The organism is Polaromonas sp. A23 (assembly GCF_002001015.1).
Taxonomy (GTDB): domain Bacteria; phylum Pseudomonadota; class Gammaproteobacteria; order Burkholderiales; family Burkholderiaceae_C; genus Polaromonas.
This window is the reverse complement of sequence record NZ_MUNO01000002.1, coordinates 1-57325: the sequence shown is the minus strand read 5'-3', so window position 1 is coordinate 57325 and position 57325 is coordinate 1. Positions and strand designations below refer to the sequence as shown.

Sequence of the window (57325 nt, the reverse complement as noted above, 5' to 3'; positions counted from 1 at the left end):
ACCGCGAAGCGCCGCGTTCGATGGCCAGCGAAAACTCCTCCGCCGTTTCAAAGCGCTGACGCTTGTCGCGCGACACAGCCTTGAGCACCACGTGGTCCAGCCAGATCGGCACTTCAGGGTTATGGCGGCTGGGCGGCGTGGGGTCGCGGTAATAACGCCCTGCCTGGTAGGGCAGCACCTCGCCGTAGGGGAGCTTGCCGGTCAGCAACTGATACAGAGTGACACCCAACGCAAACAGGTCGCTCTGCGCATCAGGCAATTCTTCCGGGCCGTCCTTGCCCGCCGCCGCCGCCCGGGCGCTGAAGCCCCATTGCTCGGGATTGATGTAGCTGGGCGTGCCCGCGTGCAGCTTGCGCATGGCCTCGGGTTCGCGCCCTGTCAGCGCCACCCCCAGGTCGAGCACGCGCAGCACGCCGTCTTCACCCTGGTGCAGGTTGGCGGGCTTGATGTCGCGATGGATTACATGTTGCCGATGCAGCAAGCCCAGCGCCGTCACCGCCTGCGCCGCCAGCGCCAGCACCTGAGGCAGGCTGAAGCGGTGTTTGCGGTCCAGCATCTGCTGCAGCGTTTCACCCGCATGCCAGTCATACAGCAGGTAAAACGCGCCCGGCTCACCACCACCGGGCAACCGGTCATGCAGATGCACCAGATGGCCCGCCACTCGGGATGAACCCATGCGCCTGGCCAGCCAGGCTTCGTGCGCCAGCATCGCGCGCTCTTGCGGGTCATGCGCGCGCGCGGGGTGCAGGGTTTTCAGGGCATACAGCCTGCCACTGGACGCCTGCGCCGCCGGATCTGTTCCCGCATCCGTTGCGGGCACATTCCACCTGACCTGGTAAAGCACGTTGACGCCGTTGTCGGCCACAGGAGCCGTGACGGTCAGCCCGTCTAGGCTGTCCCCTACCCTGAGCTTGCCGGGCACCGGCAAGGCCAACGCGCGGCGGTTTTCGTCCTCCAGGGTGGCATCCAGCAGGCCGAGCACCCGCACGACCAGGGCGGTGGCATTGTCCGGTGTGCCTGCTGCAATGGCGGCATCCACCATCTGGCGGCTGACGCGTTGCGCCTGGCCATCCGTATTCGGCTGCGCATCTGCGCTGGCCAGGGCCTGGAGTTTTTTGTCCGACATCACGTTGTGCACGCCATCAGAAAGCAGCACAAACACGTCGCCAACCTGCAAGTCACCCTGCGTGTAGTCCATCACCAGGCGGTCTTCCGCACCTACGCAGCGCAGCAACTGGTGCCGCAGGTCGGGATGATCCATCACATGGTCGGTGGTGAGCAGCGTCATGCGCCCCTCGCGCAGCAGGTAGGCACGGGTATCGCCCACATGCGCCAGCGCATAAGACTGGCCGCGAAGCACCAGCGCCGTCAGGGTGGTCAGGCCGAGGGCCGGGTGGCGCCGCCGGTTCAGCCCGGCCAGCCAGGCGTTCTGCGCACCAATGATGCGGTCCAGCGCCACCGTGGTGTCCCAGGTTGCCGGGGTACTGTAATAGTCGCGCACCAGACTGGTCACGGTGGTCTGGGCGGCCTCCTTGCCCATGCCGCCGGTGCTGACGCCGTCGGCGATGGCCACGATGGAGCCCATACCCTCCTGCCCGGGTTCTGGCAGCATGGCGGCGCAGAAGTCCTCATTGACGTCCTTGCGGCCGGCAAGCGTTGCAAAACCAATGTCTATGTCAAATGCCATGCACCAAAGCAAGCAAGTTTTGCGCCCAAATTTGGTGCGCTGCAGCAAAACAGGGGTTGGGCAGGCCAGGAGGCTGCGCGGCAGAAGGCGTCGAAGCGAAAAGTGGCCCCGGCGAGCACAGTTTTTGCCGGGTTTGCAGCGCCATAGCCGTAGCTATGGGGCAAAAATCCGGTGAAAAATGGGCCGTCGCGGCCGCTTTGCAGCCGACGCTCCTTCTGCCGCGCAGCCTCCTAGCCATCAGCCCACCAGCATTTGCATGCTGCGCCCGTAATGCACGGAAAGTTTGTCGAAAACATCAAGCAAATCCTCGCTGGCCGTGGCCACGCGGTCCAGATCGGCCAGCCCGACGCGGCCCGCAGGGGCGCTCCCGGCGAGCATCTGCGACCAGCTCACGGCGGCAGACTCCAGCAAGGCGCGAATTTCCTTGCTGGTCAGCGGAATAGTGTTCAGGTAAGCCAGCGCCTCTTCAAAAGCGGCCCGGGCTTCGTCCAGGCCCTGCGCGTCCGGCGCAATGCCGGCCCGCATGCCCAGCATGCCGACCAGCGCGTACTTGGCAAAACGCTGGCTCAGCATGCGCTGGCGCCCCGCGAGGTTGAGCACCTGCAGGGGCGGCATGGCCCCCGCATTTTCCAGACTGCCGGTCAGGCGCTCGGCCTCCTGCAGCAGTTGCCCTGCCAGCGCGTCCAGCTGCACCATGTGGCCGGCTGCGGGCGCACCCTGCAGCAGCGGCTTGAGCTGTGACCAGGTGCCCTGTACCTGCTCCAGCAGGTCGCCAAAGGTGGGCTGGGAGAGGCTTTTTCCCAGGGCTGCCAGGTTGGCGTCGATGCGCGTGATCGAGTCTTTCAGCTGCTCCTGCACTTGCGCGAGCTGAACGCCGGCCAGTTGCAACAGCGCCAGCTTGACCAAGCGCTGGGACAACATGCGCAATTGGCCCGATCGGTTCACATCCTCCGCAAAACGCGCCGAATGAATGATGTGCTGCGACACCTGGCCCAGGCGCTGGTTGCTGTGCATGGAGGCGGTACGCAGCATCTTGAAGGCATCGTCGTCCGACATCTCACGGGCGCGCATCAAAATGCCCTTGGCGCGGTCAACCACCTTGCGCTCTTCCAGGCGGCTGGAGACGTCGCGCATTTCAGCACGCAAGGCCTGCTCGCGATCAAACCGCGCCTGGGCCAGATGGATGAGCGATCGCAGGCGCTGCTGGGCATAACCATTGATCACATAGGCATGCACACCCACCTCCGTGGCGCGCGTTATTTTCCCCGCGTCGCCGTCAGAGGTAAAGACGATCACGGGACGCGGCGCTGTGTCGCCAATGATCTGCAAGGCCTTGAACAAGTCATCCCCAGGAAGGGATGCATCGCAAATGACCACATCGGGTGAACTGCGCAACACGTCACGCACCAATTTAGAGCATTCGTTGACGCAGGCGAGGACCTCAATACCGACGGCCTCCAGGTCGGCGACCAGGGGATGCGAGCCCACGGGACCATTCAAACTTACCAATGCGGAGGTCATAAAAATCAGGATTTGAGAGATGACTGACTGTGGAGCACGCAAATCGCACACCACCTAACTTCCCATGTTAGCGCCAACTGCGCGCACCCAAGAGACATGGCACAAGTTTTGCATCGCTTTCATCGGGCGTAACGAAGCGTCCAACCTTAGCAAAAGCACAGCGGGTTTTACGCATAACGACGTGCGTATCGAAGTGCCTCATACCGGACTCACCACCGGATCCCCTGTTTGACAGGAGAGGGCATCATGTTTTTTCCCTTATTTGCAACTGCCATCCCGCTCCCTGCGCCGTCACCGACTGGATGGGCAGGCCTGCTCGCGCGCCCTCTGCCACGGGATCGTTTGGCATGTCCTTTGCACTTGCACTACCGAATCAATCTGGAAATGACGTCATGAAAAAAACAAAGTTGGTCATGGTTGGCAACGGCATGGCCGGGGTTCGCACCATTGAAGAGCTGCTCAAAGTGGCGCCCGATCTGTACGACATCACCGTCTTTGGCGCAGAGCCGCACCCCAACTACAACCGCATTTTGCTGTCTCCGGTGCTGGCTGGCGAGCAGACGATTGACGAGATCGTCCTGAACTCCTGGGACTGGTACAAGGACAACCACATCACGCTGCACGCCGGCAAAAAAGTGGTGGAGGTAGACCGGGTCAAACGCGTGGTGCGCGCAGACGACGGCACAGAAGCCGCCTACGACCGCCTCCTGATGTGCACGGGCTCCAACCCCTTCATCCTGCCTGTGCCAGGCAAGGACCTGAAAGGCGTGATTGCCTACCGCGACATTGCCGACACCAACACGATGATCGAAGCGTCGGAAAAATACAAAAAAGCCGTGGTCATCGGTGGCGGCCTGCTCGGCCTGGAAGCGGCCAACGGCCTCATGCTGCGCGGCATGGAAGTGACCGTGGTGCACGTCATGCCCTGGCTGATGGAGCGCCAGTTGGACGACGTAGCAGGCAAGCTGCTGCAGAAATCACTGGAAGACCGCGGCCTCAAATTCATGATCGGCGCGCAGACCCAGGAGCTCATCCCCGACAAGGACGGCCGTGTCATGGCCATCAAGTTCAAGGACGGCCTGGAGCTCCCGACCGACCTGGTCGTGATGGCTGTCGGCATTCGCCCCAACACTGAGCTGGCCGAATCCATGCGCCTGCACTGCAACCGCGGCATTGTGGTCAACGACACCATGCAGACCGTGACAGATGCGCGCATCTACTCGGTCGGTGAGTGCGCGGCGCACCGCGGCATTGCCTATGGCCTGGTGGCCCCGCTGTTTGAGCAAGCCAAGGTTGCCGCCAACCACCTGGCGCAGTTCGGCATCGGCCGCTACACCGGCTCGCTGACCTCGACCAAGCTCAAGGTCACCGGCATTGACTTGTTCTCCGCCGGCGAATTCATGGGCGGCGAAGGTACAGAGCAAATCGTGATGTCCGATCCTTCAGGCGGCGTCTACAAAAAGCTGGTGCTCAAGGACGACAAACTGGTGGGCGCCTGCCTGTACGGCGACACGGTGGACGGTAGCTGGTACTTCAAGCTGCTGCGCGATGGCCGCAGCATCAGCGACATTCGCGACAAGCTGCTGGTCGGCGAGTCCAACATCGGCGACACCGGTCACGAAGGCCATAACAAGGCCGCAACCATGCCCGACGACGCCGAGGTCTGCGGCTGCAACGGTGTCAGCAAGGGCACGATCTGCAAGGCCATCAAGGAAAAAGGCCTGTTCACTCTCGACGAGGTGAAAAAGCACACGAAGGCCAGCGCCTCCTGCGGCTCCTGCACCGGTCTGGTAGAGCAGATTCTCATGTTCACCGCTGGCGGCGACTACTCGGCCACGCCCAAGCTCAAGGCCATGTGCGCCTGCACCGACCACGGGCACCAGGCCGTGCGCGATGCGATCACCACCAACAAACTGCTGAAGATCGCCGACGTGTTCAAGTTCATGGACTGGAAAACGCCCAATGGCTGCTCCAGCTGCCGCCCGGCGGTCAACTACTACCTGATCTCCAGCTGGCCCAAGGAGGCCAAGGACGATCCGCAAAGCCGCTTCATCAACGAACGCAGCCACGCCAACATCCAGAAGGACGGCACCTACAGCGTCATCCCGCGCATGTGGGGCGGCGAGACCACCGCCAGCGAATTGCGCCGCATTGCCGACGTGGTGGACAAGTACAAAATCCCGACCGTCAAGGTCACCGGCGGCCAGCGCATCGACTTGCTCGGCGTTAAAAAAGAAGACCTGCAAAACGTCTGGAAAGACATCGGCATGCCTTCGGGCCACGCCTATGCCAAGGCCCTGCGCACGGTGAAAACCTGCGTTGGCAGCGAATGGTGTCGCATGGGCACGCAGGACAGCACCCAAATGGGCAAAGACCTGGAGCGGGCCATGTGGCGCATGTACGCGCCCCACAAGGTCAAGTTCGCCGTCTCCGGCTGCCCGCGCAACTGCGCCGAGGCCGGCATCAAGGACGTCGGCATCATCGGCGTGGACAGTGGCTGGGAAATGTACATCGCCGGCAATGGCGGCATCAAGACCGAAGTGGCGCACTTCTTTGTCAAGCTCAAAACTGCCGCCGAAGTACTGGAGTACACCGGCGCCTTCTGCGAACTCTACCGTCAGGAAGGCTGGTACCTGGAGCGTACCGTGCACTACGTCAACCGTGTCGGCCTGGACTACGTGAAGAAAAAAATCCTGGATGACCACGAAGGCCGCAAGGCCCTGTGGGCCAACCTGCAAGCTGCGCTGGACGGCGAACCCGACCCCTGGTTTGACCTGAAGGAAGCGGCGGTCGATACACGGCAGTTTGAAAAACTTGCCCCAGTCTGAACGCCCGGCTCCAGGAAACGACAGCTCATTCAAGGAAACTAAAAGTGAAAAGACGGATTTTTATGGCATCTGCTGCCCTTCTGGGCATGTCGGCCCATGCGCAAGTGGCCGACATGAACGACGCCATCAACAAGGCGGGGCGCCAGCGCATGCTCTCACAGCGCATGAGCAAGGCCTATCTGGCGCTGATCCAGAAAGTGGAAACCAGCAGCGCACAGCAGGTGCTGGACCGCTCGATGTCCACCTTCGACCGGCAACTGACCGAGCTGAAGGCCTATGCGCCCAATCCGGAAATCCGCGATACCTATGCAAAGCTCGAAGGCGTCTGGAGCGAATTCAAGTCGGTGCTGGTGGGTGCGGTGCCGGGCAAGGAACACGCGCTGAAACTGATGCAGCTGGACGGGAAAATTCTCGCGCTGGCCAACCAGGGTACGCAGCAGTACGAGCAAACGAGCGGATCGGCGGCGGTGGGGAAACTCGTCAATATCGCCGGCCGCCAGCGCATGTTGTCCCAGCGCATGGCCAAGCTTTACCTGGCCAATTCACTGCAAATGGACACCCAGGGCAGCATTGCAGAAATCGCAAAGTCGCGCGGTGAATTCATCGCCGCACTGGAAGTGCTGCGCAAGGCGCCCGAAGCCACGCCAAAAATCAAGGAAGAGCTGGCATTGGCCGACAGCCAATGGGTCTTTTTTGACCTGGGCCTGAGCCGCCTGGAAGGCGCGCGCAGCTCTCCCAAACTGATGGCCGACGTGTTTGTGTCCAGCGAAAACCTGCTGAGCGTCATGGACCGCATCACCGGCCTTTACAGCAACCTTAAAACATAAGAGGCAACCACCATGAGTGAATGGAAAAAAATCTGCCTGGTGACCGACATCCCCGTGCTGGGTTCGCGTTGCGTGGCGCGTCCTCAGGGCGTCGACGTAGCGGTCTTTCGCAATGATGAAAACCAGGTGTTTGCCCTGCTCGACCGCTGCCCGCACAAGGGTGGACCGCTCTCCCAGGGAATCGTGTTTGGCACCAGTGTGGCCTGTCCCCTGCACAACTGGACCATCGGCATGGAAGACGGCTGTGCCAAATCCCCGGATGAGGGGTGTACGCCAAAGTTTGCAGTCAAGGTGGAAGACGGCATGGTGCACCTGGACGCTGTGGAACTCGCCACCCACGCCATCGACCTGCCCCGCCCTGTGGCGGGACCGCTGCGCAAAGAAACCGCCAGCGCCTCATAAACAGGCAAGAGGCAACACATGATATTTGGCCGCACTCACCGCAAGCCCATCTCCATTCCTGCCAAGGAAGTCAAGGAGTGGAAGTACACCACCTGCAACTATTGCTCGACGGGCTGCGCCATCGAGATCGGGTTGAACGACAAGGGCAAGATCGTCACCAGCCGCGGCCATGCAGGTGCGGACGTCAATCGCGGCAAACTGTGCATCAAGGGCCTGCTGGAACACGAGCTGTTTGACTCGCCCGGCCGCGGCACCATGCCGCTGATGCGCGAGAAAGCGCACCTGCCGTTTCAGCCCACCAGCTGGGATGCGGCGATGGACAAAACGGCAGAAAAAATCAAGGAAATCCAGGCCAAGTACGGACGTGACTCTTTCGCCGTGGTCTCCACCGGCCAGTTGCTCACCGAAGAGTTCTACACCCTGGGCAAGCTGGTGCGCGGCCAGATCGGCACCAACAATTACGACGGCAACACCACGCTGTGCATGGCCTCGGCCGTATCGGGTTACAAGCGTTCCTTCGGCTCTGATGGCCCACCAGGCTGTTACGGCGATTTTGAGCATACCCACTGCCTGATGGCCTTCGGCTCCAACCTGCCCGAGCAGCACCCCATCATCTACTGGCGCCTGAAAGAAGCGCTGGAAAAGCGCAAGTTCCCGCTGATCGTGGTCGACCCGCGCGTCACCATGCTGGCGCAGTTTGCGGACATTCACCTGGCCATCACGCCGGGCACCGACACCGTGCTGATCAACGCGATGATGCATGTCATCTTCAAGGAAAACCTTCAGGACGACGAGTACATCGGCAAGTACACGCAGGGCATTGACGAGTTGCGCGCTCTGGTGGCGGACTATGACCCGAAGACGGCCCAGCATGTCTGCGGCATCGACGAAGACCGCATCCGCACCGTGGCCCGCATCTATGCCAAGGCGCCCAAGGCCATGAGCATCTGGACCATGGGCATCAACCAGTCCACCCATGGCTCGGACGGCGTGGTGGACATCAACAACCTGAACCTGATCACCGGCAACATCGGCACGCCCGGCGGCACCAGCCTGTCGATTACCGGCCAGTGCAACGCCATGGGCACCCGCGAATGGTCGTCCTGCTCGGGCCTGCCGGGCTACCGCGCGCTGGAAAAAGAGAAGGACCGCAAGCTGGTGGCCGATTTCTGGGGCATCGACGAAAGCTTCTTCCCTGAAAAACGCGGCCTGGCCCAGACCGACATTTTCCCCGCCATCGAAACCGGCGAGATCAAGGGTTTGTGGCTGATTGCCACCAACCCCATGACCTCCATGGCCAACCAGCCACGCATCATCAAGGCCATGGAAAACCTCGAATTCCTGGTGGTTCAGGATGTCTATGAGGATGTGGAGACCAACAAATACTCGCACGTCTACTTTCCTGCCGCCGTCTGGGCCGAAAAGGAAGGTTGCCACACCAACACCGAGCGCCGCGTCAATCTCACGCGCAACGTGCTGGCGCCTTACGCTGATTCCAAACCGGATTTCTGGGTCTTTAACGAAATGTCCAAGCGCTTTGAAGAGCGCAACAAGATTCACTTTCCCGCCACACCTGAAGGCGCTTTTGAGGAAATGAAAATCCTCTCCAAGGGTGCGGGCCGCACGCTGGACATCTCGGGCATGAGCTACGACCGAATTGAGGCCGCACGAGGCATCCAGTGGCCGTACAGCGAAGCGCAGGCAGATATTGATACGCAAAAAATCGGTCTGTCAGACCCCTTTGAGATGCAACTGCGCATGCCCTTTGACGGCAACCAGCGCCTGTACACCGATGGCGTGTTCCAGACCCCTACGGGCAAAGCCAATCTGATTCCCGTGCGCTTTGTGAACAACAACGAGTGCCCGGATGCCGAGTACCCCTTCTGGCTCAATTCGGGCCGCGTGGTGGAGCACTTTCACACCCGCACCCGCACCGGCAAGATCGGCAACTGCAACAAGTTCAGCCCCACGCCCTACATGGAGATGAACCCCGACTCGGCCGAAGAGCTGGGCATAGAACACCAGAGCTATGTGCGCGTGGTCAGCCGCCGGGGCGATGCCATCGTCATGGTGCAGCTGACGCACCGCGTGGGCCGTGACATGCTGTTCATCCCCTTCCATTTTCATGACTGCGTGAACCGCTTGACGCTCGGCCTGCTGGACCCGCACTCGCGCCAGCCCGCGTTCAAACAAAACGCCTGCCGCGTCGAAAAAACCGACCAGCAAGAAGCCGCCCGATTGAATCTTGAGCGCCGCGCGTTCTAAACAGGAGGACTATTGCGATGAAAGACGACACCTCACTGAAGAATGCCCTGGTGGCCGACCCGCAATGGGTCGCGGGGCAAACAGCACAGCAGGCCCAAGGCGGCTGCGGCAAGCCCGAGTGCGGCACGACAGGCTGCGGCTCCAAAAACACCGCAGAGCGCAAGATCTGGGAGATCCGTACCGAAGAGCAGGTCTACGCTTTTCTGAAAGACAAAACCACTGCCGATACCAACCGCTACGGCCAGAAAATTGACCTGATTGAACACACCCAGGGCAAACTGCCAGTCGGCCGGTCGATGTTCATCAATGAAAATCCGGCGGTGGGCACCAACCCCAACCGCAACAAGCAGCACGGCTTTTTCTTCACCGCCGACAACTGCATCGGTTGCCACGCCTGCGAGGCCGCCTGCAGCGAGAAAAACGACAACCCCGCGCACCTGGCCTTCCGATCGGTCGGTTATGTAGAGGGCGGCAGCTTCCCCGACTACAAGCGCATGAACATCTCGATGGCCTGCAACCATTGCGATGACCCGGTGTGCCTGAAGGGTTGCCCGACCCGCGCCTACACCAAGCATGTGGAATACGGCGCGGTGCTGCAAGACCCGGAAACCTGCTTCGGCTGTGGCTATTGCACCTGGGTCTGCCCTTACAACGCGCCGCAGCTGGACCCGGTCAAAGGCCAGGTTTCCAAATGCAATATGTGCGTGGACCGGCTGGAAGTGGGTCTCAAGCCCGCCTGCGTTTCTGCCTGCGTGGGCAACGCGCTGGACTTTGGCGTGATCGAGAACATTCCTGAGGGCCGCGAGCAGGCGCGCGTGGAAATCCCTGGCTTCCCTTCCCCCGAAATCACGCAGCCCAACATCCGCTTTCAGCAGATCAAGCAGTTGCCCGACGAGATGAAACGCAGCGACTCCATGCCGGTGAAGTACCACAAGGACGACAAGGGAAGATACAGGCCCGCGATTGACCAGAAGCAGGGCAAGGCGCAGCACTGGAACCTGGCGCGCCTGTCTTCCCGCGAGAATCCGTTGGTGCTGTTCACGCTGGCATCGCAAACAGCCACCGGCGCTTTTGCCCTGACATTCCTCGGCGCCCAGGCAGGGCTGGCAGGTTTCGCCGGTTTTGCCCAGTCCGCCATGTACGCGCCACTGGCCATTCTGTGTTTTCTGCTGATCGGGTTTGGCCTGTTCATGTCCACCATGCACCTGGGCAAGCCCAAGCGCTTTTACCGCGGGTTCAACAACCTGCGCCATTCACCCGTCTCGCGCGAGGGTCTGGGCATTGCCATTTTCATGGGCGCGCTCGGCATGCATGTGCTGTTCAGCCTGCCGGGCAACAGTGCGGTCCAGTCTGTTTTCTCATCGGTCTTTTCTATAGAGATCACGGCATTGATCGGAACTGAACAGGCTGCCAGCTTTGCGCGCGCCTTCGGTTTTGTGGCGCTGTTTGGAAGCGCGGGCGGGCTGTACTACATGTACCGTTGCTACCGCATCAAGGCCCGGCCCTTCTGGAACCACTGGCAAGTGGGCACCGCATTTGTTGGCAACATGCTGTCGCTGGGTTCGCTGGTTGCGGGTGTGGTCATCGTTTCGACCCTGGCTTTCTCGGGCGAAAGCATCCTCAATGCCGCCATGGTTTGCGCAGCGCTGATCTGCGTGGGCATGCTGGCAGAAGGCATTGGCCACACGGCGCATGCCAGAGACATGGGCCGCGCCGAGCACGAGGGTGGCGCGTCGTACTACATCCAGACCACGACCTTTGGCAAGACCTTCAAATTGCGCAACACTTTGCTGGGCCTGAACCTGCTGCTGGCTGCTGCGCTGCTGGCCAGCATGCTGGTGTTCAACACGGTCGACACATTCACACTGCTTGGCATGGCCATCGTTGGCGCCACCCTCATCGCCACCAGCCTGATCGGCCGCGCCCTGTTTTACGTGCTGGTGATTCCCACCACCATGCCAGGCGCTTTCTTCTGGAAGAACAAGGGTTTCGAAGACCATGCGCGCGACATCGGCCTGGCCAACATGCCGCAGGTTGGCGTCGCGCCGCTGAGGCACTAAGCTCTGCGGATGAATCTCGAAGAATTGATAGCCAAAACCTGCGTCATCGGCGTCTCGTATTTCGACACCAACGGTGAGCTGATGAAGCAAACCCAGTTTGCGGGTCAAGTGCTGAAGGTTGACGCGGAGCTGGGCATCACGGTGCAACTTCGCCATACCGACACCAGCGTGCAGCAGGCCGATTTCATCGTGCCGCCCAACCTGGACGCCTGGTTCAAGGCCCCGCCCGGCCACTACAAACATGCCCCTTCCGGCGTGGACATGGAGAACCCGGACTACCTGGTTACCTGGAACGTCTACCGCACCCAGGAAAACAAGCCCGAAGGCCAGCACGAATGGTGGGAGTGGGTGCCCAACACCGAGCGCCCGCAAGTGGGCCAGGATGCTGGGGCGGGCTAGCCTGAAAAACGTCGGACGTCTTCGCCGACAATCCCTACCATGAGCATTGCACAGTACATCAAGGTCATTGGCCGCGGCAAACAGGGCGCGCGCGCGCTGGACCGCGCGCAGGCAGCCGACCTGTTTGGCCAGGTGCTGGACGGCACGGTCACCGATCTGGAAGTGGGTGCCTTTTGCCTATCCATGCGTATCAAGGGTGAAGAACCCCAGGAGATGGCGGGCTTTCTTGACGCCACGTATGCGCGGCTCAATCTCGTTCCCACCGGAAGCAAACCCGTCGTGGTGCTGCCGAGCTACAACGGCGCGCGCCGGTTGCCGGTGCTCACCCCCTTGCTGGCCGCGCTGGTCGCGCGCCGCGGCTGGCCAGTGCTTATCCATGGCACATCTACCGAGACCAGCCGGGTATTTGTAGAAAATGTGCTTTTCGCCCTTGGTACACGGGCGCAGACAGCTATCAAACCTATAGCAGACGGCGAAGTGGCCTACGTCCCCACCGAATTGCTGAGCCCCGGACTCAAACGCCTGCTGGACGTGCGCCGCGCAGTCGGTCTGCGCAACTCCAGCCACAGTCTGGTCAAACTGATGAACCCCTGCGCTGGCGCGGCGGTCATCGTCAGCAGCTATACCCACCCCGAGTACGCCGTGTCCATGGCAGCCGTGTTCGAGCTGATGGGATCCACCGCCCTGCTGCTGCGCGGCACGGAAGGCGAGGTGGTGGCCGATGCGCGCCGGTTGCCGCAGATGGACGGCTTCATCGCCGGCAAACGCATCACGCTGCAGGAGGGCCAAAAGGGAACTCTCACCGATCTGCCCGATCTACCCACGGAGATCGACCCTGAAACCACTGCGTCGTATATTCAGGAGGTACTGGCGGGAACCAAGCCGGTTCCTGCCTCCATGGCTCTGCAGGTGGAACATATCTTGCGTCTGGTTCAAGCATCATGAATAACACTGGAAAAGTCACTCTTGTAGGCGCGGGTCCCGGCGATCCGGAATTGCTGACCGTCAAAGCCGTCAAGGCCATCCAGGCCGCGACAGTGTTGCTGGTGGACGACCTGGTCAGCGCAGACATCGTGGCTTTGGCACCGGCCACCGCGCGCATTGTTTATGTCGGCAAGCGCGGCGGTTGCAAAAGCACACCGCAAGCCTTCATCGAAAAACTCATGCTGATGGCCGCCAGGGAGGGCGAAAACGTGGTGCGCCTCAAGGGCGGCGACCCCTTTATCTTCGGCCGCGGCGGCGAAGAAGTTGAGCACCTGCAGGCCGCCGGCATTGAAGTCCAGGTGATCAACGGCATCACCGCCGGTCTGGCAGCAGTCACTTCACTGGGCGTGCCGCTCACGCATCGCCAGCATGCGCACGGTGTGGTGTTTGTGACCGGTCATGCGAAACCGGGCGACGCGGGCACTGACTGGCGCGCCCTCGCAGAAACCGCGTTCAAAGCCAAACTCACGCTGGTGATCTACATGGGCGTGAGCGGTGCCAGCCGCATTCAGGACGAATTGCTGGTCGGCCTGCCTTCAACAACCCCGGTGGCAGTGATCCAGAACGCTTCGCTGCCTACCCAGCGTCACATCACCACCACGCTGGGCCGCCTCAGCGGCGCCATTGAAGCGTCGGGTCTCGCCAGCCCATCCGTCATCGTTGTGGGTGACGTGATCAGCGGCGTGGTGGCGGCCGCAGAACACCCGGCGCAGTTTCGCGCGGCCTGACACTCCACGGTTGGCGGCTCCTAGAGCGCCATCGTTTCGAGGATATCGACTAGCATCCCGACCATGCACAACGTGCCAGGTCCCAAAACTTCCATGCCGGTAGCGGTGGACACCGACGGCAGCGCCAAAACAGCAGGCAGTCCCGTCGGTCAACGCCCGGTCTCCACCCCTGCCCGGAATTTTTCATTCTGGGCGAAACGAAGTGTCATATTCTTACTAGCGGTGCTACTGGTCGCATATGGCACCTATGGTGTGATCACTGACACCTTGGTGCTTCCGGCAAAAGGCGGTGGAACGTTCGGCTTTCATGGCTATCCGGGCTGGGTGTGTTATCTGGGGCTCCTGCTTTTCGCAGGAGCTATGTTGGCGGAAGCCTTCGACAAGGAACTCCCCGCAAAAAAGGGGAGTAGCAGAAAAATTCATATCTATTTGGGCACTTCGGCCTTGTTGCTGACCGCCCTGGCAATTGCACTGGAAGTCCACAGAAGTGACAAAGCTTACGTCTGCACAGATGTTGAATACGCTCGTGTTAGATCTCCAGAAAAGGCCGTGTCAGCAGTCATTTTTACAAGATACTGCGCAGAGTACGACCCCATGACTTCGAAGAATCCGATTCAAATGATCATGGTTGCCAAGAATAGCGAAACCCTACCCTCGAACCTCCAGCGGACACCTGTTATCTGGATGAATGACAACGACATCGACGGCGTGTCCTGGACGGAAGGCAAGCTATTTGTTCGCTACCGCGCTCGCGAGCATGTAAAAAAGGGCATAGCACCCCAAGCAAGCAGCGATTTCCCGGTGCCAGTCGCGCTGGTTCGACGGTAAGCCTGCCGCTTATCAGAGGGCTGGCGCCTGCGGCGCCGCGGTGCACCCGGCTACACTCCTCTGTCCCGGTCGGGCCAGAACGCTATACATTTCATAGCTGCTTACAACCGCCCCATTGGGCTGGAGGCCGATTTGACCCATAAATTTGACGTGGTGGTGATAGGCGCGGGTGCCGCCGGCCTGTTTTGCGCCGGCATCGCGGGCCAGCGCGGTCTGAAGGTGCTGCTGGTGGACCACAGCGAAAAAGTGGCCGAAAAAATCCGCATCTCGGGCGGTGGCCGCTGCAATTTCACTAATCGTGATGCGACGCCGGCCAACTTCCTGAGCGAGAACCCGCATTTCTGCCGCTCTGCCTTGTCGCGCTACACGCCGCAGGACTTCATCGGCCTGTTGCAGCGCTATCAGATTCCGTTTCACGAAAAACACAAGGGCCAGCTGTTTTGTGACCGCTCGGCCGAAGACGTGATCAACATGCTGCTGGCCGAGTGTGAGGCCGGCGGCGTCACGCGCTGGCAACCTTGCAACATCAAAAGCATCACCAGCCCAGCAACAACAGGCGTAGACAGCTATCAAATAGAGAGCGACCGCGGCTTCATCGAAGCGCCGCAGGTCGTCATTGCCACCGGGGGCCTGTCGATCCCCAAAATAGGCGCGACCGATTTCGGCTACCGCATTGCCAGGCAGTTTGGCCTGCGCCTGGTCGAGCCGCGCGCCGGGCTGGTACCGCTGACCTTCGACGGCGAGGCCTGGGCACCTTATGCCCAGCTGGCGGGCCTGGCGCTGCCGGTGCTGATCGAGGCCGGCCCGGCAGACGCCACGCCGAAACAACGCAAAAAGGCGGTGGTGTTCGCCGAAGACCTGCTGTTCACCCATCGCGGCCTGAGCGGCCCGGCAGTACTGCAGATTTCCAGCTTCTGGCGCGAAGGCCAGCCGGTACGCATCAACCTCGCACCCGGCGTGGATCTGCCCACCCTGCTGCTGCGCGCCAAGGCCAGCTCGAAAAAGCTGATCGCCAACGAACTGGCCACCCTGGTGCCGAGTCGCCTGGCCGACGCCTGGGTCAGCCGCGACCCGGCCTGGCAAAAACCAATCAGCGAAGCCACCGACAAGGCGCTGGCCACCCTGGCGGACCGCCTGGCCGACTGGCAGCTAGTGCCCACCGGCACCGAAGGCTACAAAAAAGCCGAAGTAACGCTGGGCGGCGTCGACACCCGGGATTTATCGTCCCAGACCATGGAATCGAAACAGCCAGGCCTATATTTCATTGGCGAAATTGTGGACGTGACCGGCTGGCTGGGCGGTTACAACTTCCAGTGGGCCTGGGCCAGCGCCCACGCCTGCGCAGAGGCATTGGCCCAAAAACACCACGCCGACTCCCCGACCCCGGCTTAACCAGCAGGGGCCGCGGGTCCGGCTTTGCCGGCCCGCAGGCGCAGCGGCCCCCTCGGGGGCAGGGAGTTACACGAAGTGAACGACCGTGGGGGTGCTATAATCTCAGGCTTTGCTAGCAAACCCGCGTTCCGGCCTGATCCTGATCAGATCACTAACGACGCAAAATTTTTGGATCACTTCATCAATGACGACCATTCGTGTAAAAGACAATGAGCCCTTCGACGTGGCTCTGCGCCGTTTCAAGCGCACCATCGAAAAACTCGGCCTGCTGACCGACCTGCGCGCCCGCGAGTTTTACGAAAAGCCAACAGCCGAGCGCAAGCGCAAGAAGGCAGCCGCCGTCAAGCGCAACTACAAGCGTATCCGCTCGATGCAACTGCCTAAAAAGCTGTACTAAAAGTACACGCCTCACGGCAAACCAAAAGCCCGCACGAGGACGCTCTGCGGGCTTTTGTGTTTTTGAATCCTTTCTGACTGCAACCATTTCCTGGAGCCCCCCCATGTCCCTCAAAGACCAGATCACCGAAGACATGAAAACCGCCATGCGCGCCAAGGACAGCGAGCGCCTGGGCACCATTCGCCTGCTGCTGGCCGCACTCAAGCAAAAAGAAGTGGACGAGCGTGTGGTGCTCGACGATGCGGCTGTGGTCGCCATCGTCGACAAACTGATCAAGCAGCGCAAAGACTCGATCGAAGCCTTCCAGAAGGCCGAGCGCAAGGACCTGGCCGACAAGGAAGCGGCAGAGCTGGTGGTGTTGCAGGCCTACCTGCCCGCCCGCCTGAGCGCCGAAGAAGTGACGGCTGCCGTCAAGGCCATCGTGGCCGAGCTGGGCGCCAGCGGCCCCGGCGACATGGGCAAGGTCATGGGTGCGGTGAAAGCCAAACTCGCCGGCAAGGCTGACATGGGCCAGGTATCGGCGGCCGTAAAGACGGCGTTGGCCGGCTGAGACAGCGCTATTTAAATCAAGCAAGGGCCGCGGAACCGGCTCTGCCGGCCCGCAGGCGCAGCGGACACCGAGGGGCTGGAGCCTGCGGCTCCAAACCTGCTTGAGCAGGTTTGGACAGGCGACAGAGGCGAAGCTTCTAGCGAGCCGCGGCCTGCAAGGCCTCGGGAGCTACACGGAGTGAGCGACCGTGGGGGCCTGTTAACTCCCAGCGACCTTCATCCTGTTAACTAAAATCGAGCCCACACTCTTGGCGCCGTAGTTGTAGACATCGGCGCCCACCGCCTGGATGCCCATCAGCATGTCCTTGAGGTTGCCGGCAATCGTGATTTCTTCGACCGGAAAGGCGATCTGGCCTTTCTCGACCCAGAAACCTGAAGCACCGCGCGAATAGTCGCCGGTCACGTAGTTAACGCCCTGGCCCATGAGTTCAGTCACAAACAGGCCCGTACCCAGCTTTTTCAGCATGGCGTCGAGGTCGTCACTGGCTTTGGTCTGCCGGCTGCTCAGCACCAGATTGTGCGAACCGCCAGCGTTGCCGGTGGTGCGCATGCCCAGCTTGCGTGCCGAATAGGTGCTCAGGAAATAGCCGCGCACAATACCGTCCTCAACAATCTTGCGTGCACGGGTTTTCACACCCTCCTCGTCAAACGGCGCACTGCCCTTGCCCTTGAGCAGGTGCGGGTCTTCGCTGATGTCAATGTGAGCGGGGAACGCCGGCTTGCCCAGACTGTCCAGCAAAAAAGTGCTCTTGCGATACAACGCGCCACCACTGACAGCTTGCACAAACCCCCCCAGCAGGCCTGCGGCCAATGGCGACTCGAACAGCACCGGGCATTGCACCGTCTTGATCTTGCGGCTGTTCAGGCGTGCCAGCGCGCGTTCGGCGGCGTAACGGCCCACCGCTTCCGGGCTGGCGAGCTCGCTGGCGTCGCGCATGGAGCTGTACCAGGCATCGCGCTGCATCTGGCTGCCCTTGCCGGCGATCGGCGCCACTGAAATGCTGTGCCGTGAACTGGCATAACCACCGCGGAAACCGCGTGTGTGCGCGCTGAAAAAATGGCTTTGCTGCGCCGACACGCCGGCGCCTTCGCTGTTGGTGATGCGCTTGCTTGCGCTCAGTGCCGCCTCTTCGCATTGCAATGCCAGCTGGGCCGCGCCTTCAGAGTCAATGGCCCAGGGGTGGAACAAATCCAGCTCGGGGTGCACCCGCGCAATGTCGCGATCGGCCGGCAGACCGGAGGTCTTGTCTTCGGCGGTGAAGCGTGCGATGTCATAGGCCGCCTTGACGGTCTGCTCGATCGCAGCTTTGGAGAAATCGCTGGTCGATGCGTTACCGCGTTTCTGCCCCACATACACCGTGATGCCGAGCGACTTGTCGCGGTTGCGTTCGACGTTTTCAAGTTCGCCCTTGCGCACGCTGACGCTCAGGCCGCAGCCTTCGGAAGCTTCGGCGGCGGCATCGGTGGCGCCTATCTTTTTGGCGTGTGCGAGAGCGCTGTCCACCAAGTCTTCAAAAAAATCACGGTGGTAGCTGAAGCCTTTTTCCGGTTGCGCTGGGGGTCGGCCTGCCCGTTTGGGGCTGGAGGATGTCTTGGAGGTCTTGAGGGTCATATGGGTAGCTATGATACTGACTGCTATGAACAACAAGACTCCCAAGGCTATCAAGGGCTACTGGTCCCACGGCCGCTTCGTGAAACCCGAAGAAATTGCCGCAGAAGAAGTCGGCCCGCCCAGCAAGACCCAGCTCAAAGCCGAAGCCGATGAAAAACAGGCCCTCGGCGAAGCCCTGCTAACCCTTCGCGCCGACCTGATGGCGCGCCTGGATCTGCCTGAAAAACTGATCGACGCGATCGCCCAGGCCAGAAAAATCACCAACTTCGAGGGCAAGCGCCGGCAGATGCAGTTCATCGGCAAGCTGATGCGCCCGCTGGACCCTGAACCGATTCGCGCCGCGATTGACGAACAGAAAAACGGCTCGGCGCAGCTCACACTGGCGCTGCATCTGGCCGAGCAATGGCGCGACAAGCTGATTGCCTCTGACGATGCGCTGGGTGACTGGCTGGCCGAGCACCCGGACACCGACTCGCAGCAGCTGCGCGCCCTGGTGCGCCAGGCCCGCAAGGACGCCAAACCCGAAAAACCGGGCGAAGCGCCGCGCCACGGCAAGTCCTACCGCGAAATTTTCCAGTTGGTGCGGCAGACGCTGGCACCGGAGGCGCCCTGACCATGGTGCACGATGCGGTGAAGATCGGCATCGTCTCGGTCAGCGACCGGGCCTCCAGTGGCGTCTATGAAGACAAGGGCTTGCCCGCGTTGAAAGAGTGGCTGGCGCGCGCACTGCTGAACCCGCTTGAATTTGCCGAACGCCTGATACCCGACGAACAGGCCCAGATCAGCGCGACACTGATTGAACTGGTTGATGCCGGCTGCTCCCTGGTGCTGACCACCGGCGGCACCGGCCCCGCGCTGCGCGACGTGACGCCCGAAGCCACGCTGGCAGTGGCGCACAAGGAAATGCCGGGTTTCGGCGAGCAGATGCGCCAGATCAGCCTGAAGTTCGTGCCAACCGCCATCCTGTCGCGCCAGGTCGCCGTGATCCGCGGCCAGAGCCTGATCCTGAACCTGCCCGGCCAGCCCAAGGCGATTGCCGAGACGCTGGAAGGCCTGAAAAATGCCGACGGCTCGCAAGCCGTCGCCGGCATTTTTGCTGCCGTACCGTATTGCGTTGATTTGATAGGTGGGCCATATCTGGAAACCGATGACACGGTCTGCAAGGCATTCAGGCCCAAATCGGCGATCCGGGCGGCCTCCGCCTGACTCTTAAGATCAAATCGGTATTTGACCCTTTTTTTTTCGGGCGTCACCAGCTATTGAATTGATAGCGTCTTTGCTTCGCGCGGCACCGCGAATCTGTTTTAAACAGTTGGTCAGACTCCCCCACTCCCACCCCTGACCCAGCCTGTCCGACGCACCCGCAAAGCGCGGACTGGCAAAGGTCGAGCTCTACTTCCCCATCAACTGATTCAATTTCTCAGCCTCAAAGGTTTCCTGCCGAGCCGCATCATCCGGCACGCAGTCCCGGTGGGCCCGCCCATTGTCTGACAGCTTCTCGATCGCCTGCCACAGTAGCGCGATCTGGTGCTCCTGCGAGGAAGCGTTGTCGATGAGGCCTTTCATTGCCTGGGACACCGGGTCGTCTTCCAGCGTGATGCCGTAAGCCGAAAACTGGGTGGTCGTGACGTCAGCGCTTTCACCGGTTTTGGACAAAATGATGCGCGCCGGGATGCCGACTGCCGTGGCACCTGCCGGCACCGGCTTGACCACCACGGCATTGCTGCCGATCTTGGCGCCATCGCCGACCAGAAAGCCACCCAGCACCTTGGCGCCGGCGCCGACCACCACGTTGCGGCCCAGGGTCGGGTGGCGTTTGGCGCCTTTGTAAAGCGAGGTGCCGCCCAGGCTCACGCCCTGGTAAATCGTGCAGCCGTCCCCGATTTCGGCGGTTTCGCCGATCACCACGCCCATGGCATGGTCGAAAAAGACGCGCTCGCCGATTTTGGCGCCCGGGTGGATTTCAATGCCGGTCAGCCAGCGCGACAGGTGCGAGATAAAGCGCCCGGCCCATTTGAACCCATGCTCCCAGCACCAATGCGCGCGCCGGTGCAGCACCAGGGCATGCAGGCCGGGGTAGCAGGTCAGCGCTTCCCAAGCGCTGCGGGCAGCGGGGTCGCGTTCGAGGATGCATTGAATGTCGGAGCGGAGTCTGGAGAACATGTTGCGAGTTTATGGCTTGGCGGCAGTCTTTGCTGGCGCGGCTTTCTGGCTCATGGCCTTGGCCACGCCGCGCAGGATGTGAATTTCTTCGGGGCTCAGCTGCGCCCGGTTGAACAGCTGGTTCAACCGCGGCATCAGTTTCTTGGGCGACGCCGGGTCCAGAAAGCCTATGTTCGTCAACGCCTGCTCCCAGTGCGCCAGCATGCCCGCCACTGCGGCGGCGTCGGCCAGCACCGGTTCGGGGGTGGCCGTCTGCACCCCAAAACCGCCCAGCGCCTCCCGCCAGTCGTAGGCAATCAGTTGCACGGCTGCAGCCAGGTTCAGCGAGCCGAACTTAGGATCGGTCGGAATGCTCAGCGCCACATGGCAGCGGTAGACATCCTCGTTTTGCATGCCAAAACGCTCGGAACCGAACAAAAAGGCCACGCCCTCGGGTTTTGAAGCCAAATCGGCCTCTGGCCCATATGTGGCAGGCGCAAGTAGCTCACTTTTTAATAGCGGATCGTGCTTGCCCAGCAGCGCGGCGAAATGCTCCCGCGGAGCCCGCGTGGGCGGGCCGAAATCGCGTGGCGTCATGGCGGTGGCGCAAAGGTGGGTCATGCCATCCAGCGCTTCGTCCAGCGTCGCCACAATGCGGGCATTTTTCAGCACGTCCAGCGCCCCGCTGGCACGCTGGATAGTTTCTTCCCGGTTGAGCACATTGGCCCAGCGCGGTGCCACCAGCACGAGGTCGCCAAAACCCATGACTTTCATGGCGCGCGCAGTCGCGCCCACATTGCCGGCATGGCTGGTATTGATCAGGATAAATCGCGTTTTCATGGGCAAAGGCTGACTGACCGGCCTGAACCGGTAAAATGGCGTTATTGTCGCCTGCCCCGGTTTCCGGGCCGCAGCCCTTCTGCTCTTTCTTAGTCTTATATGTCCAGCAATCTCCACCCCATGCTCAATGTGGCCATTAAGGCTGCGCGCGCCGCCGGCGCCATCATCAACCGTGCTGCGCTTGACGTGGAGTCGGTCCGGGTCTCTGCCAAGCAGACCAACGACTTCGTCACCGAAATCGACCACGCTGCCGAAGCGGCGGTCATTGAAACCCTGCTCACCGCCTACCCCGGCCACGGCATCCTGGCCGAAGAGTCGGGCAGCGAACACGGAGCCAAAGACTCCGACTTCGTGTGGATCATCGACCCGCTGGACGGCACCACCAACTTCATCCACGGCTTTCCCGTCTATTGCGTCAGCATCGCCCTGAGCGTCAAGGGCAAGATCGAGCAGGCGGTGGTTTATGACCCCACCCGCAACGACATCTTCTGCGCCACCAAGGGCCGCGGCGCTTACATGAACGACCGCCGCATCCGCGTGGCCAAACGCACCCGCCTGCAGGAGTGCCTGATCTCCACCGGCTTCCCCTATCGCCCCGGCGACAAGCTCAAAAGTTATCTCAACATGCTCGGCGAGGTCATGAGCCAGTGCGCCGGCGTGCGGCGTCCGGGCGCGGCCGCACTGGACCTGGCTTACGTTGCAGCAGGTTTCAGCGACGGATTTTTCGAATCGGGCCTCAAGCCCTGGGACGTGGCAGCCGGTTCCTTGCTGGTGACCGAGGCTGGTGGCCTGATCGGCAATTTCACCGGCGAGGCCGACTTCATGGACCACGGCGAATGCGTGGCCGGCAACCCGCGCATTTATGGCCAGCTCGTCACCACAGTGGGGAAATACAGCAAATTTGCCGGCGCCGGCGACAAAGCCAGTGTGCGCCAGGCGATGCTTGATGCCACAGCCGCCGAGACGCCCTCCCAAACCCTGTCTGTGCCCAAGACCTCCCGTGTTACAAAAACGGCCACCAACACCCCGTCCACCGATGCCGGCCCGGCTGAAACGATTTAACCCGGCATTTTCGCCATCCGTTTTTACGTCTTGTTTCGTTTTGGGCTGACAGTGTGCAAGGGTAGATGCCTACATGCCGTGCTCAAGCGCAAAACAATGTCAGTTACCATCAAAGTATTGCCTTGGGCGGACGAGAAAAGCACCCGTTCCCCCTGTACTTCTTTCAAAAACCAAGCCTGATCCACGATGCCAGAATCTTCACTTACACCCTCAGCGGTACCCGCGGCAGCCGATGCTGCCCTGATGCTCGAAGTAGCCGAGCTGGTGGTCACTTCGCTGAACCTGGAAACGGTAGCGGCAGACATTCAGCCCGATGAGCCCCTTTATGGCGACGGCCTGGGCCTCGATTCGATCGACATTCTCGAGATCGCTCTGGTCCTGTCCAAGCGTTATGGCCTGCAGTTGCGGGCCGACCATGAGGACAACACCGTCATTTTCCAGTCGCTGCGTAGCCTGAGCGACCATATCGCGCAGCAAAGAACGAAGTGAAAACCGGTCTGGCGGCAAAACTGCTGCGCGCCAGCCGATGGGCGGCAGTTATTGCAGCCTGTATTGCCTATCCGGTGCTGGCCCATCTTGCCGCTGCCGATGCCCATCCTGATCTGCTGGACGCAGCCGTTGCCATCGTGCCGCTGATCGCATTGGCGGTGGTGCTGGCCTGGCGCTCACCGCAGCGGCCACTGATGCTGCTTTTATGTCTGGCCGGATGTGTCGTCCTGTATGCCACCAGCGCCTGGCTGGTCCAGCATTACAACTGGGTATTCCTGCTGCAGCATGCCGGTATCCAGGCCTTGCTGGGCGTTGCATTCGCCCGCACATTACGCGCCGGCCAGGTGCCCATGGTGTCGCGCTTCGCCGCCATGATCCACGGTCCGCTCACGCCGGCGCTGGCCCGCTACACACGACAGGTCACCTGGGCTTGGAGCCTGTATTTCGCTTTCATGACCGGCCTGTCCTTGTTGCTGTTCTGGTTGGCTCCCATTGGTGTCTGGTCGGCCTTTGCCAATCTGCTGAATCTGCCGTTACTGGGCCTGATGTTTTCCGCCGAATATGTGGCACGCTTGTTCCTGCTGGCACCGTCAGACCGGGCTGGCCCGCTGGAAGCCATCCGGGCTTACCGGCGGGCAAGTTCGGGCGGGCTGCCGCCCTCTTCCTGAACCGCATCGCTTCGGCCCTGTTGATCTCTCTCGCAGCCCCATCCCTTTCTCTCCATGACTACCTACCCGCTCATTAGCCACCACACTGGTGACGACATCCTGGCCTGGCGCTACGGGGAAAAAGTGACGGTGCGGCAGTATCTGGCAGATGTAAAACTTCTGGCTGCCGCGCTCCCCGCGGGTCAACACATGCTGAATGCCTGCAGTGACCGCTATCACTTCGCGGTTGGCCTTGGAGCGGCACTGCTCACCGAAAAAATCAGCATGTTGCCGCCTACCCACACGCCAGAGATGATGCGCCAATTGCGGTCCCTGGCCCCTGATGTGTTTTGCCTGTCGGATGCACCGCACGCCATCGACCTGCCCGGTTATGTCTACCACGATGCGTTTGCCCAAGGTCCTGCGGATATAGATCCGGAGGCGCCCTGCGACATCCCTTACCTGCCCGGGAACCAGCCCGTGGCCGACGTGTTCACCTCCGGGTCAACCGGTTTACCTCTGCCACATCGCAAGACTTGGGGGTCGCTGGTACACAGCGCACGCGCCGAGGCCATGCGGCTGGACTTGAACGAAAACCAGCCCTGCGCCATCATCGGTACTGTCCCGCCCCAGCACATGTTTGGCTTTGAGTCGACCGTGCTGTTGCCCATGCAAATCGGCGCAGCCTTGCATGCGGGCCAACCGTTTTATCCCGCTGATATCGTCAGCGCTGTCAAGGCGGTTACCCAACCACGGGTGCTGGTCAGCACGCCGGTGCATTTGCGGGTGTTGCTGGCTTCCGACATCGAGGTGCCAGAGCTGGACCGGGTGGTCTCGGCCACCGCCCCGATGGCACCCGAACTTGCGCAAACCTGCGAAGCCCGGTTTGACGCGCCGCTGTTCGAAATTTACGGATCCACGGAAACCGGGCAGATCGCATCGCGCCGCACCGCACGAACCGCCGAATGGGAGCTGTTCCCGATGGTCACCCTGACGCCCCACGACGACCGCATGTGGGCCTGTGGCGGCCATGTCGAGCGGGTAGTCCCTCTCAATGACGTACTGGAGGCTGTCGACAATCGCCATTTCCTCCTGCACGGGCGGCTGGAAGACCTGGTCAATATCGCCGGTAAACGCAGCTCGCTGGCCTACCTCAACCATCAGTTGGGGAGCATCCCCGGCGTACTTGACGGTGCATTTTTCATGCCGGATGACACCGGCAGCGACACCGTGGTTCGGCTGATGGCCTTTGCCGTGGCGCCCGGCATGACGGCCGCCGACCTGCAGACCGCCCTGAAGGAACGTATTGACACCACCTTCCTGCCACGCCCCCTCGTCATGCTCGACGCGCTGCCGCGCAATGCCACCGGCAAACTGCCACGCGAGGTGCTTCAAGCAATGGCACGCACTCATCTAGGGCTGCCAGTTGAAGAGGGGCTACTTCGTGCAGAGTGAAAACATGACCTTGAACTTTGCCAGCGATCATCCTGCTTTCGCCGGCCACTTCCCGGGCAAACCCATGGTGCCAGGCGTATTGCTGCTTGATGCAGCCCTGCATGCCGCCCAGGCCGGAAGCAGCCGTGGGCCCGGTGCCGCATGGCGTTGCCAGATCGGCTCGGCCAAATTTCTCAGCCCCGTGTTGCCCGGCGAAACCCTGGTCATCTCCTGCACACCCACCAAGGGCGGCCACGTTCGATTCGACATCTCCGGCCAAGGGAGGCAGGTGGCCACCGGTACATTCACCTTCGAAAGCAGCCCGTGAGTCAGGCCTCGCCCAACCCGGATCGCCAAGCCAGGTGGCAGGACCGCCCCGAAAGCAGCAACATGCTTCTGCTGCGCCTCATGACCTGGATTTCATTGCGCCTGGGCCGCAGTGCCGGGCGCGTTGTGCTCTACGGCATCACCGCTTATTTCATCTTGTTCAATGCCGAAGCGCGCCGTGCATCACGCGACTACCTGCACCGGGCGCTGGCCCTGCCCGTGCAGGAAACAGTGGGCTGGCATCATATCTTCAGGCATTTTTTCAGCTTCGCCTCCGTCATTCATGACCGGGTCTACCTCGTCAATGAACGCTTCGGACTTTTCGATATCCATGTCCACAACGAACAACTGGTGGCAGACCTCACGGCAGACCGCAAGGGCGTGTTCCTCATGGGCTCGCATGCTGGCAGCTTCGAAGTACTGCGCGCGGTCGGCCGCCGTCAACCGGGCCTTCGCGTGGCCATGGTGATGTACGAGGAGAACGCGCGAAAAATCAATGCTGCACTGGGTGCCATCAATCCGGCAGCTCAACAGGACATCGTGGCACTCGGCCATGCAGACTCCATGCTGCGCGTTCACGAGCTCATCGAAGGCGGAAGCGTCGTTGGCATGCTGGCCGATCGCCGCCTGAACAACGACACGACGCGACCTGTGACGTTTTTGGGTGAAGCCGCCGAGTTTCCTGTCGGGCCCTTCCGGATGGCGGCCATCCTGCGCCGACCGGTGCTGTTCATGGTCGGTCTTTATGGCGGCGGCAATCGCTACGATATTCATTTTGAAACCCTGGCTGATTTTTCAATGCCTTCCGCGGGCGGCCGCGAAGTGGCGGTGCACGCCGCGATGCTCCGTTACGCCGCGCTGCTGGAGCAGCATTGCCGCGCAGCACCCTATAACTGGTTCAATTTTTTCAACTTCTGGCAAGCGGGCATTCCACCCGCGGCCAAACCCGGTTCCGCGCCATGACTGATGCACCTTCCCTGACGCCTCTCTCCCTAAAAATTTTGCTGGCCGGTGCCGGCCTGGCGATCGGGCTGGCCTGCAGCCCGGTCCACGCGGCCTGGGATGTAACCCAGCTGATGCAGAGCCTGGCCCAGAACAAATCTGGACGTGCCAGCTTTGTCGAGAAGAAATACATTGCGGTGCTCGAACAGCCGGTGGAATCCTCCGGCGAGCTGCTCTACACCGCACCTGACCGGTTGGAAAAACGAACGCTCAAACCCCGGCCCGAGTCGATGCTGATCGAAAACGGTACTTTGACGGTGGAACGCGGCAAGCGCCGCATGGTACTGCGCATGCAGGACTACCCCGAGCTGGCTGCCTTCACAGAAAGCATACGCGGTACGCTGGCCGGAGACATTGCCGCGCTGAGGCGCGTTTACAACCTTGACCTCGAAGGTTCGCCAGAGCGGTGGACCCTGACTTTGAGTCCCGTCGAGACCCGCATGCTGGCCGTGGTGCAGCGCATCCGCATCGGGGGTAGCCAAGCCGAGGTAAAAACCATTGAAATCGATCAGGCCGACAAAGACCGCTCGGTCATGACCATTGTTCCTCTGACCACCCCATGAGCCTGAGCCCTTTCCGGCGCCAGTTTCTTCCGGTCTGGTTGTGGCTGGTATTTTTACTGGCTTGTGGTGCCACCATCGGCCGCACCACGATCACCACGGACCTCTCGGCTTTCATGCCGCGCAACCCCACACCCGAGCAACAGCTGCTCATGGATCAATTGCGGGATGGCCTGGCTTCGCGCCTGATCCTGGTGGGCATTGAAGGTGCGGACGCGCCGGCCCGGGCCCGACTCTCCAAACAGATTGCGCTGCAGCTGCGCGCCAACCCGGCCTTTGTCTCCATCAACAACGGTGAAGCCATCAACACCGAACGGGACCGCGCCTACCTGTTCAACAACCGCTACCTGCTCAGCCCCGCGGTCACGCCTGAACACTTCAGCGCAGCCGGCCTGCGTGCCGCCTTGAGTGAAAGCATAGACCTGCTGGCTTCCCCCGCGGGCTTGATGGTCAAGTCACTGCTGCCCAGCGACCCCACGGGTGAGATGGTGCAACTGCTTGGCCAACTCGACAGCGGAAACCAGCCGGGCCTTGTCGATGGAGCCTGGGCCTCCCGCGACGGTGACCGGGCACTATTGCTGATGCAAACACGCGCTTTGGGGTCGGACACCGACGCCCAGCAACAGGCCATGGCGGCCATTCGCCAGGCCTTTGACGCTGCGACCGGCATGAGTGCGGGCGCCAAACTGGTGATGACCGGTCCTGGCGTTTTTTCTGTCACTTCGCGCGAGACCATCCAGACCCAGGTCAGCCACCTGTCGCTGGTCAGCGTGCTGATCATTGCCGCACTGCTGCTCCTGGTGTATCGCTCCGCGACCGCGTTGGTCCTCGGATTTTTACCGGTGATCACCGGCGTGGTGGCAGGCATTGCAGCGGTCAGCCTGGGCTTCGGGGCGGTACACGGCATCACTCTCGGATTCGGTACTGCGCTGATCGGCGAGGCCGTGGACTATTCGATCTACCTGTTTGTGCAGTCCGAGCAGGCTGATGCGGACCAGCAGCACTGGGTCAAACGGTTCTGGCCCACCATTCGTCTGGGCGTACTGACATCGGTGTGCGGTTTTGCGTCGCTGCTGCTGTCGGGCTTTCCGGGCCTGGCGCAGCTGGGCCTGTACGCGATTGCCGGCCTGATCGCGGCTGCAGCCATGACGCGCTTTGTGCTGCCGCAACTGCTGCCAGCAAAATTCCGCATTCACGATGTTTCAGCGATCGGCCGCGTACTAGGCCGACTGACGCAACGCGCCTCCATGCTGCGCTGGCCGGCGGTCATCGTGCTGGTGGCGGCATGCGCCGTCCTTGTTGTCAACCGCAACTCACTGCTCAATGAAAAAATCTCCTCGCTGAGCCCGGTGTCACAGGCAGATATCGCACTCGACGAAAGCCTGCGCGCCGACATGGGCGCACCTGACGTGCGTTACCTGGTCGTGATCACCGGCAACAGCCGGGAGTCCGTCCTGGCTTCGTCCGAAAAGGTGTCGCTGCTCCTGCAGGCGCAAGTCGACAAGGGAGACCTCGCCGGCTTCGAGAGTCCGAGCCACTATCTTCCCAGCGTGGCCACGCAACGCGCCCGGCAAGCCAGCCTGCCACCGCCCGACCAGCTCCAGGTCCGCCTGTCGCAGGCCGTCGTGGGCCTGCCCGTGCGAGCACCGCTGTTCGCGCCGTTTCTTGCTGGTGTGGAAGCCTCGCGCAACCAATCCCTGCTGCAGCCAGGCGACCTGGAACAGACCTCCATGGCCATGGCAGTTGATGCCCTGCTGCTTGAGCAATCCCGTGGTGGCTGGACCGCCCTGCTGCCACTCAAAGCACCCAAAGGCGCAGACATCAAGGCCGACCCGATTCGCAGCGAGCTCGCGGCGACAGGTTTGCCGAATGTGCTGTTTGTCGACATGAAGGCCGAATCCGACCGCCTGTATTCAGGCTATCTGCGTGAAGCCACGCTACTGTCTCTCGGGGGGCTGGTTGCCATTGTTTTGCTGTTGCTGGTTATCTTCCGTTCGCCGCTGCGCGTGCTTCGCACCATGGGACCCCTCCTGGCCTCGGTCATCACCGTCACCGCCGGTCTGGCCGTGGCCGGCCAGCCGCTGATCATCCTGCATCTGGTAGGTCTGCTGCTGGTGGTGGCCGTGGGCTCGAACTATGCATTGTTTTTTGACCGGCCCGATCCCCGCACAGCCATTTCCCATCGCACGCTCGCCTCCATGCTGCTGGCCAATCTGACGACCGTTGCTGGTTTTGGCTTATTGGCGTTTTCCAATGTTTCCATCCTGCAGGCCATGGGCGCCACGGTGGCGCCGGGTGTGATCCTGGCCCTGGTGTACGCCGCAATTTTTGCAAGGCAGCCCGATGCGCAGGCCTGAGTCGCGCTGGCATTCCACAACGCTGATACGCGCGTCCATCGCGTTGCATCTGCTGGCGCTGCTTGCCGTCACGACGACTCCCGCATGGTGGCCCTGGGCGCTTGCTGCGGTGGCCGGCAACCATCTGTTGATAGCTTCCGTGGGACTTTGGCCGCGCAGCAACTGGTTGGGACCGAACTGGACGCGACTGCCCGCAGCAGCAGCAGCCAGAAATGAAATCGCCCTGACCATCGACGATGGACCCGACCCGCTCGTCACACCGCAGGTGCTCGACTTGCTGGAACACTACGGCGCCCGCGCCACTTTTTTCTGCATCGGCGAGAAGGCAGCGCAGCACCCGGAGCTGTGCCGGGACATCGTCCGCCGCGGCCACGCGGTAGAAAATCACAGCCAGCATCACCGCCACCATTTTTCAGTCATGGGGCTGGGCGGCATCATGCGTGAACTCCAGGCCGCGCAGCGTACCCTCGCCAGCATTACCGGCATGCAACCGCTATTCTTCCGGGCTCCTGCCGGACTGCGCAACCCGTTTCTCGAGCCGGCGCTCGCGCAACTGGGGTTGCAGCTCGCCACCTGGTCGGTCCGCGGCTTTGATACACGGGTGGGTGATGCACGGCGTGTGAGCACCAAGCTGGTACAGGCTCTGCAGCCCGGCGCCATCCTGCTATTGCATGACGGCAATGCCGCGCGCAGCGCTGCGGGAACGCCCGTCATTCTTGAGGTGTTGCCGGTTGTACTTGAAGCGGCAGCAGCGGCCCGGCTGCGGCCCGTGACCCTGCGTGAGGCAATGGCATGAACAACATCCTTCGCCCGCAACCGTGGTACCGGCGAGCTGCCCAGGCCGTACCCCAACATTTCGGCTTGAAATTTTTCGGTATACCGACGTTCATCGCCGTGTTTTTCACAGCCTATTTCTATGTGCTCAAGAATCCGGCCTACCCGGTCACGGTGCTGCCCTTCACATGGCTGGACCACATGGTGAGCTTCCAGCCGCTGGCCGTGCCTCTGTATGTCTCGCTCTGGGTCTATGTATCCCTGCCGCCTGCGTTTCTTGCCAGCCGGCCTGAGCTCAAGACCTACGGGCTGGGCATGACGCTCACTTGCCTGACCGGTCTGGTGATCTTTTATTTTTGGCCCACGACAGTGCCTCCCGCCACCATCGACTGGGCCCTGTACCCCAGCGTGGACTTCCTCAAGAACATTGACGCCTCGGGCAATGCCTGCCCCTCCCTGCATGTGGCCACTGCCATTTTTTCGGGCATCTGGGCGCAACACCTGCTGGGCCGTTTTGGGGCGCCATTGTGGGTCCGCCTGTTTAATGCGTCATGGTGTATCGGCATCGCGTACTCCACGCTGGCCACACGCCAGCATGTAGCGGTCGATATGTGGGCCGGCATTGCTCTCGGCGCGTTCACCGCCTGGCTGTCCCTGCGCCATGCGCCGCGTTCAACGAACATGGATCACCAGCCTTCTACCTCCATCCGACCGACCAGCGGCCAATCATGAATTCCTCGCCTTCCGCCTTCATCAAGAAACTCATAGCGCTGGCCGCCGCTCCCTATAAACCGGTAGGTTTTTACACCTGGTGTTTTGCCAAAGGCAAGCTTGGTGGAGACCCCGTGTTTGTGCATCTGCTGGCCACCGGTCTGCTGGCCGACCGCTCCCGCATCCTTGACATCGGCTGCGGGCAAGGTCTGCTGAGTTCCTGGCTGCTCGCCGCAAAGGCATGCGCGGCGCGCGGCCAGTGGCCTGCAGCGTGGTTGCCCGCTCCGTCGGCTGCCCACGTACGCGGCCTTGAACTGATGGCCCACGATGTCGAACGTGCAGAACGCGCCCTTGCCGGGGCCGTCCAGGAGGGTCAGGTCGACTTTCTGCAAGGCGACATGTGCCGGACCGACTTCAATACAGCGGACGCGGTGGTGATTCTGGATGTGCTGCACTACGTGCCGGTTCCAGCACAGGACGATGTTCTGCAGCGCGTGCGAAACGCGTTGGCGCCAGGCGGGGTACTGCTGCTGCGGGTAGGCGATGCCGCTGCCGGCCTGCCTTTTGCCATCAGCAACTGGGTAGACCATGTGGTGACCACCCTGCGCGGCCATCGCCTTGGGACGCTGCACTGCCGTACTATCGCCGAATGGGAAGCAGTATTGCAAAAACTCGGGTTCACGGTTGAGGCTAAAGCGATGAGTCAGGGCACTCCCTTTGCCAATGTGCTGCTGGTGGCGCGCCTGCCCGTCGCCGCGTAAGCCGCCAGCGCCGCGTTTGCTACCATGAATTCGTTATCCAGCTCACCTCCAGGCACTGTGCAACCTCTTCTGCTTTCCCACTTCACGGCAACAAGCTGCATTGGCCACGGCCTGCGGGCGACCCTGGCGGCACTGCGTGCTCAACGCAGCGGCCTGAAACCCTGTGATTTCGATTCGGTCGATCTGGCCACATGGACAGGTACCGTGGAAGGCCTGGACGACGAAGTACTGTCGCCTGGATTGCAAGCCTTTGACTGCCGCAATAACCGCCTGGCCCAGCTCGGCCTGCGGCAAGACCGTTTTGACGAAGCAGTGCAGGCCCTGGCTGGCCGCGTCGGGCGTCGGCGCATCGGCGTGTTCCTCGGTACCAGCACCTCTGGCATCCTGCAGACCGAGATAGCCTATCGCCAACTCGATCCCACAACCGGCAAGCTGCCCGCCGGCTTCAGGTACGCCGAGACACACAATCCCTTTTCCGTCAGTTCCTTTGTGCGTGAGTTTTTCCAGCTGGAAGGCCCGGCCATGACGGTGTCCTCGGCCTGCTCTTCCAGTGCCAAGGTATTTGCTTCGGCTCGCCGCATGATGGCCGCCGGCTTGATCGACGCGGCCATCGTCGGCGGCGTGGATTCGCTGTGCCTGACAACCCTGTACGGTTTCAACTCCCTGGGCCTGACGTCCACCCAAGCCTGCCGACCATTCGACGCCGAACGCGACGGCATTTCCATCGGTGAAGCCGCTGCCTTTGCGCTGCTCGAATGGGCGCCCGAGCATCTGGACGAGAAGGCCGTGCTCCTGCTGGGTGTGGGTGAATCCAGCGATGCCCACCACATGTCCTCGCCCCATCCCGAAGGCCTGGGTGCGCGCATGGCGATGCAAGGTGCGCTGGACATGGCCGGGCTGGCCGCTGCCGATATCGACTACATCAACCTGCATGGCACCGCCACGCCAAGCAACGACGCAGCAGAAACCAAAGCTGTGGCCGCGCTTTTCGGATCCGGCACCCCCTGCAGTTCCACCAAGGGTGCAACCGGCCACACCCTGGGCGCTGCGGGTGGCATCGAAGCCGTGATCAGCGCGCTGGCCCTGCAAAACGGCCTGCTGCCGGGCGGGCTGAACACGCGGATGCTGGATCCAGCTCTGCCCCTGAACTATCTGCTGAAAAACCGCAACGAGGCCATCAAGCGCGTATTGAGCAATTCCTTTGGTTTCGGCGGCACCAACTGCAGCCTGGTTTTTGGCCGTGCCGGATAGAACAACCATGCCACTTCCATCCACTGCACAGCCTCTTACGGTCTTTGTCGAAGGCATCGGCCTGCTGGGGCCCGGCTTATCGAGCTGGGCGACGGGCAACGAGCAACTGGCGGGCCGCGCTCCTTACGAGGCAGCGCGTTGCGTGCTGCCGCTGCCGATGGCCCTGCCTGCGGCCGAACGCCGCCGCGCGGGCGCCGTAGTCAAAGTGTCGCTGGCTGTCGGCGCCGAAGCCGTCACGGCTTCGGGCCGTGCTGCGGCCGACCTGCCTTCGGTTTTCTCATCGTCCAGCGGCGACGCAATCAATTGCCATGAAATCTGCAGCGCCCTGGCATCGGGCGACAAACTGATCTCTCCCACGCGTTTTCACAACTCGGTGCACAACGCCTCCTCCGGTTATTGGAGCATTTCAAGCGGTGCCATGGTTACCTCCTCGGTGCTTTGCGCCTACGACGCCAGTTTTGCGGCCGGCCTGCTCGAAGCTGTGACGCAGGTAGCAATTGAGCAGACCGCAGTGCTGCTGGTTGCCTATGACACCGACTATCCCGAGCCGCTGCGCAGCGTGCGCCCCTTGTCTGACACTCTGGGTGTAGCTCTGGTGCTGGCACCACAGCGCAGCGAACGCAGTCTTGCGCAGTGGACTCTGACGCCGTCGAGTTGCCTGACAAACTCCAGCTCAACTGCCATGACAGATAGCGCACTGGAGCAGCTTCGCACGGGCATTCCGGCGGCGCGCTGCCTGCCCCTGCTGCGAAGCGTCGCCACGCGCGATACAGGCGACATCGTTCTCGATTACCTTGAAGGCCTGCAGCTGGCCGTGCAGGTGGCACCGTGCTGACACCTCCGCATCTTCCGTCCACGCTGCAGCACGACGACATTGCGCGCCGCATTCCCCACCAGGGCAGCATGTGCCTGCTCGACAGCGTAAGCACCTGGGACGCGCAGCACATTGTTTGCCAGGCCAGCAGCCACCGCGCACCCGACCATCCCCTGCGAGCCCATGGCCGTCTGGGGGCGGCCTGCGGCGTCGAATATGCAGCGCAAGCAATGGCCGTGCACGGCACGCTGGTCGCCCAGGCCCTGGCCGGTGAAAGTGCCGAACACACGCCGCCCCGTGCCGGCTACCTGGCCAGCGTGCGCAGCGTCACTTTGTCGGTCGAACGGCTGGACACCATCGCCGGCCCGCTGACCATCCGCGCCGACCGCCTGACAGGGGACGACAACACCATCCTCTACAGCTTCAGCTTGCAGGCCGGTGACCAAAACCTGCTGGCCGGACGCGCCGTGGTGGTGCTTGATGCCTCGGCACTTGCGCGCTCCCCGTCAACACAACAAGCAGCAGGTACCTCTCCATGACATCAAGCCTCAAACGCGCACTGGTCACCGGAGGAAGCGGTGGACTTGGTTCAGCCATTAGCCGGCGGCTGGCCGCAGACGGCTTCAAGGTCATCGTTCACGCGAACAGCCATCTGGCTAGAGCCCAAGAAGTCGCCGCCGACATCGCGACAAAAGGTGGCCAGGCACAAGCGGTGGCTTTCGACGTCACCGATGCGTCGGCCACTGCAACGGCTCTGGAGGCCCTGCTGCAGGAAGGACCGATTCAGGTGCTTGTCAACAATGCCGGCATCCACGACGACGCTGTTTTCCCAGGAATGCAGCTCGCCCAGTGGCAACGCGTCCTCGATGTATCGCTCAACGGTTTTTTCCACGTTACCCAGCCGCTGACCATGCCGATGATCCGTACCCGTTGGGGCCGCATCATCACCATCACCTCGGTGGCCGCGGTTGCCGGTAATCGCGGTCAGGTCAACTACTCTGCAGCCAAGGGCGCCCTCCATGCCGCCACCAAATCGCTTGCGCTTGAAGTGGCCAGCCGCGGCATCACAGTCAATGCGGTAGCTCCCGGCATCATCGACACCGCCATGACCCAGGGAACTTTCAGCAAGGACGTCATTGACCGCATGGTGCCCATGAAACGAGCCGGAAAAGCCGAAGAGGTGGCGGACCTGGTCGGCTTTTTGGCCTCGGAACGCGCCGCCTACATCAGCGGCCAGGTCATTTCCATCAATGGCGGCATGATCTGACGTCTAAACAAGCCATTGTCCGCTTGACTCTTGAAAAATAAGCCCTGAGACTGTTCAGTCAGGAGTAGAGGCCCGGCTGTGGCGAAAGTACGCCGCGTCAGAGCAAACCACCTGATGCACGCCCGGCCCGCGTTGCAACTTTCCGCAGGCATCGCCCTGCTTCGCCGTCGCACCTTGCCAACGCACGCCCCTGACAGCCCAAGCGGCTGTCCCATTACCGCTTCAGGTTAAAGGCAATACCCATGAACACTTCCGGACCCGCACCTGCGGTACATGCTCCCCACCTCCCCCTCACCGACTACTACCAGACCGAGCAGGACCGCCAAGCTTATCTACGCAAGATTTTTGACAATACCGCCGCAGACTACGACCGCATCGAGGCCATGCTGGCTTGGGGCACCGGTTCCCGCTACCGGCGGCAGGCCCTGATTCGGGGTGGACTGAAAGCAGGCATGAAGGTGCTTGATGTCGGCGTGGGAACCGGGCTGGTGGCCGCCCAGGCCTGCCTCCTTGCCGGCGACCCAGCCCTCGTGACCGGCGTCGACCCCAGCCCCGGGATGATGGCTGCCAGCAAACTGCCCCCCACCATGGTGCTGCTGGAAGGCCGCGCCGAATCCCTGCCCTTTCCGGACAACCACTTTGACTTCCTGAGCATGGGTTACGCACTGCGCCACATTGGTGACCTGGGCGTAGCGTTTGCAGAATTCGAAAGGGTATTGAAACCCGGCGGCCGCCTCTGCATTCTGGAAATCACGCAGGCCAAAAGCGGCTGGGGCCGATGGCTGCTCAAAACCTACATGCGTGGCGTGATACCACTGCTCACGCGGTTCATTTCAAAGCGAAAAGACACAGCGACCATCTGGCGCTACTACTGGGACAGCATTGAAGCCTGTGTTCCACCGGAGCAGGTCATGGCCACCCTGAGCGCGGCTGGGCTGGCACAGGTCAGACAGCACCTTGAGGTGGGGGTGTTTTCCGAGTACCAGGCAATCAAACCCGGTTGAAGACCTCTCGCGGACTGCCGGTGGAAAAGGCGTCTCCTGATTTACAGAAGCCACTTTCGCAGCAGCGCATTGAACACCTCGGGTTGTTCAAGCTGTGGTGTATGCCCGCAGTCCTGGAGCCGTACCAGCTCCGAACCACTGCAGAGGCCATGCGCCGTGACGGAGTGGGCGACTGGCAACACCACATCCTGTTCACCATGAACGATCCGCGTCGGCATGCGCAGGCTTGTCAGAATCTGATGTGAGCGCGTCCACACCTCCCGGCGCTGGCCACGCAGCGTGGTCATCGCGCGAAGCTGGCTCAGAAAGTGGGCTGCCGCGCCTGGCCTACGCACATTGCGCTCGATGGCGGCACGCACCAATGGCGTGATCGCTTCGGGTCGAAGGACGATGGCCTTGATCTGTTGCGCCACCGCCATGGGCCCCGGCTTGTTCATCAACTCTCCCAGCCAGGGCAGCGCCATCAGCTTGAACGCTCCGAACACGTCGGCTCCCAAAGCGGCCGAGTTGGCCAGCACCAGAGAACCGACGCGAGCAGGCATCTGATCGGCCATGCGCAGGGACATGGCCGCCCCGAGCGAGTTGCCCACCAGATGCACCCGCTCGACCGCCAATTGGTCCAGCAACTTCCAGGCCACGTCGGCCTGCCCCTCAAGGCTCATCGCGTCTGCGGATTCATCCGACAGACCATGCCCCGGCATGTCCCAGGCGATCAGACGCAGGGACTGACCCAGGTCATCGAACTGCCGGTGCCAGAACTCCAGCGACTCGCCGATACCGTGCGTCATCAGCACCGCTGGCCCCTCGCCACCGCTGTCCCGGTAGCGGATCCTGGCGCCATTGATCGAAACAAAGGTATCGCTCATGGCGACACTGCCAACTGGTTTTCGGCCTCGACGGGATAGGTCGAACCGCCACCTGCGGCGATGGGCAAGGCGGCGCCCAGGTAAAGCGTGGTGTGTTTCATGAAATTTCCTCTTGTGGTTAAAAAACGGTGATTATTCAGGGACGGTTCAGGGCTCGTTCGTGGCCGCGGTGGCGCCTGTATCCGGACAGGGGCCGTGGCACATGCAGCGGCCGGGACCGCACCGGCCACCAACCGTGATGTCAAAGACTTGAGTTGTCATGATGACGTGCCGGTCTCCGATCAGATGTAGGTCGAGGCCAGCCCGCCGTCCACCGGCAGGTTGATGCCGCTGACCCAGCGCGACGCGTCGCTGCACATGAAGGCGATCACCGGCGCCACCTCATCGCTGAAGGCGGGGCGCTTCATGCGGTGGGCGTCCTTTTCCACGCGCTCGTTGCCCAGCATCTGCACGAAGTCGCCCAGGATGCGGGTGAACACCGGGCCGGGCGCCACGTCAGGCCAGCGCATGCGCGCCAGCCGGCAGAGGCTTGTTGGCTGCAGCGGCAGGCCGCAGAAGGAAATACCCCAGCGCAGGCAGCAGGATGAGCGCCCCCACCATGTTCCACACAAACATGAAGGCCAGCAGGATGCCCATGTCAGCCTGGAATTTGATGGGTGAAAAAGCCCAGGTACCCACGGCCAGCGCCAGCGTCATGCCGGTAAGGAGGACAACGCGGCCGGTGAACTGCAGCGCATGGTGGTAGGCCTCGGACAAGCTGGCGCCTTCGCGCATGCGGGCCAGCGTGATGCTGAGCACATAGAGGGCATAGTCCACGCCGATACCTACGCCCAGCGCAATCACTGGCAGCGTGGCAACCTTCACCCCCATGCCCAGGCCCACCATCAGTGCCTCGCACAAAATCGAGGTCAGCACCAGCGGCAGCACTGCCACCACCACGGCGCGCCAGGAGCGAAAGGTGACCCAGCACAGAATCACCACCGCCGCATACACCCACAGCAGCATCTCGCGCATGGCCTTACCCACCACGATGTTGGTTGCCGCATCAATGCCAGCACTGCCTGCTGCCAGTTTGAAGGTAACGTCCTGCGTGTTGTTGACAACAGCAAAGCGTTCCACATCGGCCACCACGCGTGCCAGGGTTTCGGCCTTGTGGTCCTTCAAGTAGACATACAGCGCGAGGAAGGAACAGCTCTGGTTGAAAAGCTCGCGGGGCGCACGCGTCTGTACGCCGCCCAAAGCGCCTTCGTTGGGCAGCAGCTCAAACCACTTGAAGTTGCCTTCGTTGTAGCCCACCATGGCCAGCTTGGACAGCGCGGCCATCGAGTTGGTGGACTCCACGCCTGGCAACTGCTCAAGCTGCCAGGCCAGTGCGTCCACCTTGGCCAGCGTGCCGTAAGCGGTGCAATTGTCCACTGGCGTGGTCACCATGACCGTCAGAATGTCGGCACTCGCTGCGTAGTGGGCGATCTGGTAGGCGTTGTCCTGGTTGTAGCGTGAGCTCGGTCTCAATTCGGACGCACCCGGGTCGAGGTCGCCGATTTTTAAATGCAAGCTGATGGCATAACCACCTGCGGCCATGAGAGCCGCAACGACCACTGCTGCCGTAGCCCAGCGCTTTTGCGTGAAGTGATCCAGCAAGGCCCAAAGCCATGAACGTTGCGCGCCCTGCGATACCTCCTGGCGCAGGCTGCGCGCTGCCGCCGCGGGAGCCACACCCACATAAGACAACAGGATGGGCAACAGCACGAGGTTGGTGAAGATCAGAACCGCCACGCCGATGCTGGCGATCAGGGCCAGATCCTGGATGACCTTGATCTGGATGATGACCAGCACCGCAAAACCCACGGCATCGCAGAGCAGAGCGGTCAGGCCCGCGACGAACAGGCGCCGGAAGGTATATCGGGCTGCCACCACCCGGTGCGTGCCGCGGCCGATATCCTGCATGATGCCGTTCATCTTCTGCGCGCCGTGGCTCATGCCAATGGCAAACACCAGGAAGGGCACCAGAACCGAGTACGGGTCGAGCTCGTAACCCAGCAGTGCCAACAGGCCGAACTGCCAAACCACCGCCACCAGTGAACAAGCCACCACCAGTGCTGTGCTGCGGACGCAGCGGGTATAGGCAAACAGCACCGCAGTGGTGATGGCGAGAGCCAGCAGGAAGAACAGCAGTACCTGATGCAGGCCCTCGATCAGGTCGCCGGCCACCTTGGCGAAACCTGTCACGCGGATCTGCAGTGCATCGCTGCCATGCTTGGCACGCAGGACTTCGATTTGGCGCGACAGGTCACCATAGTCCAATGCCTTGCCAGTTTCCGGATTGCGGTCCAGCAAAGGAACAAACACAATGCTGGACTTGAAGTCGCCCGCCACCAGCTGGCCGATTTCGCCCGAGCGCTCGACATTGGCGCGCAGCCCGGCCAGACTGGCGGGTGAGCCGTCGTAGGCATCGGGGATGACTGGCCCGCCGTCCAGGCCTTCCTCGGTCACGGCCACCCAGCGGGTGTTGGAGGTCCACAGCGACTTCATGAAAGGCCGGTCCACCCCCGGCAGCAGGAAGATTTCATCGTTGATCTTCTGCAGCGCATCGAGGTAGGCCTTGTCGAAGATCGTGCCCTGCCGGGCCTCCACCACCAGCCGCAAGGCATTGGCCTGGCCGCCAAGGTCGGCCTTGTGGGCCAGGTAGTTGACGATGTAGGGGTGGCCCGTCGGGATGGTTTTTTCAAAGCTGGCGTTGAGCTGCAGCTTGGTGGCCTGCCAGCCCAGTACCAGGGTGAGCAGCAGGCACACCGCAATGACCCAGGGCCGGTGATTGAAAAAAGCGCGCTCAAGCAGCGTGCCTGAACGCGTGTCAAAGTCTTCAAGCCGCGTGACGACGGGCTGCGTGTGAGAGGAGGAATCGGCGTGCATAAATTTTCGCCGCAGACGGCGCATGTCTCTTCGTTGTTTTTTCAGTGAACCGGCAGCGCAGGCAAGCGTCGCATGCCACGCAGGCTTGCCAGTACCAGGCTGCCGTCGGCTGCCAAAGCGACGCCGGAAACCGGAACCGGCTCACGTGCCGGGATGCGCCTCAGGCCAGACCCGCTTGCGGCACCCATCAAAGCATCACCCGCCTGGCTCATCAGCACAAAACCGCCATCAGGCAAAGCCATGCCGGCCCCCAACGCCATGGGTACGCCGGTGTCAAGCTTGTCCCAGTGCGCGCCCTCGTCCGTCGAGCGGTAGGCCGAGCCGCGCAGGCCGTAGGCCACCAGCGCGCCGCCCCGGGTTCGCAGCAGGCCGAAATAGCTGCCCTTGTACGGCGACTGCAACACGGTAAAGCTGGCCCCGCCGTCACTTGAACGCAGCAGCAAGCCCTGCTCGCCGGCGATCACCAGCGTGCGGCCATAGGCGCGCACGCCATACAGATGCAGGGTTTTCGGGTTGGGCAGCCGCGGCCCCCACGCGGCCCATGTCTTGCCGCCGTCTTCGGTAGCAAACATCAGGTTGTAAGCACCGACGGCAAAGCCGCGCCGGGCATCCACAAATTCCAGGTCAAAAAATGGCTTGTCCGCGCCTTCTTTCACCAGTTGCTCTGCCTGCACCATGGCTTTGGTGTCGCCGCTGCGCTGCGCAGCCTGCTTCACCAGCTCGGCCGCCTGGATCCCATCGAGTTGCTTTTCCCAGGTAGCCCCGGCGTCAACGCTGCGCAAAACGACGCCCAGATGTCCTGCCGCCCAGCCTGTTCGCTCGTCAGCGAAACACACGGCTGTCAAGGTGGCTTGCACGGGCACCTGCGCCTGTCGCCAAGTGACGCCATGGTCATCCGACAGCAACACCGTGCCGCGCTCTCCCACCGCCACGAGCCGGTTGCCGGCCCGTGCCACGGCCAGCGTGGCCGCGCCTGACGCCTTGGGTGTGACAAGGGCAGGCTGTGACAACACGGCGGGCCTGTTGGCAGCCCACGCCGGGAGAGTGGCCGCAGCCACCCAACCAAGCAACCCCGCCAGGGCTGCACGTCGCGCAGCACGAGGCCGGGCAATTCCGGTCATCAGCGGGCGCCTTCGCTGGACAGGGATTCGGCGCTGAAGAAAGAGCGCGGAATCGGGGGCTGCACTTCGTACTGCTTGGGCAGCTCGTTGGAAGCCATGTTCAGGTAGTAGGCGCCGGTCTGCATGTCATAACCACCCCACAGCACAACGTTGCTCACTGCTGGAATATCTGGTGCCGTCAGCATCAGCGCGTAGTTGGTACGCCAGAGCTGGCCTTTGGCATCCCAGCCGTCGAACAGGGCGATTTGCCATGAGTCCTCGTCGATGTAGTACTTGCGCTTGGGCACCACATGCCGCTTGCCGGCGGCCAGCGTGGCCTCGACTTCCCACACGCGATGCAACTCCCAGCGCACTTGCGCGGGGTTCAGCGTGTTGGGCGTCACCAGGTCTTCGATCCTGGCGGAAGCTGCACGATTGTTGTTGTAGGGAATGTAGATTTCCTTTTTTCCCACCAGCTTGAGTTCGTGCTTATCGATCGGGCCAAACAAAGTGAAGGCCTCGTCGAACAGGCCGATGCCGGACGTTACCGAATCGGGCGTGTCGTAGGCCACGGATGGCGCCTTGCGCACGCGGCGCTGCCCCACCAGGTATTGCCACAACCCGCGTGGCGCAGCATCCGAGACACCATCGAGCGCCAGGATGGCTTCGCCCGCCTTGGAGCCCGGCGCGTTGACCACCAGCTTGCCGTACTGGTAATAGCCGTCGAACTTTTCGGCGCTGCCGTCCTTGTCGTAGAAGGCCTGGCGGATGGTTTGCGTGCCGCCAGAGGCCATGGTGCGCTTGCCGTCGGAGGTCACTACCCACACACGCATTGGCATGGCGAAATTGCCGCCGCGCCAGGCTGTGCGCTGGTTCCACATGGCTTCATAGCCGTCTTTTGGAATCGGAAATGGCGTGCCGCCAAAAGCGCCTTCCATGCCATAACCGCCTTCAATGGTCTTGGCCCGGGTGGCGTTTTTGAAGGTGTTGTCATAAACCGATTGCGGTGCCGCCGCGGTGCGGTGTGTGGGATACACATCAATGCGGAAGTCGGGGTATTTTTTCATCAGCGCCTGCACGCCGTCGGTCAGCTTGTCGGCGTGCTGTGCCATGTTTTTGGCGTTGATCGACAGGATGGGTTTTTCGTTGGGGTACAGGTCGGGTCGGGCGTCGCCGTTCTTGTAGCCCGGCGTCGCCTTGGCAAGGCCGCCCTCCCATGGCGGGATGGTGCCTTCCTTGTTACCGGCCTTTTCCGCGCCCATCGGGGTCAGGGAGGTCTTCAGTTTGGCGGCCTCCTCCGCCGTAACGGCGGCCTGGGCGGACATCGCGCCGGCCAGCAGGGCTGCCACGAGCAATGAGTGTTTTGCGGTCTGCATCATGATGGTTGTCTCTGTAATGTTTTTCAAAAGGTGCGGGAAGCGGTGAAAGAGATGAAGTTGCGGTCTTTCAGGGTTTGCCCATAGGACAGCATGCGGGTGGGAGTGCGCGCGTCAGTGACGGTCAGGGTGTTTTCCTTGCCGAAGAAGGAGGTGTAGTTCAAACCGAGATTCCAGACGTTCTGGTATTTGCCCTTGATGCCGATGCTCACATCGCCTGACTTGCTGGCACCGCCGGCAAAGTTGACAACGGCCGCGGACCGGCCGGCAAAGTTGTAGCCCAGGCCCAACGGAAACGACAGGTCCAGGCCTGGCAGCACCTGGAAATACTGCGGCTCGAAGATCATGCGAAAAGCCGCTGCGTTGCGCGTGGTGTTGGGGTCAAGCCCTCCGAACCCGACGCTGCTGGGGTTCTTGGTCACGCTGAGTAGCCGGTTCCAGGCCAGTTCCGCAACCAGAGCGCCGCCATCCCACAGACTGGATTTATTGAGCACATAGATACCCGACAGATTCACATGCGCCGTCTTGCCGGTGGCATAGCAGGGATTCGCGGGAGAACCATCGCAGTTGGACGGTGGCATGAAGGGCGCACCGCCCAGCACGGCCGGGTCGCTGGCCAGCGGTGCATCTGTGCGCACCGAGCCTTCCAGCGCCCAGTTGAGCTGCCCTATCGACGACGTGACACTGGCACCGAATGTCTTGATGCCCTTGGCGTAAACGTTGTGCACGTTGCCCCTGATCAGGTCAAACACCGGAACAGCGGGGGTTTTGTCGTTGTAGCGCGCCGCATACAAGCCGTACTCGAAATTGCTGCCGGCCGGTGCCCAGCGCAACTGGGCACCGAATTGACCATTGTTGCCCGGCGTTTGATCCTTGCTGTTGTCGGTCAGCAGGACCGGCGGCAATGGGGGGCCGAAATAGACCCGGCCGCCGCCGATATAGTCCTGGTTCGAAAAATAGCTGCCAACGCCCGGAATTTTGCTGGGCCGCCATTTGAGCTGGTAGTAACCGCCCAGGGTCAGTCCTTCGGCTACCTGCAAGGTGCCTGAAATCTGCTCCACTGGCAGCAGCACTTCCTTGAACTGCCAATTAGGTACCGAGACAATCTTGGCGATGTCCACCGGCCCCTGCGCGTTGGCAATTCCGTTCTGGCCGAAGAACAGGCTCTCGCCATACTGCAGCGCATGTTTGCCGACTCGGACGGAAGCCGGCATGCTGCCGATCGAACCCTTGCCCCAAACGAACGCATCAAGCACCTCGTCGCCGCGGCCATGCTGGTCCCTGGTTGCAGGAACAAACTGATTTACCGCCTGTCCAGGGAAGTTGCTCACGCCCGCCGTACCGGTGTTTGCATTGGTACGCAGATATACCGAGTCGTACCAGGCGGCGTGGCTGACGCGCAAGCCCCAGTTGTTGCGGTTGTAGTCAAACTCTGTCAACAGATCGACGCGGTTGGAAATCAGGCCCTTCTTGAAATTAAGGTCTCCGTCATTCTCATTGGTCACGCCACCGTCGCCGCGAGCTGCCGGCGAGGTGAGCACGGCGGAGGGATTTTGCAGCCGATAAGCCGCGCTGTACTTGGGTGTGAAGTCGAACCGGATTTTGGTTTCCGGGTCAGACGAATCTAATTCGAAGGCGTGGATGGCGGGCAGCGCGAGCGCGACTGCTACCGCCACCAGAGTGCGGCGATGTTTCATGGGAGTCTCCTTTTTTTTGTGGGAAGTGCGGACTTTGTGTCCAGTGTTTTTTTCTTCAGCGCTGCAGCACGAACTGCCCGCCGTCGATCTTCAGCATCACGGCAGCACGCTCGTCAAAGCCGATATGGTCTGCCGGTGTGAAGTTGAGAACACCATGCGAGATGACGATTTCCTTTTCGCTCTCCAGCGCATCGCGCAGCGCCTGGCGGAATTCCGGCGTGCCCGGCTTGGCCTTCTTCAGAGCCAGCGGCACGATACGTTGAAGCACTTTCAGCGCGTCGTGGGCATGGGCTCCGAATTGCGTGCGCGAATTCGCGCCGTGGGTCTTTTCGAAGGCATTCACATAGTCAAGCGCCACCGGCTTGATCGGGTTGTTGGCGGCAAGCTGCTCAGCCACCAACACGGGCCCCGCCGGCAGGATCGCCCCGTTCATGGCCTTGCCGCCCACACGCACCAGGTCAGGTGAGGCGGCTCCGTGGGTTTGGTAAATGGGGCCACTCCAGCCACGGTCGCGCATGTTGATCTGCGGCATCGCGGCAGCTGAACCGGCACCCACGATCAGCACCGCATCAGGCTTGGCCGCGATGGCCTTCAAAGCTTGCGCGGTAATGGCAGTGTCTTGCGGCGCGAAGCGTTCGGTGGCAACGATCTCCAGTCCGGCCTTCCTGGCCGAGGCTGTGAAAGCCTGCAGCCACATTTCGCCATAGCCTTCGTTCCACCCCAGGAAAGCCACCTTCTTGATCTTGTCAGCCACCATGCGCTTGGCCACCGCATCGGACATCAGCGACACAGGTTGCGGCAAAGGGAAAGTCCAGTCGTCCTTGCCACCGGGACGAGGCGCTGGCGCCAAGGCCAGTTGCACCGTTTTCGCCTTGGAGGCCACTGGGGCCATGGCGAACACCCCCGGCACGCCCGAGGAACCCAGCAGCAAATCAGCCTTGTTCTCGATCACGAATCGGCGCGCATTTTTTGCCGCAGCTGTTGAGTCTGACGCATCGTCGAGCACAACCAGCTTGATCTTCTCCCCCGCAATGCGGTCGGGCCAAAGGTCCAGCGAGGCTTTGACCGGCAGCCCCAACGAGGCCAGTGGCCCCGTCAGTGACAGACTCACGCCAATATTGATGTCGGCGTGTGCCGTGCCCGCCAGCGCGAGCAGCCCCGCCACGGCAGCTTTTCCCAGGATGTATTTCATGATGTCTCCGTTGATCGTGTTTATTTTTTGGAAAGGTTTCAGAGGTAAGTCGAGGCCAGGCCGCCATCGACGGGAATGTTGGCGCCGCTGACCCAGCGCGCCGCGTCGCTGCACAGCCAGGCAATCACGGGAGCGATTTCGTCAGCGAAGCCGGGTCGCAGCATCCGATGGGCATCGGCCTGGACCCGCTCCTGGCCCAGCATGGCCACGAAGTCACCCAGAATCGGCGTGAACACCGGGCCGGGTGCCACACAGTTCATGCGCACCCCTTTGCCCAGAAACCACTCCTGCGATTGGGTGGCATTCCAGACAATCAAGGCTTCCTTGAAATACTGGTAGCAGGTTGCCTGCGGAACCGGGTGGCTCTTCAACCACGCCGCGCCGGCCTCAAAGCCCTTGGCTGCCGCCAGTGCCTTGTGCTCGGTGAGCCGCTGCGGCCATTCGGCTCCCAGAATGGAAGCCACGTTGACGATGCTGCCGCCGTGCGGCATGCGTGCCAGCACCTTTTCTGTCAGATGCCTCAGGCCCAGGTAGTTCACCCGCGCCACCAGCTCACCGTCCGCCGTGCCGGGTACGCCGGCGATATTGCAAAGGGCGTCGATGCGTTCCGGCAGTTGAGCCACAGCGGCGTCAATGGCGGCAGGCGTGCCAAGATCGGCCTTGATGAAACCGTCCAGGGTCAGGCTTGGATCATTGCGGTCCATGCCGATGACTTTGGCACCCTGGAAGCGCGCGAGCCGGGCCACCTCGGCACCGATCCCGGACGACGTGCCGGTAACCACAACGGTCTTTCCCTGCAAGCTCATACAGCCCCCTCAGGAAGCGAGGCGAAAATTGCGACATGTGAGTTCATGGAGTCTCCTTGAAGTAATAAGTCGAAAGCGCGGTTTAGAACGGGAACATGGGCGCGGTGTCCTTGACGGTCATCCATTGCCATTGGGTGTATTCCTCCCAATCGGACGTGCCTCCCACGCTGGTGCCGTTGCCCGCAATGCCGGGGCCGCCGAACGGATTGACACAATCGTCATTGACCGTCTGGTCGTTGATGTGGACCATGCCGGACTTCAGCTGCTGTCCCAATGCCATGGCACGGCCCACAGATTTGGAAATAACGGCGGAAGCCAGGCTGCCGGTGTTGTTGTTGGCCAGCTCAACCGCTTCTTCATCAGTGGCGAAAGTGATGATGTTGGCCACCGGTCCGAAAGTCTCTTCGTCAAACACACGCATACCGGGTTTGACACCCGACAACACCGTCGGCTTGTAGAACAGGCCGTCGTAGGTTCCGCCGGCCTCCAGCTTGGCGCCGGCCCTGACGCTGTCCTGCACGATGGCATGCACGCGGTCGCGCTGGCGTGCATCGATCAAGGGCCCGAGAGCGACCTGACCCGTGGCCCCGTCGCCAACCGGTAAATGCGTAGCTTTCGCAACAAGGCGCTGCAGCAGCTGCGCTGTGATGCTTTCGTGCACGATGATGCGATTGGCTGCCATGCAGATCTGGCCCTGGTGCAGGTAGGCGCCCCAGGCAGCATTGCTGGCCGCAACGTCGAGGTCGGCATCTTCCAGAATGATCAGTGAATTGGCGCCGCCCAGCTCCAGCGACACCTTCTTCAAATGCTTGCCCGCAAGCTCACCGATACGCCGGCCCACTGCGGGTGACCCGGTGAAGGCGATCATCGGCACCAGCGGGTCGGTAACCAGGGCTTCACCGGCTTCGGCGTCGCCGGGCAAAACCTGCAACAAATCCTTGGGCAAACCCGCTTCCGCAAAAATGCGCGCAATCATCAGGCCACCAGTCACCGGTGTGCGGGTGTCGGGTTTGATCACCACGGCATTGCCGGCGGCCAACGCCGGTGCCACCGCGCGAAGCGTCAGGATCAACGGGAAATTGAACGGCGAAATAACGCCCACAACGCCGTGCGGCATGCGGCGGGCAATGCTGATGCGCCCCGGCACACTCGGCAGGACATGCCCCTGGGACTGCAGCGGCATGGCTGCTGCCAGATGGCAAATCGTGATGGCCTCACGGATTTCATGCTGCCCTTTGGGAAGAATGCCACCGGTTTCACGTGTGGCGTATAGCGCAAGTTCGTCGAAGTGCTGCTGAAACAAGGCGCCTGCGCGGCGGAATACGTCGGCCTTTTCACGCGGGGGCACAGCGACCCAGGCTTTCTGCGCGTTCGCCGCTGCCTGCGTGGCCGTGGCCACGTCGGCCGCATTGGCAATTCCCACCGTGCACATCACCTGCCCGGTTGCGGGCTCGATCACTTTGCGTTCTCCGCCGCCCAGAGACGCGTGTTCCAGCATAGAAAAATTCAAAAAAACCATCGCATCCGATGCACCCATTTGCTTGTTCCTTCCGGTTGTTTGATCAGCTCGCCACATTGGCGTGTCGTGCATCTCTATCGCAATGCATGTACCAACCAGACTTGCAAGGACGCGGTTGATGCGCTGCATCACGCTCTTTTTCAGTCGAAGAATCAGAAGATACCCTAGGTGTAATTGCTGCAATGCAGCACATGGAAATCACTCATTATTTTTTGATCAAATGGTTATAAAGTTGAATCAATTTTTCGCAATTGATCAAATTAAGGAGCAAAGCCATGCGCGCATCTGATCGCATCTCCCTCGCCGATGTGGCCCGCGCCACCGGTGCTGCCCTGGGCAGTTTCGACAGTGCATCGGTGACCAAAGCCCTGGGCGGTTTTGCCAGCACGCACATCGGCGGCGACACGCACCCGACGATTGCGGACATCAGCGAATGCCTCTTTTTCTCACCGGGGGACGGACGCATCTGGCTGCAGGATCAGCGCATGGTCTTGCTGCACACCGAAGCGCTGGGCTCCATGCGGCGTGAAATGATCGACAGCCTGGGCATCGAGAAAGCCAGAGGCCTCTTTACCCGCGCCGGCTACGTCAGCGGCGCCCGCGACGCCCAGTTGGTACGCAAGCATTGGCCCGATGCCGACCCGCCGGCGGCGGCCATGGCGGGTACACGGCTGCACGCGCTGGAGGGCGTAGTGAAAGTGGAGCTGGTCAGCGTCACCTACGACCCGGACACCAGTGGCTACGAAGGTGAGTTCCTCTGGCACAACTCCAGCGAAGACGACGAACACATTGCGGCCTACGGAATCGGCGGCTCACCGGCCTGCTGGATGCAGGTGGGCTATGCCACCGGATACGTCAGCACACTGTTTGGCCGGCTTATCGTCTTTCGTGAAACCATGTGCCGTTCCATGGGCGAGGCGCACTGCCGCGTGGTCGGGAAGTCGGCAGACAAGTGGGATGACATCGAAGAAGACATGCGTTACCTGAACGCCAGGGAGTTTGTCGATACGGCGGCCTACGCGCGCCCGCTCCCCCGCGCCGCCGAACTTCCCGCGGTCGACGCGCCAGCAGGAGATGCGATGGTGGGGGCGTCGTCCGCATTCAATGCCGCATGCCATCAGTTAAGCCGCGTGGCCCGCACCTCCGCCACCGTGCTGTTCACGGGCGAGTCAGGCGTTGGCAAGGAAAAATTTGCCAGCATGCTGCACAAGATCAGCCCGCGCAAGGACCAGCCCTTTATCGCCGTGAACTGTGCCGCCATCCCGGAAACCCTGGTCGAGTCCGAGCTCTTTGGGGTGGAGCGCGGCGCGTACACAGGAGCCAGCCACTCGCGGCCAGGCCGCTTCGAACGAGCCAGCGGCGGTACGCTTTTTCTCGATGAGATCGGTGCGCTGAGCTTTGTTGCCCAGGGCAAGCTGCTGCGCGCCCTTCAGGAAGGTGAGATCGAACGCGTAGGCGGCACGCGCGGGATTTCGGTGGATGTGCGGGTGGTGGCGGCCACCAACGAAGCCCTGCGCCAGGCCGTCCGGGAGGGCAGGTTCCGCGAGGACCTGTTCTTCCGCCTCAACGTGTTTCCCATCCACCTTCCGCCGCTGCGCGAGCGGCGCGACGACATACCCTTGCTGATGACCCACTTCCTGAACCACTACCGGCGCAAGCATGGTTGCAATGCCGGGGGCTTCACCCACGCAGCGGTGCGGGCGCTGCTGAACTATGACTTTCCAGGCAACATCCGCGAACTGCAGAACCTGGTCGAGCGCGCCGTGATTGCCGCCGATGTCGACGGATTGATCGATGTCCATCACCTGTTCACAGGTGGCGAGGCCCTGAACGCTGACATCATGACCCTGCGTATGCAGGGAAGCTCAGGTACCTTGAATTTTTCGGCACCTGCCGCCACCTCGGCAGCACTGACACCAAACATGAAGGTAACGGAGCATTCGCTGGAGCAGTCCGAGCGCGACATGCTGCAACGGGCAATTTCCGCATGCCATGGCAATCTGTCCGCCGCCGCACGGCAGCTCAAGACGACCCGGCCGAAATTGGCCTACCGGGCCAGGAAACACGGCCTTATTTGACCCGTCAACAGCACCGTTGCGGGCGAGAATGCCCTATTACTTCCCGCCAAGCCGCCGCGCCAGCAGCAGCGGTAGGCGCAACACAAAGCCGAAGAACAGGCGTGAGTGCATCCAGGTCAGCAGCACGTTGTCGCGCAGGTAATTGAAGTGCGACACACCGCCTTCGTCGGGCCGGAAATATTTGACTGTCGCCGGAAGGTTGATTGGCTTGACACCAAGCCAGCACATGCGCACCACCGCTTCGGGGTCAAAGTCGAAGCGCCGCATCCAGCGGTTGCCGTGCATGACGCGCTGCAGCGGCGCTATCGGATAAACGCGAAAACCGAACAGCGAATCCCCAATGCCGGCCCACAGGGTTTCCAGGTTGGCCCAGACGTTGGACACCTTGCGTCCGTTCACGCGGATGCGCGGTGCGTCGGCGGCAAACACCGGCATGCCCAACACCATGGTGCCAGGCTGCGCGCTTGATGCAGCCATGAATTGCGGAATCAGGTGCGCCGGATGCTGGCCGTCGGAGTCCATGGTCAACACATGGGTGAAGCCCTGCGCCGCAGCCAGGTCGATGCCGTGCAACACCGCGGAACCCTTGCCGACGTTCTGCGGCAGCACAATCACGCGAAGGCCTTCGTCCTGGGCCGCCATGGCCTGCAGGCCGGCGGCGCTGTCGTCGGTGCTGCCATCCACCACCACCCAGACCGGTGTCCATTGCGCACGTGCGGAGCGGACAGTGTCATAGACCTTGGGGCCGGGGTTGTAGCTGGGTATCAGGACCAGATGGGTCTGGTGCACGCTCGGAACGGAAGCAGTCATCGCTGGAACCTGGCAAAAAATGGGGCCAGACCCTGGGGATCAGGGCGGCGGTGAAACGGGAAAACCGGGCAACTGCGCATGCGCCAGCTCGGTCTGGAAATACTTTTCGAGCTCGCTGACAAAATGCGCCGTATGCTGCGGCGGATCAAAACGCTTGCCGAGGCGAACCCGGTAAGTGATGGGCATTTTAGGGGCTTGCAGCAAGGGCCAGCCCTTGCCCAGAAAGCCGGAACTGGTTTCGATGAAAACAGTCTGGACCGATACACCGGCTTTTTTTGCAATCAAGCCAGTGGTGCCTTGCAAAGGCCCCACAGGAAAACGCGTGGTGCGCGTTCCTTCTGGAAACAGCAACAGGTGGCCTCCCTGCTGCAGGTCATCCACCGCCAGCTGCACCATGGTACGCAGCGGGGTGTTTCGGATGTAGCCGGCAAGCCGCGCGCCCGCCCCATAAAAAACACTGTTCACCAACTCCGCCTTCATGATGCAGGCCGCACCAGGCAAACGTGACAGGATCATGAGGGCATCCAGCAGACACGGATGGTTGGGCGCGATGATCATGGGTGGCGCATCCCGCAACGCATCCAGTTCCGAGAGATCGAACCGGCAAGCCCCCATCAGCACCAGGAAACGCAGGTAACGCCGGGTCATGAGAGTCACGAGCCGGCGGCCTATCCGTTTGCTCATCACCCGCGGAAGTAAGGCGCGTATCGGGAAAGCCAGTAAGGTCACCGTCAGGGACATCAGGCCCAGCAGCAGGTAGCCAAGATGCAGGCGGATTGTTTCGTGGAGAGCCTGGCGGCGTGCAGGCATCGGCAGCGGTTCGGTCAGGAGAGTATTCGACTTGTGGGCCATACGGTCTTTGCTTTGCCCGGTCAGCGTGCGGCGGAAACCGCATCGTCCACTACCCGGATGTTGGCCTTGCGCATGCGCGCAGCCTGCCATGACCGCTTGAAGTTCAGGGCCGACGAAATATAGAAAATACCCTTGAGCAGAGCCAGGGAACCCCAGATCGGTGTCTTGCCGAAAATGTCGCCGGCAAGCATGGACAGAAGCGCTTCTTTCACCCGCCAGATGTTACGCGGGCCCATGAAGAGGTCGCGCATGGTGGGATTGGTGACGCGGTAGATGAACCACGAGAACTCTTTCGGCCCCTTGCGCACCTGCCGGTCAAAATACGCCAGCGCCGCCGATGCCCTGGCAGGCTCCCGCAAGCAGGTGTCGACAGTGTCGGCTGCGACAAAACCGCCCTGCATGGCCAGCATCACACCGGACGAGAACACCGGGTCAATGAATGCAAAGGCATCACCGATCATGACGTAGTTGGGGCCATGCGTGCGGTCGCACGCATAGGAAAAATTGCCGGTGGCCTCGACCTCGGACGACAGCGTCGCATGGGCCAGCCGCTCGCTGAGCGCCGGACACAGGGCAATCGTGTCGAGAAAAAACTCCTTCACCGGCTTGCTGCGGCTCTTGAGGTAATGCGGCCAGACCACCGCGCCTATGCTGGTGGCACCGTCGGCTAGCGGGATGAACCAGAACCAGCCGTGGTCAAACCAGAAAATGGTGATGTTGCCTTCGTCCTGGCCCGAGTGCCGCGTCGCACCGGTGAAGTGTGCATACAAGGCCGAGCTGTTGTGTTTGGGATTGCGCCGCTTGATGTCAAACTTTTTGCCCAGCAGAGTGTCCCTGCCGGAGGCATCCACGACAAAACGGGCACGCCACTGGCAGGCACTGCCACTTTCGTATTCAGCATGCACCGTGGCACCGCTGTGGTCGGGAGCAAAAGCGACTTCCCGCACGCGGCAGCCTTCAATCACTTCGGCGCCCATCTTTGCAGCGTTGCGGATCAGGATTTCGTCGAACTCGGAGCGCCGCACCTGGTAGGAAAAAGGCATGGATTTGTCCCAAGCGTCGCCAAACATGAAAGTCTGGCTTTTGGCCTCGTGCCAGGGCGAAACAAATTCAGCACCCCATTTTTCGATTCCGATGGCCCGAACGGCCTCTGCCACGCCGAGTCGTTCAAGCAATGCCAGATTGGCAGGCAGCAGGGATTCGCCGATATGAAAGCGCGGATGGTGCTCTTTTTCAAGCACCACCACCTTGTGACCCCGCTGCGCCAGCAAGGCACCCACAGTGGCTCCCGCTGGGCCGCCGCCAATCACGAGAACATCGCATTCGCCCACCGTTGCGGCCGAAGGGATGGTCGGTGATTCCAGCTCGGTCATGAGGCGTCCTTTTTTGGGAGTTTCGAGCTCGCCGCTAACCTGCTGGCTGGCCGCGGGAATGTCGTGAAGCGCGACTGGCGCCCCTACCCAAGGAGTTTACCGTCGGGAAACGACGCTTTTGTAGTGAAATGTCCCGGTTTGTGTGATTTACAACCAACCTTGTCACCCGGCCTTGACGGCGAATTGTTCGGTAGCGTTCACTTTGCGCCAAACGCCCCCTCTTGAACTGTCTGGGACTGTTCGGCAGATGCTATTATTTTCCCGGCCATCGCAGGCTCGCCTGCCACAGCCCTGAGTTCGCCCCTGTAGTTCGCCCTTGTACTCAGTCACCCACTGCCATCGCCTGATCCCTTTGAACCACCCTGCACTTCCTCCAGATATCGCCGATCCAGCCGCTGCGGGCAATGGAAAACACACGCCCATGATGCAGCAGTATCTGGGCCTCAAAGCGGACTATCCCGACACCCTGCTGCTCTACCGCATGGGCGATTTTTACGAATTGTTTTATGCCGATGCCGAAAAAGCCGCACGCCTGCTCGATATCACGCTGACGCGCCGCGGCCAGTCGGCCGGCGAGCCGGTGGTCATGGCCGGCGTGCCCTTTCATTCACTGGAAGGCTACCTCGCCAAGCTGATCAAGCTGGGGGAATCGGTCGCCATCTGCGAACAGGTTGGCGACGTCGCCACCGCCAAGGGCCCGGTGGAGCGCAAAGTCGTGCGGGTGGTCACCCCCGGCACGCTGACCGACACCGAGCTGCTCAACGACAAGACCGAGTCCATCCTGCTGGCCGTGCACCAGGGCTTGCGCAACACCTGCGGTCTTGCCTGGCTCAGCGTCACCCAGGGCGAGATCCATCTGGCGCATTGCACGCCTGACGAGCTCGAAGCCTGGATTGCCCGCATAGCGCCCAGCGAGCTGCTCTATAACGTCGATGTCACACCCGCTTTCGAGCAGCGCCTGAAAACCCAGCGCTGCGCCGTGAGTGCCCGCCCTGCATGGCAATTTGACTCAGCGCTCGGTGCGCGCCGGCTGCTGGCGCAACTGCAGGTAGCCTCGCTGGCATCGTGGAATGCAGAGGCGCTGCCCGAAGCGCATGCGGCGGCGTCTGCGCTGCTCGGTTATGCCGAACACACGCAGGGTCGCGCGCTGTCCCATGTTCACAGCCTGCAGGTGGTGCGATCGGGCGAGCTGATCGAGCTGCCCCAGACCACGCGGCGCAACCTTGAACTGACGCAGACCCTGCGCGGCGAAGACTCTCCCACCCTGTTTTCGCTGCTCGACAGCTGCACCACCGGCATGGGCAGCCGCGCCCTGAAAAGCTGGCTGCTGAGCCCCCGCCGCGACCGCGCCCAGGCGCAGGCGCGGCTCGACGCCATCACGGCGCTGCGCGGCGGCCTGCAGCAGACACTGCGCACCGGACTCAAGGGCTGCAGCGACGTTGAACGCATCACCGCGCGCATCGCGCTGCGCCAGGTGCGCCCGCGCGAGCTGGTGGCACTGCGCTATACGCTACAAAAAACAGAGCTACTTGCACCCGAAAACAAAGGGCTACCGGCACTTTTGACTACTATTTTTGAGGATTTAAGCCCTCCTGCGGCCTGCGAAACGCTGCTGGGCCGTTATGTGCTCGACGAACCCGCAGCGCTGATCCGCGACGGCGGCGTGATCAACCACGGCTGCGACGCCGACCTCGACGAGCTGCGCGCCATTCAGACCAATTGCGACGACTTCCTGCTCGACCTGGAAGGCCGCGAAAAAGCCCGCACCGGCATTGCCAACCTGCGGGTGCAGTTCAACAAGGTGCACGGTTTTTACATTGAAGTCACACAGGGCCAGCTGGACAAGGTGCCCGACGACTACCGGCGCCGCCAGACCCTGAAGAACGCCGAGCGCTACATCACGCCCGAACTCAAGACGTTTGAAGACAAGGCCCTGTCGGCGCAGGAACGTGCGCTGGCGCGCGAGAAATGGCTGTACGAACAACTGCTCGACGAACTGCAGCAGTTTGTTCCCGCCCTCACCCGCCTGGCGCGCGCAGTGGCCTCGCTCGATGCGCTGTGCGCGCTGGCCGAACGTTCGCTCACGCTCAACTGGGCAGCCCCGCTGTTTGTGAAAGAACCGTGCATTGAGATCACCCAGGGCCGGCACCCGGTGGTCGAGGCGCGGCTGGCCGAAACCACCGGCGGCTCCTTTATCGCCAATGACTGCGGCCTGGGCGGCAAGAGCCGCATGCAGATCATCACCGGCCCGAACATGGGCGGTAAATCCACCTACATGCGCCAGGTGGCCATCATCGTGCTGCTGGCCAGCGTGGGCTCGTATGTGCCGGCCAGTGCTTGCCGGCTCGGCCCCATCGACGCCATTCACACCCGCATCGGTGCGGCCGACGACGTGGCCAACGCGCAGTCAACCTTCATGCTGGAAATGACCGAGGCCGCGCAGATCCTGCACGCCGCCTCGCCGCACTCGCTGGTGCTGATGGACGAGATCGGCCGCGGCACGTCCACGTTCGACGGCTTGGCCCTGGCTGGCGGCATTGCCGCGCACCTGCACAACAAAACCCAGGCCTTCACGCTGTTTGCCACGCATTATTTCGAACTCACCGAATTTCCCGCACGCCACCATGCAGCGGTCAACGTGCATGTCAGCGCAGTCGAGTCCGGTGCCAATATCGTCTTCCTGCACCACATCGAGCCCGGCCCGGCCAGCAAGAGCTACGGTATTGCCGTGGCCAAACTCGCCGGTGTGCCGGCAGCGGTCGTCAACCATGCGCGGCACGCGCTGGACGCGCTGGAAACCCAGCAAACCGCCAGCCGCGCCCAGGTGGACCTGTTTGCTCCACCACCCGAGCGGCCCGCCGCCGAACCCAGCGCCGTGGAAAAAGCGCTTCACGGCATTGACCCCGACGCTTTGAGCCCTCGCGAAGCCCTCGACGCCCTTTATCAACTCAAAAAGCTTTCCAGAGCGGATTGACCTACCATCGCTTCCATGACTTATTGCGTCGCCATCAAACTCAACGCCGGACTGGTGTTTCTCTCCGACTCCCGGACCAACGCGGGGCTGGACCAGATCAGCACCTTCCGCAAGATGATCATCTATGAAAAAACGGGCGACCGCTTCATGGTGCTGCTGTCGGCCGGCAACCTTTCCATCTCCCAGTCGGTGCGCGAGATCCTGCAGGTCGAGCAGCTCAAGGACCCGGACGGCGGCCCGCCCATCACCATATGGAACGCCAAAAGCATGTTCGATGCCGCACGCGTGCTGGGTGCGGCCATCCGGCGCGTGCACGAGCGCGATGCGGACGATCTCAAACATGCCGGCGTCGAGTTCAATGTCTCGCTGATTTTTGGCGGCCAGATTCACGGCGAAGGCATGCGCTTGTTCCAGGTGTATTCGGCAGGCAACTTCATTGAGGCCACCCCGGAAACGCCGTACTTCCAGGTCGGCGAATCCAAATACGGCAAGCCGGTGCTCGACCGCGTGATCACGCCTGAAACGCCGCTCGATGAAGCAGCCAAATGCGCACTGGTCTCGATGGACTCCACCCTCAAGTCCAATCTCTCCGTCGGCCTGCCGCTGGACATGGTGGTTTATGAAGTCAACTCGCTGCAAAGCGACAAAGTGGTCTGCATCGACCACGAGAACCCCTACTTCCGCATGCTGCACAACAACTGGGGCAAAAAACTGCGTGAGGTCTTTGACAGCATTGAAGACCCGATGTGGACCGGCGGCGAAACACAGGTGCCGCTTCTGACGCCGCTCACGCGCAACCAGCCCCTGAAAAAAATCACCTCGCCTGAGGAAAAGCTGATTTGATGTGATTTGAAAGGGTCCCGTGCCCGCCTCCACCAAGCCCCTCATCGTTTTCTCCCACGCCAACAGCTTTCCCGCAAGCACTTACGGCGTGCTGTTCCAGAGCCTGAAAGAGCGCGGTTTTCAGGTCAAGGCAATTGAAAAATTTGGCCACGACCCACGCTACCCGGTCACCAGCAACTGGCCGCACCTGGTGCAGCAATTGGCCGACTTCACCAGCGAGCAGGTTGAAAAAACCGGGCAGGCAGCCTTTCTGGTCGGCCATTCGCTGGGCGGTTTTTTAAGCCTGATGTGCGCCGCGCGCAACCCCGTTCTCGGCGGCCAGCCGGTGCGCGGCGTGTTGCTGGTCGACTCGCCGATTCTGGGTGGCTGGCGCGCCGCCGCACTCAGCGTGGCCAAACGCGCACGGCTGGTAGGCTCCATTTCTCCCGGTGCCGTCAGCCGCAAGCGCAAGCACCAGTGGTTGGGGGTGGACGAAGTGCTTGCGCATTTCCGCAGCAAAAAGGCTTTTGCGCGCTGGGACGAGCAGGTGCTGCGCGACTACATCGAACACGGCACGCATGACGCTCAAGGTGAAGATGGCAACCAGCGCCTGCTGAGCTTTGACCGCAATGTGGAAACCGCGATTTACAACACCCTGCCGCACAACCTCGACGGCCTCCTCAAGCGCCATCCGCTGAAATGCCCGGTCGCCTTCATTGGCGGACGGCAGTCAACCGAGATGAAACAGGTGGGCATGGCCCTGACCGAAAAAATCGTCAAAGGCCGCATCACCATGCTCGACGGCAGCCACCTGTTCCCGATGGAAAACCCGGTGGCTACTGCTGCGGCCATCGAGGCCTCGCTGCGCAACATGACGGGCTGATCGAGGTCCCGCAGAATCTGTCATTGCGGGCCTGACCCGCAATCCATGCGAATTGAGTTGCGGTGTTGGCGAGATGTTTTCAGGCATCACGCTGCGCCTGCGGTCCGTTCTCGCCAGTAGTTTCAACTCCCCACTCCCAACCC

50 protein-coding genes and 1 pseudogene (1 of these 51 cut by a window edge) are annotated in these 57325 nt (G+C 61.8%); 34 read left to right on the top strand and 17 right to left on the bottom strand.

Going from position 1 to position 57325, the window contains the following annotated elements; genetic code table 11:
• Nucleotides 1–1687: the 5' portion of a bifunctional protein-serine/threonine kinase/phosphatase gene (locus B0B52_RS00740; RefSeq protein ID WP_077591695.1), read on the bottom strand. The gene continues 128 nt to the left of window position 1, outside the view; 1687 of the gene's 1815 nt are visible here — the first part of the coding sequence; its start codon is at nucleotides 1685–1687; its stop codon lies beyond the left edge, outside the window.
• Nucleotides 1688–1924: 237 nt separating this feature from the next.
• A complete protein-coding gene (locus B0B52_RS00735) occupies nucleotides 1925–3208 on the bottom strand; it encodes a type IV pili methyl-accepting chemotaxis transducer N-terminal domain-containing protein (RefSeq protein ID WP_077591694.1) in 1284 nt (427 codons plus the stop codon).
• Nucleotides 3209–3600: 392 nt separating this feature from the next.
• Here B0B52_RS00735 and nirB point away from each other — a divergent pair, with 392 nt between their 5' ends.
• The 12 genes from nirB to B0B52_RS00675 all read left to right on the top strand — a co-directional run bounded on the left by nirB (nucleotide 3601) and on the right by B0B52_RS00675 (nucleotide 16868).
• Nucleotides 3601–6036, top strand: a complete 2436-nt coding sequence (nirB, locus tag B0B52_RS00730) for a nitrite reductase large subunit NirB (RefSeq protein ID WP_077591693.1) — start codon at nucleotides 3601–3603, stop codon at nucleotides 6034–6036.
• Nucleotides 6037–6098: 62 nt separating this feature from the next.
• Entirely contained in the window at nucleotides 6099–6863 is a 765-nt protein-coding gene (locus B0B52_RS00725; RefSeq protein ID WP_168173453.1) for a type IV pili methyl-accepting chemotaxis transducer N-terminal domain-containing protein, read from the top strand.
• A 12-nt stretch (nucleotides 6864–6875) separates the two neighbouring features.
• Nucleotides 6876–7265 (top strand): nitrite reductase small subunit NirD, encoded by a 390-nt coding sequence (gene nirD, locus B0B52_RS00720; RefSeq protein ID WP_077591691.1) that lies wholly within the window; start codon nucleotides 6876–6878, stop codon nucleotides 7263–7265.
• An 18-nt stretch (nucleotides 7266–7283) separates the two neighbouring features.
• Nucleotides 7284–9530: a molybdopterin oxidoreductase family protein gene (locus B0B52_RS00715; protein WP_077591690.1), complete on the top strand. Its 2247-nt coding sequence runs from the start codon at nucleotides 7284–7286 to the stop codon at nucleotides 9528–9530.
• 17 nt (nucleotides 9531–9547) lie between these two features.
• A complete protein-coding gene (locus tag B0B52_RS00710) occupies nucleotides 9548–11590 on the top strand; it encodes a DmsC/YnfH family molybdoenzyme membrane anchor subunit (RefSeq protein WP_077591689.1) in 2043 nt (680 codons plus the stop codon).
• Between the two features lie 9 nt (nucleotides 11591–11599).
• A complete protein-coding gene (locus tag B0B52_RS00705) occupies nucleotides 11600–11989 on the top strand; it encodes a hypothetical protein (RefSeq protein ID WP_077591688.1) in 390 nt (129 codons plus the stop codon).
• Between the two features lie 39 nt (nucleotides 11990–12028).
• On the top strand, nucleotides 12029–12934 hold the full coding sequence (gene ybiB, locus B0B52_RS00700; RefSeq protein WP_077591687.1) for a DNA-binding protein YbiB: 906 nt from the start codon (nucleotides 12029–12031) through the stop codon (nucleotides 12932–12934).
• On the top strand, nucleotides 12931–13701 hold the full coding sequence (gene cobA, locus B0B52_RS00695; protein ID WP_077591686.1) for a uroporphyrinogen-III C-methyltransferase: 771 nt from the start codon (nucleotides 12931–12933) through the stop codon (nucleotides 13699–13701). Before ybiB ends, cobA begins: the two co-directional genes overlap by 4 nt.
• 63 nt (nucleotides 13702–13764) lie before the next feature.
• Nucleotides 13765–14529, top strand: coding sequence for a hypothetical protein (locus tag B0B52_RS00690; protein ID WP_139351767.1), 765 nt, complete (start codon nucleotides 13765–13767; stop codon nucleotides 14527–14529).
• Nucleotides 14530–14661: 132 nt separating this feature from the next.
• Entirely contained in the window at nucleotides 14662–15921 is a 1260-nt protein-coding gene (locus B0B52_RS00685) for an NAD(P)/FAD-dependent oxidoreductase (RefSeq protein WP_077591684.1), read from the top strand.
• A gap of 184 nt (nucleotides 15922–16105) precedes the next feature.
• Nucleotides 16106–16318: a 30S ribosomal protein S21 gene (rpsU, locus tag B0B52_RS00680; RefSeq protein ID WP_007872347.1), complete on the top strand. Its 213-nt coding sequence runs from the start codon at nucleotides 16106–16108 to the stop codon at nucleotides 16316–16318.
• 103 nt (nucleotides 16319–16421) lie between these two features.
• Nucleotides 16422–16868: a GatB/YqeY domain-containing protein gene (locus B0B52_RS00675; RefSeq protein WP_077591683.1), complete on the top strand. Its 447-nt coding sequence runs from the start codon at nucleotides 16422–16424 to the stop codon at nucleotides 16866–16868.
• A gap of 198 nt (nucleotides 16869–17066) precedes the next feature.
• Here B0B52_RS00675 and pmbA read toward each other — a convergent pair whose 3' ends face one another.
• Nucleotides 17067–18479: a metalloprotease PmbA gene (gene pmbA / locus B0B52_RS00670; RefSeq protein WP_077591682.1), complete on the bottom strand. Its 1413-nt coding sequence runs from the start codon at nucleotides 18477–18479 to the stop codon at nucleotides 17067–17069.
• Between the two features lie 25 nt (nucleotides 18480–18504).
• On the opposite strand from pmbA, the gene yjgA reads away from it, so the two are divergent.
• Nucleotides 18505–19092 carry a ribosome biogenesis factor YjgA gene (gene yjgA / locus B0B52_RS00665; protein ID WP_254425591.1) on the top strand — a complete coding sequence of 196 codons (588 nt, stop codon included), beginning with the start codon at nucleotides 18505–18507 and terminating at the stop codon, nucleotides 19090–19092.
• 2 nt (nucleotides 19093–19094) lie between these two features.
• Complete coding sequence (mog, locus tag B0B52_RS00660; protein ID WP_077591680.1) at nucleotides 19095–19685, top strand: molybdopterin adenylyltransferase; 591 nt, start codon at nucleotides 19095–19097, stop codon at nucleotides 19683–19685.
• A 186-nt stretch (nucleotides 19686–19871) separates the two neighbouring features.
• Here the strand turns inward: mog and cysE are convergent, their stop codons facing one another.
• Nucleotides 19872–20642, bottom strand: a complete 771-nt coding sequence (gene cysE, locus B0B52_RS00655) for a serine O-acetyltransferase (protein ID WP_077591679.1) — start codon at nucleotides 20640–20642, stop codon at nucleotides 19872–19874.
• 9 nt (nucleotides 20643–20651) lie between these two features.
• Nucleotides 20652–21461, bottom strand: a complete 810-nt coding sequence (locus tag B0B52_RS00650) for an RNA methyltransferase (RefSeq protein WP_077591678.1) — start codon at nucleotides 21459–21461, stop codon at nucleotides 20652–20654.
• Between the two features lie 99 nt (nucleotides 21462–21560).
• On the opposite strand from B0B52_RS00650, the gene B0B52_RS00645 reads away from it, so the two are divergent.
• From B0B52_RS00645 to B0B52_RS00575, 16 genes are all read left to right on the top strand, one after another.
• A complete protein-coding gene (locus B0B52_RS00645; protein WP_077591677.1) occupies nucleotides 21561–22523 on the top strand; it encodes an inositol monophosphatase family protein in 963 nt (320 codons plus the stop codon).
• A 186-nt stretch (nucleotides 22524–22709) separates the two neighbouring features.
• The gene (locus tag B0B52_RS00640) at nucleotides 22710–23012 is read left to right on the top strand and encodes a phosphopantetheine-binding protein (RefSeq protein WP_077591676.1); all 303 of its coding nucleotides are present in this window, start codon (nucleotides 22710–22712) and stop codon (nucleotides 23010–23012) included.
• Entirely contained in the window at nucleotides 23009–23680 is a 672-nt protein-coding gene (locus B0B52_RS00635) for a hypothetical protein (protein ID WP_077591675.1), read from the top strand. Before B0B52_RS00640 ends, B0B52_RS00635 begins: the two co-directional genes overlap by 4 nt.
• A 54-nt stretch (nucleotides 23681–23734) precedes the next feature.
• The gene (locus tag B0B52_RS00630) at nucleotides 23735–25114 is read left to right on the top strand and encodes an AMP-binding protein (protein ID WP_254425590.1); all 1380 of its coding nucleotides are present in this window, start codon (nucleotides 23735–23737) and stop codon (nucleotides 25112–25114) included.
• A 4-nt stretch (nucleotides 25115–25118) separates the two neighbouring features.
• Complete coding sequence (locus tag B0B52_RS22630) at nucleotides 25119–25421, top strand: 3-hydroxyacyl-ACP dehydratase (RefSeq protein WP_254425589.1); 303 nt, start codon at nucleotides 25119–25121, stop codon at nucleotides 25419–25421.
• A 62-nt stretch (nucleotides 25422–25483) separates the two neighbouring features.
• Nucleotides 25484–26383, top strand: coding sequence for an acyl-CoA synthetase (locus B0B52_RS00625; RefSeq protein WP_077591707.1), 900 nt, complete (start codon nucleotides 25484–25486; stop codon nucleotides 26381–26383).
• Nucleotides 26380–26985: a LolA-related protein gene (locus B0B52_RS00620; RefSeq protein WP_077591674.1), complete on the top strand. Its 606-nt coding sequence runs from the start codon at nucleotides 26380–26382 to the stop codon at nucleotides 26983–26985. The genes B0B52_RS00625 and B0B52_RS00620 overlap by 4 nt, the downstream gene beginning before the upstream one ends.
• Nucleotides 26982–29339: an MMPL family transporter gene (locus B0B52_RS00615; RefSeq protein ID WP_077591673.1), complete on the top strand. Its 2358-nt coding sequence runs from the start codon at nucleotides 26982–26984 to the stop codon at nucleotides 29337–29339. Before B0B52_RS00620 ends, B0B52_RS00615 begins: the two co-directional genes overlap by 4 nt.
• The gene (locus B0B52_RS00610; RefSeq protein WP_077591672.1) at nucleotides 29326–30135 is read left to right on the top strand and encodes a polysaccharide deacetylase family protein; all 810 of its coding nucleotides are present in this window, start codon (nucleotides 29326–29328) and stop codon (nucleotides 30133–30135) included. The genes B0B52_RS00615 and B0B52_RS00610 overlap by 14 nt, the downstream gene beginning before the upstream one ends.
• Nucleotides 30132–30845, top strand: a complete 714-nt coding sequence (locus tag B0B52_RS00605) for a phosphatase PAP2 family protein (protein WP_077591671.1) — start codon at nucleotides 30132–30134, stop codon at nucleotides 30843–30845. Before B0B52_RS00610 ends, B0B52_RS00605 begins: the two co-directional genes overlap by 4 nt.
• Nucleotides 30842–31585: a cyclopropane-fatty-acyl-phospholipid synthase family protein gene (locus tag B0B52_RS00600; RefSeq protein ID WP_077591670.1), complete on the top strand. Its 744-nt coding sequence runs from the start codon at nucleotides 30842–30844 to the stop codon at nucleotides 31583–31585. The genes B0B52_RS00605 and B0B52_RS00600 overlap by 4 nt, the downstream gene beginning before the upstream one ends.
• Nucleotides 31586–31642: 57 nt before the next feature.
• Nucleotides 31643–32836: a beta-ketoacyl-[acyl-carrier-protein] synthase family protein gene (locus B0B52_RS00595; protein ID WP_077591669.1), complete on the top strand. Its 1194-nt coding sequence runs from the start codon at nucleotides 31643–31645 to the stop codon at nucleotides 32834–32836.
• Nucleotides 32837–32843: 7 nt separating this feature from the next.
• A complete protein-coding gene (locus tag B0B52_RS00590; RefSeq protein WP_077591668.1) occupies nucleotides 32844–33671 on the top strand; it encodes a beta-ketoacyl synthase chain length factor in 828 nt (275 codons plus the stop codon).
• The gene (locus B0B52_RS00585) at nucleotides 33665–34189 is read left to right on the top strand and encodes a hotdog family protein (RefSeq protein WP_077591667.1); all 525 of its coding nucleotides are present in this window, start codon (nucleotides 33665–33667) and stop codon (nucleotides 34187–34189) included. Before B0B52_RS00590 ends, B0B52_RS00585 begins: the two co-directional genes overlap by 7 nt.
• Nucleotides 34186–34917, top strand: coding sequence for a 3-oxoacyl-ACP reductase FabG (gene fabG, locus B0B52_RS00580; RefSeq protein WP_077591666.1), 732 nt, complete (start codon nucleotides 34186–34188; stop codon nucleotides 34915–34917). Before B0B52_RS00585 ends, fabG begins: the two co-directional genes overlap by 4 nt.
• A 242-nt stretch (nucleotides 34918–35159) precedes the next feature.
• Nucleotides 35160–35921 (top strand): class I SAM-dependent methyltransferase, encoded by a 762-nt coding sequence (locus B0B52_RS00575; protein ID WP_077591665.1) that lies wholly within the window; start codon nucleotides 35160–35162, stop codon nucleotides 35919–35921.
• Between the two features lie 41 nt (nucleotides 35922–35962).
• On the opposite strand, the gene B0B52_RS00570 is transcribed toward B0B52_RS00575, so the two are convergent.
• From B0B52_RS00570 to B0B52_RS00530, 9 genes and pseudogenes are all read right to left on the bottom strand, one after another.
• Complete coding sequence (locus B0B52_RS00570) at nucleotides 35963–36787, bottom strand: alpha/beta fold hydrolase (protein WP_077591664.1); 825 nt, start codon at nucleotides 36785–36787, stop codon at nucleotides 35963–35965.
• A 281-nt stretch (nucleotides 36788–37068) separates the two neighbouring features.
• A pseudogene (locus B0B52_RS00565) lies at nucleotides 37069–37284 on the bottom strand (SDR family oxidoreductase); the annotation flags it as partial.
• Nucleotides 37283–39700 (bottom strand): RND family transporter, encoded by a 2418-nt coding sequence (locus B0B52_RS00560; protein ID WP_077591706.1) that lies wholly within the window; start codon nucleotides 39698–39700, stop codon nucleotides 37283–37285. The gene B0B52_RS00560 and the pseudogene B0B52_RS00565, both read right to left, overlap by 2 nt.
• Nucleotides 39701–39741: 41 nt before the next feature.
• Nucleotides 39742–40821: a YCF48-related protein gene (locus B0B52_RS00555; RefSeq protein WP_077591662.1), complete on the bottom strand. Its 1080-nt coding sequence runs from the start codon at nucleotides 40819–40821 to the stop codon at nucleotides 39742–39744.
• Nucleotides 40821–42179, bottom strand: coding sequence for a DUF1329 domain-containing protein (locus B0B52_RS00550; RefSeq protein ID WP_077591661.1), 1359 nt, complete (start codon nucleotides 42177–42179; stop codon nucleotides 40821–40823). Before B0B52_RS00550 ends, B0B52_RS00555 begins: the two co-directional genes overlap by 1 nt.
• A gap of 23 nt (nucleotides 42180–42202) precedes the next feature.
• Nucleotides 42203–43873 carry a DUF1302 domain-containing protein gene (locus B0B52_RS00545; RefSeq protein WP_077591660.1) on the bottom strand — a complete coding sequence of 557 codons (1671 nt, stop codon included), beginning with the start codon at nucleotides 43871–43873 and terminating at the stop codon, nucleotides 42203–42205.
• A 55-nt stretch (nucleotides 43874–43928) separates the two neighbouring features.
• A complete protein-coding gene (locus B0B52_RS00540) occupies nucleotides 43929–45065 on the bottom strand; it encodes an ABC transporter substrate-binding protein (RefSeq protein WP_077591659.1) in 1137 nt (378 codons plus the stop codon).
• 38 nt (nucleotides 45066–45103) lie between these two features.
• On the bottom strand, nucleotides 45104–45871 hold the full coding sequence (locus tag B0B52_RS00535) for a coniferyl-alcohol dehydrogenase (RefSeq protein WP_077591658.1): 768 nt from the start codon (nucleotides 45869–45871) through the stop codon (nucleotides 45104–45106).
• Between the two features lie 82 nt (nucleotides 45872–45953).
• Complete coding sequence (locus tag B0B52_RS00530; RefSeq protein WP_371327348.1) at nucleotides 45954–47369, bottom strand: benzaldehyde dehydrogenase; 1416 nt, start codon at nucleotides 47367–47369, stop codon at nucleotides 45954–45956.
• Between the two features lie 296 nt (nucleotides 47370–47665).
• On the opposite strand from B0B52_RS00530, the gene B0B52_RS00525 reads away from it, so the two are divergent.
• Nucleotides 47666–49468, top strand: a complete 1803-nt coding sequence (locus tag B0B52_RS00525; RefSeq protein WP_077591656.1) for a sigma-54-dependent Fis family transcriptional regulator — start codon at nucleotides 47666–47668, stop codon at nucleotides 49466–49468.
• A 36-nt stretch (nucleotides 49469–49504) separates the two neighbouring features.
• Here the strand turns inward: B0B52_RS00525 and B0B52_RS00520 are convergent, their stop codons facing one another.
• The 3 genes from B0B52_RS00520 to B0B52_RS00510 are packed head-to-tail and all read right to left on the bottom strand — an operon-like array spanning nucleotide 49505 to nucleotide 52503.
• Nucleotides 49505–50278 carry a glycosyltransferase family 2 protein gene (locus B0B52_RS00520; protein WP_077591655.1) on the bottom strand — a complete coding sequence of 258 codons (774 nt, stop codon included), beginning with the start codon at nucleotides 50276–50278 and terminating at the stop codon, nucleotides 49505–49507.
• A 39-nt stretch (nucleotides 50279–50317) separates the two neighbouring features.
• Entirely contained in the window at nucleotides 50318–51130 is an 813-nt protein-coding gene (locus tag B0B52_RS00515; RefSeq protein ID WP_077591654.1) for a lysophospholipid acyltransferase family protein, read from the bottom strand.
• A gap of 20 nt (nucleotides 51131–51150) precedes the next feature.
• Nucleotides 51151–52503: an NAD(P)/FAD-dependent oxidoreductase gene (locus tag B0B52_RS00510; protein ID WP_077591653.1), complete on the bottom strand. Its 1353-nt coding sequence runs from the start codon at nucleotides 52501–52503 to the stop codon at nucleotides 51151–51153.
• Between the two features lie 421 nt (nucleotides 52504–52924).
• On the opposite strand from B0B52_RS00510, the gene mutS reads away from it, so the two are divergent.
• From mutS to B0B52_RS00495, 3 genes are read left to right on the top strand one after another with little or no spacing between them, the layout of a single operon-like run.
• The gene (mutS, locus tag B0B52_RS00505; RefSeq protein ID WP_077591652.1) at nucleotides 52925–55477 is read left to right on the top strand and encodes a DNA mismatch repair protein MutS; all 2553 of its coding nucleotides are present in this window, start codon (nucleotides 52925–52927) and stop codon (nucleotides 55475–55477) included.
• Nucleotides 55478–55492: 15 nt separating this feature from the next.
• Nucleotides 55493–56320 carry a proteasome-type protease gene (locus B0B52_RS00500; RefSeq protein WP_077591651.1) on the top strand — a complete coding sequence of 276 codons (828 nt, stop codon included), beginning with the start codon at nucleotides 55493–55495 and terminating at the stop codon, nucleotides 56318–56320.
• Between the two features lie 19 nt (nucleotides 56321–56339).
• Complete coding sequence (locus tag B0B52_RS00495; protein WP_077591650.1) at nucleotides 56340–57182, top strand: alpha/beta hydrolase; 843 nt, start codon at nucleotides 56340–56342, stop codon at nucleotides 57180–57182.
• The last annotated feature ends 143 nt before the right edge of the window (nucleotides 57183–57325 follow it).

What these genes read in the sequence shown, in the direction of transcription:
- B0B52_RS00510 (WP_077591653.1), bottom strand. Translation starts at nt 52,503, where the DNA reads ATGACCGAGCTGGAATCACCGACCATCCCTTCGGCCGCAACGGTGGGC.
- B0B52_RS00525 (WP_077591656.1), top strand. Translation starts at nt 47,666, where the DNA reads ATGCGCGCATCTGATCGCATCTCCCTCGCCGATGTGGCCCGCGCCACC.
- B0B52_RS00545 (WP_077591660.1), bottom strand. Translation starts at nt 43,873, where the DNA reads ATGAAACATCGCCGCACTCTGGTGGCGGTAGCAGTCGCGCTCGCGCTG.
- B0B52_RS00535 (WP_077591658.1), bottom strand. Translation starts at nt 45,871, where the DNA reads ATGAGCTTGCAGGGAAAGACCGTTGTGGTTACCGGCACGTCGTCCGGG.
- B0B52_RS00550 (WP_077591661.1), bottom strand. Translation starts at nt 42,179, where the DNA reads ATGATGCAGACCGCAAAACACTCATTGCTCGTGGCAGCCCTGCTGGCC.
- B0B52_RS00645 (WP_077591677.1), top strand. Translation starts at nt 21,561, where the DNA reads ATGTCCAGCAATCTCCACCCCATGCTCAATGTGGCCATTAAGGCTGCG.
- B0B52_RS00640 (WP_077591676.1), top strand. Translation starts at nt 22,710, where the DNA reads ATGCCAGAATCTTCACTTACACCCTCAGCGGTACCCGCGGCAGCCGAT.
- B0B52_RS00620 (WP_077591674.1), top strand. Translation starts at nt 26,380, where the DNA reads ATGACTGATGCACCTTCCCTGACGCCTCTCTCCCTAAAAATTTTGCTG.
- B0B52_RS00650 (WP_077591678.1), bottom strand. Translation starts at nt 21,461, where the DNA reads ATGAAAACGCGATTTATCCTGATCAATACCAGCCATGCCGGCAATGTG.
- B0B52_RS00600 (WP_077591670.1), top strand. Translation starts at nt 30,842, where the DNA reads ATGAATTCCTCGCCTTCCGCCTTCATCAAGAAACTCATAGCGCTGGCC.
- mutS (WP_077591652.1), top strand. Translation starts at nt 52,925, where the DNA reads ATGATGCAGCAGTATCTGGGCCTCAAAGCGGACTATCCCGACACCCTG.
- nirD (WP_077591691.1), top strand. Translation starts at nt 6,876, where the DNA reads ATGAGTGAATGGAAAAAAATCTGCCTGGTGACCGACATCCCCGTGCTG.
- B0B52_RS00705 (WP_077591688.1), top strand. Translation starts at nt 11,600, where the DNA reads ATGAATCTCGAAGAATTGATAGCCAAAACCTGCGTCATCGGCGTCTCG.
- yjgA (WP_254425591.1), top strand. Translation starts at nt 18,505, where the DNA reads ATGAACAACAAGACTCCCAAGGCTATCAAGGGCTACTGGTCCCACGGC.
- B0B52_RS00520 (WP_077591655.1), bottom strand. Translation starts at nt 50,278, where the DNA reads ATGACTGCTTCCGTTCCGAGCGTGCACCAGACCCATCTGGTCCTGATA.
- B0B52_RS00625 (WP_077591707.1), top strand. Translation starts at nt 25,484, where the DNA reads ATGCTTCTGCTGCGCCTCATGACCTGGATTTCATTGCGCCTGGGCCGC.
- nirB (WP_077591693.1), top strand. Translation starts at nt 3,601, where the DNA reads ATGAAAAAAACAAAGTTGGTCATGGTTGGCAACGGCATGGCCGGGGTT.
- B0B52_RS00615 (WP_077591673.1), top strand. Translation starts at nt 26,982, where the DNA reads ATGAGCCTGAGCCCTTTCCGGCGCCAGTTTCTTCCGGTCTGGTTGTGG.
- B0B52_RS00575 (WP_077591665.1), top strand. Translation starts at nt 35,160, where the DNA reads ATGAACACTTCCGGACCCGCACCTGCGGTACATGCTCCCCACCTCCCC.
- B0B52_RS22630 (WP_254425589.1), top strand. Translation starts at nt 25,119, where the DNA reads ATGACCTTGAACTTTGCCAGCGATCATCCTGCTTTCGCCGGCCACTTC.
- B0B52_RS00710 (WP_077591689.1), top strand. Translation starts at nt 9,548, where the DNA reads ATGAAAGACGACACCTCACTGAAGAATGCCCTGGTGGCCGACCCGCAA.
- B0B52_RS00725 (WP_168173453.1), top strand. Translation starts at nt 6,099, where the DNA reads ATGGCATCTGCTGCCCTTCTGGGCATGTCGGCCCATGCGCAAGTGGCC.
- ybiB (WP_077591687.1), top strand. Translation starts at nt 12,029, where the DNA reads ATGAGCATTGCACAGTACATCAAGGTCATTGGCCGCGGCAAACAGGGC.
- B0B52_RS00605 (WP_077591671.1), top strand. Translation starts at nt 30,132, where the DNA reads ATGAACAACATCCTTCGCCCGCAACCGTGGTACCGGCGAGCTGCCCAG.
- B0B52_RS00500 (WP_077591651.1), top strand. Translation starts at nt 55,493, where the DNA reads ATGACTTATTGCGTCGCCATCAAACTCAACGCCGGACTGGTGTTTCTC.
- cobA (WP_077591686.1), top strand. Translation starts at nt 12,931, where the DNA reads ATGAATAACACTGGAAAAGTCACTCTTGTAGGCGCGGGTCCCGGCGAT.
- mog (WP_077591680.1), top strand. Translation starts at nt 19,095, where the DNA reads ATGGTGCACGATGCGGTGAAGATCGGCATCGTCTCGGTCAGCGACCGG.
- B0B52_RS00555 (WP_077591662.1), bottom strand. Translation starts at nt 40,821, where the DNA reads ATGACCGGAATTGCCCGGCCTCGTGCTGCGCGACGTGCAGCCCTGGCG.
- rpsU (WP_007872347.1), top strand. Translation starts at nt 16,106, where the DNA reads ATGACGACCATTCGTGTAAAAGACAATGAGCCCTTCGACGTGGCTCTG.
- B0B52_RS00590 (WP_077591668.1), top strand. Translation starts at nt 32,844, where the DNA reads ATGCCACTTCCATCCACTGCACAGCCTCTTACGGTCTTTGTCGAAGGC.
- pmbA (WP_077591682.1), bottom strand. Translation starts at nt 18,479, where the DNA reads ATGACCCTCAAGACCTCCAAGACATCCTCCAGCCCCAAACGGGCAGGC.
- B0B52_RS00675 (WP_077591683.1), top strand. Translation starts at nt 16,422, where the DNA reads ATGTCCCTCAAAGACCAGATCACCGAAGACATGAAAACCGCCATGCGC.
- cysE (WP_077591679.1), bottom strand. Translation starts at nt 20,642, where the DNA reads ATGTTCTCCAGACTCCGCTCCGACATTCAATGCATCCTCGAACGCGAC.
- B0B52_RS00530 (WP_371327348.1), bottom strand. Translation starts at nt 47,369, where the DNA reads ATGCTGGAACACGCGTCTCTGGGCGGCGGAGAACGCAAAGTGATCGAG.
- B0B52_RS00610 (WP_077591672.1), top strand. Translation starts at nt 29,326, where the DNA reads ATGCGCAGGCCTGAGTCGCGCTGGCATTCCACAACGCTGATACGCGCG.
- B0B52_RS00570 (WP_077591664.1), bottom strand. Translation starts at nt 36,787, where the DNA reads ATGAGCGATACCTTTGTTTCGATCAATGGCGCCAGGATCCGCTACCGG.
- B0B52_RS00735 (WP_077591694.1), bottom strand. Translation starts at nt 3,208, where the DNA reads ATGACCTCCGCATTGGTAAGTTTGAATGGTCCCGTGGGCTCGCATCCC.
- B0B52_RS00540 (WP_077591659.1), bottom strand. Translation starts at nt 45,065, where the DNA reads ATGAAATACATCCTGGGAAAAGCTGCCGTGGCGGGGCTGCTCGCGCTG.
- fabG (WP_077591666.1), top strand. Translation starts at nt 34,186, where the DNA reads ATGACATCAAGCCTCAAACGCGCACTGGTCACCGGAGGAAGCGGTGGA.
- B0B52_RS00630 (WP_254425590.1), top strand. Translation starts at nt 23,735, where the DNA reads ATGACTACCTACCCGCTCATTAGCCACCACACTGGTGACGACATCCTG.
- B0B52_RS00690 (WP_139351767.1), top strand. Translation starts at nt 13,765, where the DNA reads ATGCACAACGTGCCAGGTCCCAAAACTTCCATGCCGGTAGCGGTGGAC.
- B0B52_RS00515 (WP_077591654.1), bottom strand. Translation starts at nt 51,130, where the DNA reads ATGGCCCACAAGTCGAATACTCTCCTGACCGAACCGCTGCCGATGCCT.
- B0B52_RS00715 (WP_077591690.1), top strand. Translation starts at nt 7,284, where the DNA reads ATGATATTTGGCCGCACTCACCGCAAGCCCATCTCCATTCCTGCCAAG.
- B0B52_RS00560 (WP_077591706.1), bottom strand. Translation starts at nt 39,700, where the DNA reads ATGCACGCCGATTCCTCCTCTCACACGCAGCCCGTCGTCACGCGGCTT.